This is a genomic window from Microcoleus sp. BROC3, assembly GCF_036702515.1.
GTDB lineage: Bacteria > Cyanobacteriota > Cyanobacteriia > Cyanobacteriales > Microcoleaceae > Microcoleus.
This window is the reverse complement of sequence record NZ_JAUBTQ010000003.1, coordinates 173,015-226,210: the sequence shown is the minus strand read 5'-3', so window position 1 is coordinate 226,210 and position 53,196 is coordinate 173,015. Positions and strand designations below refer to the sequence as shown.

42 protein-coding genes and 3 pseudogenes (1 of these 45 running past the window's edge) are annotated in these 53,196 nt (G+C 44.0%); 27 read left to right on the top strand and 18 right to left on the bottom strand.

What is annotated here, in order from left to right; all coding sequences use genetic code 11:
* Positions 1-148: 148 nt before the first annotated feature.
* Positions 149-298: pseudogene (locus tag QUB30_RS03415) on the bottom strand (acetyl-CoA carboxylase biotin carboxyl carrier protein subunit); the annotation flags it as partial.
* Between the two features lie 215 nt (positions 299-513).
* Here QUB30_RS03415 and QUB30_RS03410 point away from each other — a divergent pair.
* The 5 genes from QUB30_RS03410 (at position 514) to QUB30_RS03390 (ending at position 5,592) form a co-directional block, all read left to right on the top strand.
* Positions 514-1,257, top strand: a complete 744-nt coding sequence (locus tag QUB30_RS03410; protein WP_333329071.1) for a calcium-binding protein — start codon at positions 514-516, stop codon at positions 1,255-1,257.
* Between the two features lie 246 nt (positions 1,258-1,503).
* Positions 1,504-2,445 (top strand): tRNA pseudouridine(55) synthase TruB, encoded by a 942-nt coding sequence (truB, locus tag QUB30_RS03405; protein WP_333329068.1) that lies wholly within the window; start codon positions 1,504-1,506, stop codon positions 2,443-2,445.
* Positions 2,446-2,618: 173 nt separating this feature from the next.
* The gene (gene yidD, locus QUB30_RS03400; protein WP_333329082.1) at positions 2,619-2,849 is read left to right on the top strand and encodes a membrane protein insertion efficiency factor YidD; all 231 of its coding nucleotides are present in this window, start codon (positions 2,619-2,621) and stop codon (positions 2,847-2,849) included.
* 216 nt (positions 2,850-3,065) lie between these two features.
* Positions 3,066-4,280 (top strand): response regulator, encoded by a 1,215-nt coding sequence (locus tag QUB30_RS03395; protein WP_333329065.1) that lies wholly within the window; start codon positions 3,066-3,068, stop codon positions 4,278-4,280.
* Between the two features lie 325 nt (positions 4,281-4,605).
* Complete coding sequence (locus tag QUB30_RS03390; RefSeq protein ID WP_333329062.1) at positions 4,606-5,592, top strand: glycosyltransferase; 987 nt, start codon at positions 4,606-4,608, stop codon at positions 5,590-5,592.
* A 136-nt stretch (positions 5,593-5,728) separates the two neighbouring features.
* Here QUB30_RS03390 and QUB30_RS03385 read toward each other — a convergent pair whose 3' ends face one another.
* The 4 genes from QUB30_RS03385 to QUB30_RS33755 all read right to left on the bottom strand — a co-directional run bounded on the left by QUB30_RS03385 (position 5,729) and on the right by QUB30_RS33755 (position 8,118).
* Positions 5,729-6,301 (bottom strand): Uma2 family endonuclease, encoded by a 573-nt coding sequence (locus tag QUB30_RS03385; protein ID WP_333329079.1) that lies wholly within the window; start codon positions 6,299-6,301, stop codon positions 5,729-5,731.
* A gap of 170 nt (positions 6,302-6,471) precedes the next feature.
* Positions 6,472-6,801: a HesB/IscA family protein gene (locus tag QUB30_RS03380; protein WP_006630924.1), complete on the bottom strand. Its 330-nt coding sequence runs from the start codon at positions 6,799-6,801 to the stop codon at positions 6,472-6,474.
* Positions 6,802-6,951: 150 nt separating this feature from the next.
* Positions 6,952-7,371 carry a phosphomannose isomerase type II C-terminal cupin domain gene (locus QUB30_RS03375; RefSeq protein ID WP_333241787.1) on the bottom strand — a complete coding sequence of 140 codons (420 nt, stop codon included), beginning with the start codon at positions 7,369-7,371 and terminating at the stop codon, positions 6,952-6,954.
* 531 nt (positions 7,372-7,902) lie between these two features.
* Entirely contained in the window at positions 7,903-8,118 is a 216-nt protein-coding gene (locus QUB30_RS33755; protein WP_445300461.1) for a hypothetical protein, read from the bottom strand.
* Between the two features lie 554 nt (positions 8,119-8,672).
* Between QUB30_RS33755 and QUB30_RS03365 the strand changes: the two genes are divergently transcribed.
* The 7 genes from QUB30_RS03365 (at position 8,673) to QUB30_RS03335 (ending at position 29,951) form a co-directional block, all read left to right on the top strand.
* Positions 8,673-11,537 (top strand): ATP-binding protein, encoded by a 2,865-nt coding sequence (locus QUB30_RS03365; RefSeq protein ID WP_333329057.1) that lies wholly within the window; start codon positions 8,673-8,675, stop codon positions 11,535-11,537.
* A 168-nt stretch (positions 11,538-11,705) separates the two neighbouring features.
* Positions 11,706-17,834, top strand: coding sequence for an AAA family ATPase (locus tag QUB30_RS03360; protein ID WP_333329054.1), 6,129 nt, complete (start codon positions 11,706-11,708; stop codon positions 17,832-17,834).
* 78 nt (positions 17,835-17,912) lie between these two features.
* Complete coding sequence (locus QUB30_RS03355; RefSeq protein ID WP_333329051.1) at positions 17,913-19,313, top strand: response regulator; 1,401 nt, start codon at positions 17,913-17,915, stop codon at positions 19,311-19,313.
* A 334-nt stretch (positions 19,314-19,647) separates the two neighbouring features.
* On the top strand, positions 19,648-22,467 hold the full coding sequence (locus QUB30_RS03350) for an ATP-binding protein (protein WP_333329048.1): 2,820 nt from the start codon (positions 19,648-19,650) through the stop codon (positions 22,465-22,467).
* Positions 22,468-22,470: 3 nt separating this feature from the next.
* A complete protein-coding gene (locus tag QUB30_RS03345; RefSeq protein ID WP_333329045.1) occupies positions 22,471-23,862 on the top strand; it encodes a response regulator in 1,392 nt (463 codons plus the stop codon).
* An 864-nt stretch (positions 23,863-24,726) separates the two neighbouring features.
* Positions 24,727-29,313, top strand: coding sequence for a glutamate synthase large subunit (gltB, locus tag QUB30_RS03340; RefSeq protein ID WP_333329042.1), 4,587 nt, complete (start codon positions 24,727-24,729; stop codon positions 29,311-29,313).
* Between the two features lie 104 nt (positions 29,314-29,417).
* Positions 29,418-29,951, top strand: a complete 534-nt coding sequence (locus QUB30_RS03335; RefSeq protein ID WP_333329039.1) for an NUDIX domain-containing protein — start codon at positions 29,418-29,420, stop codon at positions 29,949-29,951.
* Between the two features lie 75 nt (positions 29,952-30,026).
* Here QUB30_RS03335 and QUB30_RS03330 read toward each other — a convergent pair whose 3' ends face one another.
* Genes QUB30_RS03330 through QUB30_RS03315 form a run of 4 tightly spaced genes read right to left on the bottom strand, consistent with a single transcriptional unit; the run spans position 30,027 to position 33,523 of the window.
* A complete protein-coding gene (locus tag QUB30_RS03330; RefSeq protein WP_333329036.1) occupies positions 30,027-30,524 on the bottom strand; it encodes a hypothetical protein in 498 nt (165 codons plus the stop codon).
* 13 nt (positions 30,525-30,537) lie between these two features.
* The gene (locus QUB30_RS03325) at positions 30,538-31,185 is read right to left on the bottom strand and encodes a GUN4 domain-containing protein (protein ID WP_333329033.1); all 648 of its coding nucleotides are present in this window, start codon (positions 31,183-31,185) and stop codon (positions 30,538-30,540) included.
* 45 nt (positions 31,186-31,230) lie between these two features.
* Positions 31,231-32,655, bottom strand: a complete 1,425-nt coding sequence (locus QUB30_RS03320; RefSeq protein WP_333329030.1) for a GUN4 domain-containing protein — start codon at positions 32,653-32,655, stop codon at positions 31,231-31,233.
* Between the two features lie 16 nt (positions 32,656-32,671).
* The gene (locus tag QUB30_RS03315) at positions 32,672-33,523 is read right to left on the bottom strand and encodes a toll/interleukin-1 receptor domain-containing protein (RefSeq protein ID WP_333329026.1); all 852 of its coding nucleotides are present in this window, start codon (positions 33,521-33,523) and stop codon (positions 32,672-32,674) included.
* A gap of 328 nt (positions 33,524-33,851) precedes the next feature.
* Here QUB30_RS03315 and QUB30_RS03310 point away from each other — a divergent pair.
* The 5 genes and pseudogenes from QUB30_RS03310 to QUB30_RS03290 all read left to right on the top strand — a co-directional run bounded on the left by QUB30_RS03310 (position 33,852) and on the right by QUB30_RS03290 (position 36,136).
* Positions 33,852-34,268: pseudogene (locus QUB30_RS03310) on the top strand (XisH family protein).
* A complete protein-coding gene (locus tag QUB30_RS03305) occupies positions 34,256-34,597 on the top strand; it encodes a XisI protein (protein WP_333329023.1) in 342 nt (113 codons plus the stop codon). Before QUB30_RS03310 ends, QUB30_RS03305 begins: the two are co-directional and overlap by 13 nt.
* Before the next feature lie 6 nt (positions 34,598-34,603).
* The gene (locus tag QUB30_RS03300) at positions 34,604-34,834 is read left to right on the top strand and encodes a DUF4926 domain-containing protein (protein WP_333329020.1); all 231 of its coding nucleotides are present in this window, start codon (positions 34,604-34,606) and stop codon (positions 34,832-34,834) included.
* A gap of 35 nt (positions 34,835-34,869) precedes the next feature.
* Positions 34,870-35,727, top strand: a complete 858-nt coding sequence (locus tag QUB30_RS03295; RefSeq protein ID WP_333329017.1) for a hypothetical protein — start codon at positions 34,870-34,872, stop codon at positions 35,725-35,727.
* A 64-nt stretch (positions 35,728-35,791) separates the two neighbouring features.
* Positions 35,792-36,136, top strand: a pseudogene (locus QUB30_RS03290) (XisI protein).
* 25 nt (positions 36,137-36,161) lie between these two features.
* On the opposite strand, the gene QUB30_RS03285 reads toward QUB30_RS03290, so the two are convergent.
* Entirely contained in the window at positions 36,162-36,932 is a 771-nt protein-coding gene (locus tag QUB30_RS03285; RefSeq protein WP_333329014.1) for a class II glutamine amidotransferase, read from the bottom strand.
* A 189-nt stretch (positions 36,933-37,121) separates the two neighbouring features.
* Between QUB30_RS03285 and QUB30_RS03280 the strand changes: the two genes are divergently transcribed.
* From QUB30_RS03280 to QUB30_RS03270, 3 genes are all read left to right on the top strand, one after another.
* Positions 37,122-37,280 (top strand): hypothetical protein, encoded by a 159-nt coding sequence (locus QUB30_RS03280; protein WP_333329010.1) that lies wholly within the window; start codon positions 37,122-37,124, stop codon positions 37,278-37,280.
* Positions 37,281-37,460: 180 nt separating this feature from the next.
* Complete coding sequence (locus QUB30_RS03275; protein WP_333329007.1) at positions 37,461-37,595, top strand: ATP-binding protein; 135 nt, start codon at positions 37,461-37,463, stop codon at positions 37,593-37,595.
* Between the two features lie 156 nt (positions 37,596-37,751).
* Positions 37,752-39,671, top strand: coding sequence for an iron uptake porin (locus tag QUB30_RS03270; protein ID WP_333329004.1), 1,920 nt, complete (start codon positions 37,752-37,754; stop codon positions 39,669-39,671).
* An 878-nt stretch (positions 39,672-40,549) separates the two neighbouring features.
* Here QUB30_RS03270 and QUB30_RS03265 read toward each other — a convergent pair.
* Both QUB30_RS03265 and QUB30_RS03260 read right to left on the bottom strand, forming a co-directional pair.
* A complete protein-coding gene (locus QUB30_RS03265; RefSeq protein WP_333329000.1) occupies positions 40,550-41,440 on the bottom strand; it encodes a thermonuclease family protein in 891 nt (296 codons plus the stop codon).
* Between the two features lie 96 nt (positions 41,441-41,536).
* Positions 41,537-42,139 (bottom strand): ACP phosphodiesterase, encoded by a 603-nt coding sequence (locus QUB30_RS03260; protein ID WP_333328995.1) that lies wholly within the window; start codon positions 42,137-42,139, stop codon positions 41,537-41,539.
* Positions 42,140-42,158: 19 nt separating this feature from the next.
* Between QUB30_RS03260 and QUB30_RS03255 the strand changes: the two genes are divergently transcribed.
* Positions 42,159-42,446 carry a hypothetical protein gene (locus QUB30_RS03255; RefSeq protein WP_333328992.1) on the top strand — a complete coding sequence of 96 codons (288 nt, stop codon included), beginning with the start codon at positions 42,159-42,161 and terminating at the stop codon, positions 42,444-42,446.
* A gap of 183 nt (positions 42,447-42,629) precedes the next feature.
* Here QUB30_RS03255 and QUB30_RS03250 read toward each other — a convergent pair whose 3' ends face one another.
* The 4 genes from QUB30_RS03250 to acs all read right to left on the bottom strand — a co-directional run bounded on the left by QUB30_RS03250 (position 42,630) and on the right by acs (position 46,471).
* Positions 42,630-43,031, bottom strand: a complete 402-nt coding sequence (locus tag QUB30_RS03250) for a retropepsin-like aspartic protease (RefSeq protein WP_333328989.1) — start codon at positions 43,029-43,031, stop codon at positions 42,630-42,632.
* Positions 43,028-43,441: a hypothetical protein gene (locus tag QUB30_RS03245; protein ID WP_333328986.1), complete on the bottom strand. Its 414-nt coding sequence runs from the start codon at positions 43,439-43,441 to the stop codon at positions 43,028-43,030. Before QUB30_RS03245 ends, QUB30_RS03250 begins: the two co-directional genes overlap by 4 nt.
* 102 nt (positions 43,442-43,543) lie before the next feature.
* On the bottom strand, positions 43,544-44,233 hold the full coding sequence (locus QUB30_RS03240) for a WG repeat-containing protein (protein ID WP_333328983.1): 690 nt from the start codon (positions 44,231-44,233) through the stop codon (positions 43,544-43,546).
* A 267-nt stretch (positions 44,234-44,500) separates the two neighbouring features.
* Positions 44,501-46,471, bottom strand: a complete 1,971-nt coding sequence (gene acs / locus QUB30_RS03235; RefSeq protein WP_333328980.1) for an acetate--CoA ligase — start codon at positions 46,469-46,471, stop codon at positions 44,501-44,503.
* A gap of 285 nt (positions 46,472-46,756) precedes the next feature.
* Here acs and QUB30_RS03230 point away from each other — a divergent pair, with 285 nt between their 5' ends.
* From QUB30_RS03230 to galT, 4 genes are all read left to right on the top strand, one after another.
* Positions 46,757-46,918: a hypothetical protein gene (locus QUB30_RS03230; RefSeq protein WP_333328977.1), complete on the top strand. Its 162-nt coding sequence runs from the start codon at positions 46,757-46,759 to the stop codon at positions 46,916-46,918.
* Positions 46,919-46,966: 48 nt separating this feature from the next.
* A complete protein-coding gene (locus QUB30_RS03225; RefSeq protein WP_333328975.1) occupies positions 46,967-47,260 on the top strand; it encodes a hypothetical protein in 294 nt (97 codons plus the stop codon).
* Positions 47,261-47,275: 15 nt separating this feature from the next.
* Positions 47,276-47,416 carry a hypothetical protein gene (locus tag QUB30_RS03220; RefSeq protein ID WP_333328972.1) on the top strand — a complete coding sequence of 47 codons (141 nt, stop codon included), beginning with the start codon at positions 47,276-47,278 and terminating at the stop codon, positions 47,414-47,416.
* A 243-nt stretch (positions 47,417-47,659) separates the two neighbouring features.
* Positions 47,660-48,682 (top strand): galactose-1-phosphate uridylyltransferase, encoded by a 1,023-nt coding sequence (gene galT / locus QUB30_RS03215; protein ID WP_333328969.1) that lies wholly within the window; start codon positions 47,660-47,662, stop codon positions 48,680-48,682.
* 249 nt (positions 48,683-48,931) lie between these two features.
* Here galT and QUB30_RS03210 read toward each other — a convergent pair whose 3' ends face one another.
* Both QUB30_RS03210 and QUB30_RS03205 read right to left on the bottom strand, forming a co-directional pair.
* Positions 48,932-49,216, bottom strand: coding sequence for a hypothetical protein (locus tag QUB30_RS03210; RefSeq protein WP_333328967.1), 285 nt, complete (start codon positions 49,214-49,216; stop codon positions 48,932-48,934).
* Between the two features lie 156 nt (positions 49,217-49,372).
* The gene (locus QUB30_RS03205; RefSeq protein WP_333328964.1) at positions 49,373-50,350 is read right to left on the bottom strand and encodes an acetamidase/formamidase family protein; all 978 of its coding nucleotides are present in this window, start codon (positions 50,348-50,350) and stop codon (positions 49,373-49,375) included.
* A gap of 319 nt (positions 50,351-50,669) precedes the next feature.
* On the opposite strand from QUB30_RS03205, the gene QUB30_RS03200 reads away from it, so the two are divergent.
* Together QUB30_RS03200 and QUB30_RS03195 are read left to right on the top strand one after the other, a co-directional pair.
* Positions 50,670-52,493, top strand: coding sequence for a metallophosphoesterase (locus QUB30_RS03200; RefSeq protein WP_333328962.1), 1,824 nt, complete (start codon positions 50,670-50,672; stop codon positions 52,491-52,493).
* A 116-nt stretch (positions 52,494-52,609) separates the two neighbouring features.
* Positions 52,610-53,196, top strand: the start of a protein-coding gene (locus QUB30_RS03195) for a DUF262 domain-containing protein (protein ID WP_333328959.1). Its footprint extends 661 nt past the window's final position; the window shows 587 of its 1,248 coding nt (coding positions 1-587); the start codon lies at positions 52,610-52,612; its stop codon lies beyond the right edge, outside the window.

Here is a 53,196-nt window from a genome sequence, read left to right as displayed (position 1 = left end):
GGCTGCTGGTGAGACAACTCCCGTAGCAATGGTTGCTCCTTCTATCAACGGCTAAGTTTTAGCTTTTGATTGACAAAAAGCGCTCCTAGAAATAGGGGCGCTTTTTGTTTGGGCGAATAGATTTTTACTGCGGGGATTGGAAGTATCTTTAATACGGTTGAACCGTCACTAGAATTTGTCCGGCTGTCACCGTTTGCCCTTTTTCACAAAACAACGGGGCAACAGTTTCCGCAACTTCAGCAGTAATAGCAATTTCCATTTTCATCCCTTCTAAAATTAACAGGCGATCGCCCTCTGCACCAGCATCTCCACAACATTAACCAGAAATGGAAGTTACGGCAGATATTATTTCTAAACCAAAGACCTGACTTGAATTTATGCTCAGAAAAGCAACGCTGCTAACAGATTTTTGACCGCTTCCCCGTCTGAAGACACGGGGTTTTCATGCTATTTTCTATAATTTCCGGTTTTAAGCTAAGTTAGAATGGCAAATTTCTACCAATCTTCAGAATCATGCCACCAGCAGTGCCACTTCGACCAATTCCCGTCACAACCCCAACCCCCACCGGCGGTACCAGTCCCGGAGGGACACCAGGCGGCAGGAATTTAACCAGCGGCCCCGACTCCTTCACGGGTACTGCGGGCGCTAACTTGATATTTGGTTTGGGTGGGCCTGACAGCATTTTGGGCTTAGGGGGAAACGATAGCGTCTACGGCGGCGACGGCGATGACTCACTGCAGGGCGACGCTGGCAATGATTTGCTGTTCGGCGGTGCGGGCCGTGACAGCGTTTTGGGCGGCGCCGGCGACGATACTTTCTACGGCGGCAAAGGTTCTGACTCAATGCAGGGCGACGAGGGTAATGATTTGCTGTTTGGCAACCAAGACACCGATACTTTGTTGGGCGGCGCGGGTAATGACACGTTTTTTGGGGGTGCCGGCGATGACTCGCTGTTTGGCGGCATCGGCGATGACTGTTTATCGGGCGATACAGGCAGAGATACTCTTACTGGCGGCGCCGGGAACGATACGTTTGCGATCGGGCGTTCGGCAGATAATGATTTGATTACAGACTTTACAGATGGTACCGATCGAATTCGCTTGACGGCCGGCCTCACTTTTGGCGAACTCACCACTTCCGCTGGGGTCGGAACTTCGCCGAGTACAATTATTCAGCGTACAAGCACGAAGGAAACTCTGGCTACTTTATTCGGAGTTGCCCCCTCTTCTATCAGTACGGCTGACTTTATTTTTTAATTGGGAATTGGGAATTGGGAATTGATAATTAGGCGGGCGGGTACTTTTTAGTTTTAAGTTTTCAATCTTGAACTTTTTAACTCAAAACCGCTTTTGCTTGGCGAATAAAGTTAGCTTTTGCGATGCAAAGTAAAGCAATATCACAACTTTTCATCTTCCTTTTTCCTGCTTCCTTGTCTCCGTTAAATCCCGTACACTGCTTCGTTGCCCTCTTCCTTCTTCCTTCTTCTCTCTTCCTTCTTCCTAATGACTACTGACGGTTTTCTCAATCTCAACAAACCTGCGGGCATGACCTCTCACGACTGCGTGGGGCGAGTGCGCCGGCTATTGAAACTCAAGCGAGTCGGACACGGAGGAACCCTCGATCCTGCTGTGACTGGCGTTTTGCCGATCGCCCTCGGCAAAGCAACCAGACTGCTGCAATTTCTCCAACACAATAAAGCTTACCGAGGCACGATTCGGTTTGGCTTAACTACTGCTACTGACGATTTAGAAGGAGAAATTATCCATTCTCGACCCGTGCCAGAGTTGAGTTTGGAAAAAGTGCAAGCTGCACTGCCAAAATTTATAGGAAAAATCGAGCAATTGCCGCCGAGTTTTAGTGCGGTGCAGGTGGGAGGAAAACGCCTTTATGAGTTAGCAAGAAAAGGCGAAAACGTCGAAGTTGCTGCTAGGAAAGTTGAGGTTTTTCGGCTGGAAATCTTGGATTGGCGATCGGGGGATTTTCCTGAATTGGATTTGTCGATCGCCTGCGGGGCCGGTACTTACATTCGGGCGATCGCGCGGGATTTGGGCGCACTGTTGAATGCAGGCGGTACTTTGGCTTGTTTGACTCGCACCGAAAGTAGCGGTTTTTCGATCGAGGAAAGTCTCAGTTTTGAACAATTAGAACTGCAATTGCAGCAGAATAAATTCAGCCCGATTTTGCCATCGGCGGTTTTGGGACATTTAGGGGCGATCGTCCTTTCGCCTGAATATACCAAACGCTGGTTTCAAGGACAGCGCCTCCCAATTCCCGAAACGCCCATAGGGGGAGAGGAGGACAGTAGGAACAATCCCCCCGACAACCCAATACCACAACCTCCGTATCCCTTGCAGGTTTACGATCGAGACGGTATTTTTTTAGGTATCGGTCAAGTAGCAAACTCAGAGACAAGTACCATATTGTCTCCTCAAATTGTGCTTTAGGTATCTAAGACGCAAAAAGAAAACAGGTATAATTGGCGCTGGAAATGTTGGCGGAACTCTGGGAGGCATTTGAGGCGCGATCGCACAATCGGGAGACTTGACTGGCAAAATTACGATCGAGGCTACGGGACGACATTTTGCTATTAATCTCATCTAGTGCTGAGGTAAAAATTGTGAAAATATTGTTGATTGGATTAATTAAAGGCTACAAAATGGGGATTTCTCCTTACCTGCCTAACGCCTGTAGATTTCAGCCAACTTGTTCGCAATACGCGATCGAAGCAATAGAAAGATTTGGGGCTGCCCGCGGCGGTTCGATGGCGGTTAAGCGGATTTTGCGCTGTCATCCTTTTCATCCGGGGGGTTACGATCCAGTACCTTCCAAAGATAGCGAGGGGAATTAGTTATTAGTCAAAAGTACGATTTTAGTTATTAGTTAATAGTGCAAATAGGCGTTGCATCCTCGTGGCTAAAACTCCCGAGGGGAATCACTCCCTGAGAGGGTTAAATTCGCAGAATTAGTTGTTTTTATTGACCCAAATTCAGTAATATTACTGTTATCTTTCACAACTGGGCAGCTATATAATGGTACAAACAGAGTACAGGGGATGCGAGTTGATATGTCTGCTACTGCAATCGGATACAAAATGTTGTCCCATACTCTGGCTGTACTCAGCCAGAAACAAGCAACAGGGAAACTGCTGTTAGAACAAGGGGAACAACAGTGGCAACTTTACTTTTTTCAGGGTAGTTTGGTTTATGCCACAGGAGGATCGCACAGATCGAGGCGCTGGTATAGGGCGATCGGGCAACACTGTAGAAACTTTCAAGTGGATCTCAGAGACATTGATGCTGGGGAACTGTGGGAATATCAACTGCTTCAGCGAGGGGTAGCAGCCAGCGAAATGAGTTTGGAACAAGCTAAGGCGATCGTCCACAGCAGCGTTTCGGAAGTGTTCTTTGCTTTGATCGGTCAATCGGGTTTGCGCCGGGAGTGGCGTCCGTCCCAAAAATATTTTTATAAAATTACCTCTTCTTTGCTGCTGTCTTTAACGGAAGTAGAGAAAATTCTGTGTTCTACACAACAAATTTGGCAGAAGTGGAAAGCAATGGGTTTGTGGCTAGTAGATCCAGAACAAGCACCACTTTTAAAAGCGTCGGCCCAGTTGCAGGAAAATCGATTTAGTTCTAATTCTTTGATCGCTTTGGCTAACGTATTTAACGGCGAAAATACTCTTTGGGATATTGCATTTAAGAAAAAGCAGTGCGTGACAGTGGCAACTCGCGCTTTAGTTAATTACATGAAACAGGGTTTAGTCAATTTCCGAACAGTACCCGACTTGCCGTCGCCTATAGAACAGTGGCGCTGGGCTGCGGCGATCGCCCAACCGGGTCGCCCTTTGATTGCCTGTATCGATGACAGTCCGACAGTATGCGAATTTTTAGAGGAAATTTTATTGCCGGAGGGGTATCGAGTCCTAAAAATTCAAGACCCGATGCAGGGAGTGGGCATTCTAGCCAAGAACAAGCCTGCTTTAATTTTTATGGACGTGGTGATGCCGAAAACCAGTGGCTTTGCTTTGTGCAATTTTTTGCGAAAAACACCGGCTTTTCGGGAAACTCCGATCGTGTTTTTGACCGGTCAAGACAGTATCATTGACCGCACGCGAGCCAAATTGACAGGTGCTTCCGATTTTTTGAGCAAGCCTGCTAATCCCGAACAGGTTTTGCAAGTAGCTGACAAGTATTTGAAGGCAAAAGGCGATCGCCAACCTTTAGCAAATCGCCACCATAATTTACTGAATTCACAGCAACTTACCTTGGCAAATTCTTGAAACCAAATTATTCTCAAACAGCATCGCCGATCGGGTGCGTCAGTCTCTAGGGCACCCGATGAGTATTGTACAATAAAGACGCAACCGGATGTGACCAATAACTCTTGTAGGGGCCGGTGCATGATTTTTCTTGATTTCAAAGCCCGGATTTCCGTAAATCTGCCCAGGGCGTATTGATTCTAATACCAGTTCAAAAAAAGAATGCAACAGTAGGCTCGTGTTCCAAACCTGACCGTCATCAGTCATTCCCAAATCTAAAATCTAAAATCTAAAATCTAAAATCTAAAATCTAAAATAGTATAATCCATCTGACTTGATATTAATTATGAGCGATCGCACCCCGCAGGTAAGCGTAGTAATTCCGGCTTACAACTGCGCTGCTTACGTGGGCCAAGCCGTAGATAGCGTTCTGCACCAAACCTATGCTAACTGGGAAATTATTGTCGTAGACGACGGCTCCCGAGACGATACCAAATTAGTTTTAGAGAAATATGGCGATCGAATTCGCTACATTTACCAACAAAATCAAGGAGTTTCCATAGCCAGAAATCGCGGTATCGAGCTAGCGCGAGGAGAATTCATCGCCTTTCTCGATGCTGACGACTACTTCTTTCCAGACAAATTAGCTGCACAAATGGCTGTATTTGCAGCGCGACCAAATCTAGGAATAGTCCACAGCGGCTGGCGTCTAGTCAACAGTAAAGGCGAACCGCTAAAAGATGTCAAACTCTGGCAAAACGTCCCTACATTAGACTTAGAAATGTGGCTCAGGTGGAAACCCGTATTACCCAGCGCCATGGTATTTCGCCGTCAGTGGTTAGAGCGCGCCGGCGGATTCGATCCTCGATTTCCCCCGGCGGAAGATACAGATTTAGTGCTGCGTTTAGCCTTAATGGGATGCGAAGCAGAGTGGCTGCAGCAAGTAACTGTTTGCTACCGCCAGCACGAACAAAGCGCCATGTACAAAGGTTTACCGCAGGCTAAATCCCTGGCCGCAGTCATGGACAGTTTTTTTGCCCGCCCCGAATTGCCGGATAAAATACGTTTATTGGAAAAGCAAATCAAGTACAGTACCTTAGTTTGGATTGCTTGGTATTTGTACCGCACCGGTCATTCTGTTGAGATGGTAGAGTTTTTGCAGCGTTCTTGGAATTATACGCCTTATTTGCCTGTGGAAACAGTAATTAATTGGGCGGAAGCTTTTGCCGAGTTTTCGCAGGATGCGGGAAATGAATTCGATGCAGATTTATTAGGTCAATCTCCCGAGTGGCAGCAGTTAATGCAGTGGGTAATTCTCGGTACGCCAGCTTGATGGAAAGCTTTTCGATTGCACTCATATCGTTTACGGTTGCATAGGAATGATTTAACCGCAGAGAACGCAGAGAACACAGAGGAAGAGAAGAGAGGCTTTTCGCATTTCTTGCCATGTAAAACCTGCCTAAACTTTATTATGCTTGAGTTTGAGTTTCTGCTTCTGTAAAAATTGGTGGCCACAGTTCACAAATTGGCAATTCCCAACCTGGGAAAAGTTCGGGTACTGTCAAAATATCTTCATTTCCCAACACAATTGGTTCACATTCCTGACGATAAACTGTAACAGTTTCTTCGTCCGGGTCAATCATAATTCCCACTTGTGCTCCGAGTTCTATAAAATTTAGAATCTTTTTTTCTAGCGGTTTAATGCGATCGCTCTGTGATTTAATTTCTACTACCAAGTCTGGGACTAATTCTCCGAAATAACGGGGACTTTGCCTGAGACGTGCGGCTCGGACAAAAGAAACATCAGGTGCTGTGAGGTTAGCATCAGGTAAAATAAAGCCGCCTGCGGAGTCAAAAACTCGACCCAAACGGCGGGGATTCACCCAAACGAAGAGAAAGGCACTCAAGCGAATGCCAATTTCACTAGATACAATGTCTGACGGGCCCACAATGATAATCTTCCCGCTTTCTAGTTCAACTTGGTAGTCTTGACCGGCTTCTTTGAAGGTTTTTTGGACTTTTTCTAAGTCTTTGAGTGTCATCATACGATTTTAGATTTTAGATTTTAGATTTTAGATTTAAAATTTTAGAATTATCTGCAACGGACGCACTCTCAATCATATTGGTTATTTCTTATTTTGTCAGGTGCGTCAATCGATTTTAGATTAAAGAATTGAAGAATTATCTGCAACTGACGCACCCTACAGGTTGGTTATTCCTTGGCAGAAAAGGAGTTGCCGCAGCTACAGCTTTGGGCGGCATTGGGATTGTGAAATCGGAAACCTCCGCCCATCAAGTCTTCTGAATAATCCAAGGTGAGCTCATTGAGATATTTTAAGTGCTGGGGGTCGATCGCAACTTCAATTCCCTCGGACTCGCATACAGCGTCTTCTGGGGCTGGCGCATCGTCAAATGCCATTGTATAAGACAAACCCGAGCAGCCGCTCGATTCCACGCCCAGACGAAATAAAGCATTGGGGTTTGGATGCTTCGACTTGAGGCGCGTTACTTCTGTTGCTGCTGTTTTGCTCAGATGAATCATTATGCGTAATTGGTAATTGGTAATTGGTAATTTGGGAGTAGTGTTGAGTTTTGAGAATGTAGGGTGCGCACGGAGCCGTGAACCTCAGCTGCAGAAGGTAAGGTGCGCACCGAGCGGTGCACCTTACCTCTATATTTTTAGCAACTTGAGTTACTTAGCTTTTTCAGTACGAGCATAATCGTCTTGAAAGCGAACAATATCATCTTCTCCGAGATATTCGCCATTCTGCACCTCAATTAAAATCAGGGGGATAACTCCCGGATTTTCCAGGCGGTGAGAAATGCACTGAGGAACGTAGGTAGACTGATTTGTAAACAGAACTTGTTCAGTTTCGCCACAAGTAACTTTTGCAGTACCAGAAACCACGATCCAGTGTTCGCTGCGGTGGTGGTGCATTTGCAGGCTGAGGCGGTGTCCGGACTTAACTTCGATCCGCTTAATTTTATATCCGGGGCCTTCTTCTAGAGTCGTAAAGGAACCCCAAGGCCGCAATTCTGTAGCAGCTATTCCATTGGGTGCAGCAGGTGCGTGCAGAGTAGATACTTGAGAAATTTCTTGAATCTGAACCATGATTTTTACTCCTTGAGGATTGCTTGCTGAATCCTTTGATAAACGACGTTGGATTGTGTATTAACTAATTTATCCTTAAAACCTAAGTCCGATCGCGCGAACCGCTTAGCGGACTGTAGATTTTTGCACTTTTGTCTGCTGTGCCCGATCCACCCATCTTGACCACCATAGCAAAATCATCACAGCGGTTGTTAGCCGGTATTCGCGATCGCCCAAATCTACATCAAATCTTCATTCTCAAAGACCTGTGCTTTAAAGAAGCTTAACGGGAAAAGGGGAGAGATGAGGAGAGTGGGGGCTCACAGGTGTCAGTTTGTCAGTTTGTTACAGCTAGAAGGAGTTATAGGCATAAAATTCATCCTATTGAGTGCCCGGGAAAGAATTCCAACGATCGACATAAATCGGAATATGGTTGAGTAAAATAGCCATGAAACTCACCCAGCCGAGGAGAAAACAACAAAGCCGACGCTGGGGTTTGAAGCCTATGGGTTTGTCGAAGGCCATTTGTCCGGGGGGAAGTGGTTCCAGATGTCAGGTGAGGTGGAAGCCGATGGGATTGGCCAACGCATCCACCACCGCATGGATGTTGGTACTCAACCCGACGAGTGCTACGTCCAATCGCTTCTGTGTCTGCATCCCCTTTTTGGTTTCGCACTGGGAAAAGTGGGCGCGGACTATGGTGGAGTCAATCATCGCGTATTCCTGGTCCGGATCTTCGGCTAACGCCTCAAATACCCGTTGCCACACCCCACTTTTTGCCGATCGGCTAAACTCACATCTTGCACTATTCTCAATAAGTCAGTCCTGGACGCAAAAACCCGGTTTCTTCACGTAATACCGAGTTAGACCGCCCTTAACGTTTTCAGCGGCCTGGTGTGTCATGTTTTTAGCGCGAGAGAGGTCAATTTTTTGAGACGTATATTAGATCGATGTCGATCTGTAAGTTTGATGAAATTGTACTTTTTAGTACCGCTGTGTAAAGTAAAGTTAAAAACTACTACAAATATCTCTAAACGCGGTAATCTATTACAAATGATTGCTAACTGCTTTGCTAAAAAATAAAAATTTTTACAAATCCTATAAAAAAATTAAGGCGCATTAGCATTTTTAGTCAGCTATAATTATAACGGTATTATGGAAAACACGTAATTAGCATTACTTGTTCAAGCAAGTTACGTTATAAAAATTTTCACTAACTATTAGAGATTTATTTTTAATATCTATTTCCTCAGCCTTATTTCACTAAATCTACTGAGATTTTTGTGTCAACCAACCCGTTACCTCAGGAGTAACACCAATCAATGTCACAGACCTCTGCAACCACTTTCTTATCAAACCGTTCTCAAAAAAAGGTATCACTGCGCCTGATTTTAGTATTGCCCTTCGTCCTGCAAATCTTTGCCGCCGTAGGTCTGACAGGCTGGCTATCCTTACGCAACGGGCAAAAAGCAGTTAACGAAGTTGCCAGTCAGTTGCGGAGTGAAATTACCGCCCGCATCGAACAGCAACTCAAAACTTACCTAGACACAGGCCCTCGCGTCACTCAACTCAATGCCAATGCCCTGCGCCTGGGATACTTAAATCCAGATGAAGTCACAAATGCACACCGCTATTTTTGGGAACAAATTCAAGCATTTAACTTTGTGACTAATATGGGTTTTGCGACCAAAACCGGAGAGTTCATTGCAGTTGAACGCCAAATTGATGGTCAAGTATTTCTTAAAATAGCACCCAAGGAGCATCGGCATGAACTTTATCTCTACGAATCAGATAGCAAAGGCAATCAAACAAAACTATTACAAGTCAACCCCAACTACAACATACTCAGCCGTTCTTGGTATAAAGATAGTGTACGCTTAGGCAAACCAGTCTGGCACGAAATTTTCCCATTAGTTACAGGTCAGAAAACCCTATCCCTCCCCTACGCCCACCCAGTCTATGAAGAAAATGGCGAACTGCGCGGCGTATTAATTGCTAATTTTATCCTCTCTTTTATTAGCGACTTCCTGCACAGCTTAAAAATCGGCCGTTCGGGACAGACATTCATTATGGAACGTTCGGGATTTTTAGTAGCCAGTTCCACGGTAAAAGAGCCATTTATTATCAGCAATGGTAAGATGGAACGTTTAAATACTTTAGATAGCGAAGATGATTTAATTCGGCTAACAGCAGGGCATTTAAAAGAAAAATTTGGCAACCTCAATCAAATTAGTAGCGCTAATCAGTTAGATTTTTCCCTAGGCGGTCAGCGGCAATTTGTCCAAGTCATGCCCTTTCAGTATAACAATGGTTTGGACTGGTTAATTGTGGTAGTAGTTCCTGAAAGCGATTTCATGGATCAAATTAATGCCAATACTCATATCACCATTTTTTTGTGTTTTGGAGCCTTAGCGCTAGCTACTATTTTGGGAATATTGACTGCACGCTGGATTACCCTACCAATTTTACATTTAAGAGACGCTTCTAGGGCGATTGCCACTGGGGAGTTAGACAAAAATGTGCAGGTAAAAGGTATAGAAGAACTCGAAGTTCTCGGGGAATATTTTAACAAAATGGCACAGCAGTTGCGCGAATCTTTTACCATCTTGGAAAAAACTAATGCTGACCTAGAACAGCGAGTTGAAGAACGCACATCAGAACTCAAAGAATCAGAAACAAAATTACGAGAACAAGCACAAAAATTAGAAATTCGCGTTGAAGAACGGACCGTAGAACTAAAAGAAGCTAAAGATATAGCAGAAGTAGCTAACCGCGCCAAAAGCGAATTTTTAGCCAATATGAGCCATGAACTGCGGACTCCTCTCAATGCTATTCTCGGCTTTACTCAAATGATGAGTCGCGACTCATCGGTCAATCAAGTGCAGCAGGCAAATTTAGGAATTATTGCTCGCAGTGGCGAACATTTGCTTAGCCTCATCAATGCTATTTTGGAAATGACTAAAATTGAGTCAGGTCGTCTAACTCTGCATGAAAATACTTTTGAGTTGCAACATATACTCAATGAAATTCAACAAATCCTGGAACTCAAAGCCTCATCCAAGCAACTCCAACTAATTTTTGAAAAAGCAAATGAAATTCCCCAATACATAAAAAGCGACGAAGTAAAATTGCGCCAAGTTTTGATTAACTTGCTGGACAACGCAATCAAATTTACCCACATAGGTAGTGTGACTTTGCGAATAAAAAAAATGGAAAATTTGCAAATTACCTCGCAACAATCATCAGCCAAGAACCAACAGTTAACCTTATTATTTGAAATACAAGATACTGGTCCTGGCATCGCACCAGATGAGCTAGAAATCTTGTTTAAACCCTTTGTCCAAACTCAAACTGGTCGCAACTCTCAAAAAGGAACTGGCCTTGGCTTAGCTATTAGCCAAAATTTTGTGCAATTGATGGGGGGAAAGATCACCGTTAGCACTCAAGTGGGCAAGGGAACGACTTTTAAATTTAACATTCCGATTAGCCAGGGCGATGCTGCTAACGTTCAAGTTAAACCGCCTATACAGCGAGTTATTGGTTTAGCGCCGGGGCAACCCTTATACCGCATTTTGGTGGTTGAAGATCAGTGGGAAAATCGCCTATTACTCGTTCAGTTGCTAACACAGTTGGGTTTTGAAGTGTGCGAAGCAGTTAACGGTCAAGAAGCTGTTGATTTGTGGGAAAGCTGGGAGCCGCACTTAGTGTTAATGGATTTGCGGATGCCAGTTATGGACGGATATGAAGCTACTAAACAGATTAGAGCCAAGCTTAAGGGTGAGGCAACTGTGATTATTGCCCTCACTGCTAATGCCTTTGATGAAGATCGCAAAGGTGCCTTTTCAGCCGGCTGCAATGACTTTATGAGCAAGCCATTTCAAGAGGGGGTGCTATTTGAAAAGATGGCTCAATATTTAGGGGTAATTTACGTTTATGAAGAGCAAGAGCAGGTTCCAGCCGCCCTCCTCCACGAGCAGACCCCCTTAGTGGAACTAACCGCTGAGACTTGGAAAGAAATGCCTGCTGAGTGGGTAGCGGCTCTGCGTCAGGCGGCGGTGGAATTGGATGGAGAATTAGTGCTGGAACTCGTGGAGCAAATCCGTGAGTCAAATATGGCTCTGGCAGCGGCGATCGCACATTTGGCAAATAGCTTTCGCTTTGACAAAATCACTGACAGTATCTGCTAGATTTAATAATAATATCAACGCTTATTAAAGAAGATGTTTGACTTATGAGGAACAATGGACGCGATTTGAATTGAGAACAGCAACCATAATAGTATTTTATCAGACTTACGTATTTGTAGATAGTAAATCTCAGCAGATTCAATTTCGACAGGAGCAGTAGGAATAGATATGGCTGACCTCAAAAATCGTTTTCTCGGATATCATCTCACTGAGCAAATATACGCAGGTAATCGAACTTTAGTTTATCGCGGTCTGCGTTCTTCAGATGGGCAGCCCGTCGCCATCAAACTGCTGCGAAATGATTTTCCCAGCTTCAACGAACTGGTTCACTTTCGCAACCAATACGTCATAGCTAAAAACTTAGATATCCCCGGCACAGTCAGAATCTACAGCCTAGAGAGGTACAATAACCACTATGCCTTGATCATGGAAGACTTTGGCGGAATTTCCTTAACTGGCTACCTCGCCACCCTAGCAGCAGCAAGTAGCGAACCTCTAGAAAGTTTACCCATTAACGAATTTTTTCCCATTGCGATTCAAATTGCCAGCGCCTTGGACGGACTCGCTCGCCACCGCGTTATCCACAAAGACCTCAAACCTGCCAATATTCTAATTAACCCCACCAGCAAGCAAGTTAAACTAATTGACTTCAGTATCGCTTCTCTGCTACCGCGCGAAACCCAAGAAATTCTAAATCCTAATATCCTCGAAGGCACCTTACCTTACATATCTCCCGAACAAACCGGGCGAATGAATCGAGGCATTGACTACCGCACAGATTTCTACTCTCTAGGAGTCACATTCTACGAACTGCTAACTGGAAAGTTGCCCTTTGTCTCTGACGATCCGATGGATTTGGTACACTGCCACCTAGCCAAGCAACCGATCTCAGTTAATCGCCTCAACCAGAACATTCCTCCGGCCATCTCCGATATTGTCAGCAAATTGATGGCAAAGAACGCCGAAGGTCGCTATCAGAGTGCACTCGGACTCAAGCACGACTTAGAAATTTGTTTGTCCCAGTGGCAAAAAACTGGTGAAATCCCCTCTTTTAAACTAGGGCAGAGAGATTTGTGCGATCGCTTTACTATCCCCGAAAAACTTTATGGTCGCGAACCAGAGGTAGCAACCTTACTAGCAGCTTTCGACCGAGTAGCTCAAGGGTCTACAGAATTAATGCTAGTAGCAGGATTTTCTGGCATCGGTAAAACCTCCGTCGTCCATGAAGTTCACAAGCCAATTGTCCGGCAGCGCGGCTACTTTATCCAAGGTAAATTCGACCAATTTCAACGGGATATCCCCTTCTCTGCCTTCGTGCAAGCCTGTCGAGATTTAATGGGACAACTACTGATAGAAAGTAACGCTCAAGTCAAACAGTGGCAAACCAAAATCCTGAATGCTTTGGGCGAGAATGCTCAAGTTATTATTGACGTAATTCCAGAACTTGAGCAAATTATTGGTCAGCAATTACCCGTTCCAGAACTATCTGGCAATGCCGCTCAAAATCGCTTTAACCTGCTGTTCCAAAAGTTTATTCAAGTCTTCACGGCTCCAGAGCATCCTCTTGTGATTTTTCTTGACGATCTACAGTGGGCAGATTCAGCTTCCTTAAACTTAATGCAGGTAGTAATGAGTGAAGTTGAAAGTATTCATTTATTGCTAATAGGCGCGTATCGGGATAATGAAGTCTCACCTGCTCATTTATTAATACAAACGCTTGAAAAAATTGGTAAAGCAGGTGGTGCTATTAACAGCATTACCCTAGCACCGCTAAATCTGCCGGATCTAAACCAGATGGTTGCAGATACCCTCAGTTGTACCAGCTCCTTAGCTAACCCCCTCACCCAACTGATCTATCAAAAAACCAAAGGCAATCCCTTCTTTAGCAGTCAATTCCTCAAAACGCTCCATGAGGAAAATTTAATCAGCTTTAATCGAGAGATAGGTTATTGGGAATGCAATATTGCTCAGGTCAAGGCATTAGCGCTGACTGATGATGTCGTGGAATTTATGGCAGCACGGTTGCAAAAATTACCGACGAGAACTCAAGCTGTACTGAAACTAGCTGCTTGTATTGGCAATCAATTTAACTTGGCAACCCTGGCGATCGTACTAGAAGAATCGCTAGCAGATACAGCGGCGGCTCTGTGGAGAGCGCTGCAAGAAGAGTTGGTGTTGCCCCAAAGCGATATCTACAAGTTTTTTCAGGAGCAAACGGCTCTAGATAACTCTAACAATCCCGAGTTATCAGTTCCTTATAAATTTTTGCACGATCGCGTTCAACAAGCAGCTTATTCTCTAATTCCTGAAGAGCAAAAGAAAGCTACCCACTTTAAAATTGGTCAAAAGTTGTTAAACAACACGGCTAAAGTAGCTTTAGAAGAAAAGATTTTTGATATAGTCAATCAGTTAAATATAGGTTTAGAACTTATCACCAATCCGGCGGAAAAAGACCAACTGGTTCAACTCAACCTGATCGCTGGAAAGAAAGCAAAATCAGCAACAGCTTATGAAGCGGCTGTCAAGTATTTAACAGTGGGTTTAGAGTGTCTCGCCGAAAACTGTTGGCAAAGTCACTATGACATGACCCTAGCTCTTTACATTGAAGCTGCCGAAGCCGAATACTTAAATATTAACTTTGGACGCTCGGCGATGTTAGCCGAAATAGCTCTACAAAATGCTACAAATTTGCTCGATACCGTCAAAGTATACGAGATGGAAATGCTAATTTGTATTGGTCAATTACAGATGATTCAAGCAGTCGATATCGGACTGGAAATTTTGCAAAAACTAGATATTTATTTTGTCACTCTAGAGGGAGAGGATAGTTTAATAGTTGATGTACCCAACTTGGCGGATTTAGAAAAATTTCCAGCAATGACCGATCCTTATAAATTGTCGGCTATGCGCATTTTAAAAATTCTTTGTGCACCTGTTTTCATGGCAAAGCCAGAGATTTTTCCCCCCTTGATTGTCACAATGGTTAATCTTTGTATTGACTATGGCAATTCGGCTCTATCTGCTTTTGCCTACGGTTTTTATGGCTTATTACTGTCGGGAGTTGGAAAGATGGATGCGGGATATCATGCCGGAACCATCGCGTTAAAAATGCTGGATAAATTTAATGCAAAAGAACTTAAAGCTAAAGTTTACAATTTATTTAATTCTAATATTAGAAGTTGGAAAGAACATGCTAAGAATAGTGTCATGCCTTTGCAAGAAGGAGTACAAAGTGGGCTAGAAACAGGAGATATAGAGTGGGGTGGTTATTGTGCAGCCAACTTTTGTAGTTACTTGTTTTTTACTGAAAAAAATTTGGACTTGATAGTGCAGCAACAAGCACTCTACATTGATTTATGTATTAAAATCAAGCAACAAATTTCTATACATTTTTCTCAGGTGTGGAGACAACTGGGATTGAACTTACAAGGTGAAGCTGCGGATAAATTTTTGTTGCGCGGAGCTAGTTTTGATGAAACTGAAACTCTGCCTCGTTTAATTGAAGCTAAAAGTGGCACAGTTCTGTTTATTTTCTATGTAGCCAAAGCAATTTTATCTTACCATTTTAAAGATTACGAGCTGGCTTTGAAAAATGCGGTTTTAGCTAACGAGCAAGCTGGAGCGGCTTTTGGTTTTATGCAAGTTGCTATTCTCAATTTCTATCATTCATTGACTCTCCTGGCTCGCTACGATCGAGCCAGCCCAAGCGAAAAACAGCAATATTTGCAGCAAATAGAGGTGAACCAGGAAAAGATGAAAGATTGGTCACACCATGCGCCGATGAATTATTTACATAAATTTGATTTGGTGGAAGCAGAACTCTATCGGGTGCAAGGTTCTGCTCTGGAAGCGATGGATTATTACGATCGCGCGATCGCTGGAGCTAAAGAAAATACCTACCTGAATGAAGAAGCTCTAGGCAATGAGCTGGCTGCCAAGTTTTATTTAGAATGGGGCAAAGAAAAAATTGCTCGGAGTTATCTTATTGATGCCTACTATGCCTATGCTCGCTGGGGAGCTAAAGCGAAAATTGACGATCTAGAACAACACTATCCTCATTTGTTTTCTTTGCTCGATCAGCAGCCACAAGTTAATAATTATTCAACATATCAACAACACCATGTAACTGATAAACAGCCATCTACTATTGGTTTTAATATTCTTCAAGGCAATTCAAATACTACAAAGTTCACAAAATCCTTATTAGATTTGACTACAGTAATCAAAGCCAGCCAAGCAATTTCTAGCGAAATAGTCTTAGACAAACTCTTAGGTAAATTAATGAATCTTCTCATGGAGAATGCCGGGGCAACAAAAGGTTCTCTGATTTTGCTGCAAGAGGGTCAGCTTTTAGTTGCAGCCGAAGCCTTAGTAGAGTATCAAACAGCAGCTATTCCAGAGGTTGATTCACTTGTACAGAAGCGAAATCTCATGCCCGAGCGCTTGCCATTAACGGTAATTTATTATGTAGAGCGAACTCGTACAGATGTAGTTTTAAGTAATGCAGTTACTGAAAAACAATTTGCCGCCGAATCTTATATTAGATCAAATCAGATAAAATCCCTTTTATGTACTCCCATCCTGACTCAATCCAAACTTATTGGCATTCTTTACTTAGAAAATAATCTCACCACTGATGCCTTTACTCCACACCGCTTAGAAATTTTAAGACTTTTGTGTTCTCAAGCAGCGATTTCTATAGAAAATGCTAGGCTTTACGAACAACAAGAGGAACACTCGCGGACGCTAGAGCAGCGAGTGAGCGAGAGAACGCAAAAATTACAGGAGGAAATCAGCGATCGCAAAAAGGCAGAGTTAGCCTTACAACAGGCTAAAGAAGCTGCCGATGCAGCCAACAAAGCTAAAAGCGAATTTCTTGCCAATATGAGCCACGAATTGCGTACCCCCCTCAACGCAATCCTGGGCTTTACTCAACTAATGAATCGCGATTCTTCGCTCAATCAGCAGCAGCAAGAAAACTTGGGTATCATCACCCGCAGCGGGGAGCATTTACTATCATTAATTAATGACGTTCTGGAAATGTCAAAAATTGAGTCCGGTCGGTTGACGCTGAATGAAAATAGCTTCGACCTATATCACCTGCTTGATTCTCTCGAAGAAATGTTGCAACTTAAAGTCTCATCTAAAGGCTTGCAACTAATCTTTGAACGCGCTGACGATGTTCCTCAATACTTGAAAACAGATCCGAGTAAATTACGTCAAGTCTTGATTAATCTTTTAGGGAATGCCATTAAATTTACTCAAAAAGGTTATATAATTTTGCGAGTAATAAAACTGGAGTCGCCGAAACTTGATCCATCAAGTTTATTTATACAAAAAAATAAACTTTTAAGATTGTTATTTGAAATAGAAGATACAGGTTTTGGGATCGCAGCAGAAGAAATGGATAGTTTATTTGAAGCTTTTGTGCAAACCGAAGTGGGCAGAAAAGATCACCAAGGAACAGGCTTAGGCTTACCTATTAGCCGTAAATTTGTTCAACTGATGGGAGGAGATATTACAGCCAGCAGTCAACTGGGTAAAGGGACAATTTTACAATTTGATATTCAGACGCATTTAGCTGAGGAAAATGAACTGAGAACTACACAGCTTTCCCGGCGAGTAATTGGTTTAGAACCTAATTCCAAAGTCTATCGCATTCTAGTAGTTGACGATCGCCCTGAAAACAGACTACTGTTGCTCAAGTTGCTGATGCCCCTTGGCTTCCAGGTGCGTGATGCTGAAAATGGTGCTGAAGCAGTTGCTTTGTGGTCAAGTTGGAAACCGCACCTGATTTGGATGGACATGAGGATGCCTGTGATGGATGGATATGAAGCAACTAAACAGATTAAATCTCATCTCAACGCACAGCCTACCATCATTATTGCTTTAACTGCAAGTGCTTTCGAGGAAGAGCGATCCATTGTTTTATCAGCCGGTTGTGATGACTTTGTGAGCAAGCCATACCGAGATGAGGTAATCTTTGAAAAGATGTATAAATACTTAGGGGTACGCTATGTTTATGAGGAACCAGTCTTAGCTAATTCTGAAGGCAAAAAACTAGAGCAGCCGTTGATGCAAAATTCTTTATCAATTCAAGAAAATTTACTCGCTATGCCCGCAGACTGGCTGACACAATTGCATCTATCCGCGACTCAATTGGATGCCGAAATGATTTTGAAACTGGTTGCAGAAATCCCTGCCAATTATGCCTCACTGGTCAACACCCTGATAGATTGGGTTAATAATTTTCGCTTTGATAAAATTACTAATTTAATTGAAAACCTTACCAAATAAACTTGCTGAATAACTGCCCTAGCCCTAAAAATAAACTATTATAGTGAATTCAACAATATAATTCAGGTAAGAGGTCTCATGAATAAAACTCAAGGCTCAGCAGCTAAAGCAAATATTCTCATTGTGGACGACACGCCGGACAATCTGCGCTTTTTATCCACCATGTTGATTGAGCGGGGATATAAAGTTCGCAGTGCACTTAACGGTGCTATGGCCCTCAAGGGAGTGGAAGCCGCTCCGCCAGATTTAATTTTACTCGATATCAATATGCCGGAAATCAACGGCTATCAAGTTTGTGAAGAATTGAAAAAATCTAAAAAGAATCGTGATATTCCCGTAATATTTTTGAGTGCTTTAGATGATACCCTCGATAAGGTAAAAGCATTTGCCTGCGGTGGGGCGGACTACATCACTAAACCATTTCAGTTTGAAGAGGTTTTAGTTCGCGTTGAAAATCAACTCAGCATTCGCTATCTGCAACAGCAACTCATTGCACAAAATTCTATATTGCAGCAGTCTGAAGCGAAGGAGCGAGAAAAATCCCAAGAATTAGAGCTAACTCTGCGACAATTACAGCAAACTCAGACGCAATTAATTCAAAGCGAAAAAAAGTCCTCACTGGATACAGTAATAGCTGGAATCGCTCACGAAATTAATAATGCGATTAATTTTATATCTGGGAATCTCGGTTACGCAGGTCAGTACACATCTGATTTATTACAGTTACTCGAACTCTACCAGCAGGCTTTGCCCCATCCGGTCCCAGGTATTCAGAACTTTAAAGATCGAGTTGACTTTGAATTTGTCAGATCGGACTTTCCACAAATATTGGCCTCTATGAACGCAGGATCTAAACGTATCCGCGATATTGTGCTGAGCTTGCGAAATTTCTCGCGGCTCGGGGAAGCAGAATTTAAGGCTGTGGATATTCACTGTGGAATCGACAGCACTTTGATGATTTTGCAGTCCAGGCTCAACAGCCCTTCAGACAGGTTCGCTATCCAAATCCTCAAGGAATATGATTCCCTGCCCTTAGTTGAGTGCTGGGCCAGTGAAATTAATCAGGTATTTATGAATATTTTGTGCAATGCGATTGAGGCTTTAGAGTTGAGAATCGCGAATAGTTCGTCAGTGGCGGCAAATGGTGAGCCGTTGACACTCAACAGTCCGGTTTCATCTCTCAACAGCCCTCAATTTCTAATCCCAAAAATTACTATTCGCACGGAGCTAATCGACTCTGAACGGGTGGCGATTTCGATTGCCGATAACGGTGTGGGTATGGTGGAGGATGTGAAAAAGCGCGTGTTCGATCCTTTTTTTACCACAAAGAAAATTGGTTCTGGGCCGGGATTAGGGCTGTCGATTTGCTATCAAATTGTAGCGGAAGCTCACCGAGGGCAGCTCTTTTGTCAAAGTGAGGCCGGAGTGGGAACGACATTTACTGTTGTTCTGCCTGTTAAACATTCCCAGTCTCCCTGAAATGAATATATTGTTTCATCTATATCGAATAATAACTTTGGTAACTTAGATCCTTCAACCTCCCGACAATTTTACCATTTTCCGCTCTCCGAAACTCATCTGCTGATTCGCGATCGAATAAAAAGCGCCAGCACGAGCCTGACATCTTATCATAACAGCATAATAAAAAATAATTTGTAATAGTTCTTAAATAAACTTTGCTTCCCAATATTTTTCACTATACTTAACTTAAGAATACAGCCGTTTTTAAGATTTACTTCCTAAGCCTCCTTTTAGTCAATAGCCTGATATTTTTCAGCCAACCAACCCCTTCATTCTGGAGAAATATTGATAAATGTTACAGACTTCTACGACGAGTTTATTATCAAACCGTGCTCAAAAAAAGGTATCCCTGCGCCTGATTTTAGTATTGCCGTTCGTCGTGCAAATCTTTGCCGCCGTCGGGCTGACCGCTTGGGTGTCGGTACGCAACGGACAAGAAGCTGTCAATAATGTTGCGACTCAACTCCGCAGTGAAGTATCCGAACGCATCAATCAGAAGCTTAACGAATATTTAGAGGCTCCCCACCTAGTCAATCAAATCAATCTTGAGGCTGTCCGCCTAGGCCAAATTGACGTTCAAGACTTGCCACGCCTAGAGCGCTACTTTGTGCAGCAGGTACAGTTATTTCCTACGGCAGGTTCCATTATGTTCGGGAGTCAAAAATATGATGGGTTTATTGGGGCTCTAAAACCCAAAAAAGATACCTTACAAATCATGGAGGCAGGCCAAGCCACAGGGGGAAGTATTCGATTTTATGATATGACTAAAGATGGAGAGCGTATCAAGCTAATTCAGGAAAAGCCTGACTTCAAGATAGAGGGACGACCCTGGTACGTGGCGGCAGTGAAAGCAGGCAAACCAGTGTGGGGCGAAATATTTTCCTATCACGCTTTCCCAGAAATGGTTTTGCCTGCTAGCGTTCCTCTCAATGATAGTAACGGAGCAGTCATTGGGGTATTCGCATACCATTTTTTTCTAACACAAATTAGTGACTTTCTTAAGAGCGTAAAAATCGGTCGTTCAGGGCAAACTTTTATCATCGAGCGCTCAGGACTCATCGTTGCCAGTTCTACCCTGCATCAGCCATTTTTAGTGGAAAATGCGAAAGCTAAACGCATAGAAGCAGCTAAAAGCACAGATCGCTTACTAAGCTCTGCTACGAAGCAATTACAACAGCAATTTGGCGACCTCAAACAAATTGCCCAGCGAGAACAGCTTGACTTCTGGCTTGATGGCAAACGACAATTTCTACAAGCGCTGCCTTATAAAGACGATCGCGGTTTGGACTGGTTGATTGTAGTCACTGTTCCCGAAGCTGACTTCATGGAGCAAATTAATGCTAACACCCAGACGACGATTATTTTATGTTTGGGAGCCTTGGGGCTAGCTACCATTTTGGGAATATTAACTGCACGCTGGATTACCAACCCGATTCTCCGTTTGAGTGCAGCTTCTAGGGCCATCGCAAGTGGAGATTTAGAGCAAAATGTGCAGGTAAAAGGCATAGAAGAACTAGAAGTTTTGGGTCAGTCTTTCAACATGATGGCCCACCAGTTGCGCGAATCCTTTAAAGCGCTAGCAAAGACAAATTCCGAGCTAGAAATCCGAGTAGAAGAACGCACCGCTGAACTTACGGAAGCCAAACAAATCGCTGATACCGCCAACCAAGCTAAAAGTGAATTTTTAGCAAATATGAGTCACGAATTGAGAACACCACTCAATGGGATTTTAGGGTACGCTCAAATCCTAGAACGCTCGAAAACCATGGCTCCGAAAGAGATCCAAGGCATCAGTATCATTCACCAGTGTGGCTCCCACCTGCTAACCCTGATCAATGACATCTTAGACCTCGCTAAAATTGAAGCGCAGAAATTGGAACTGTACGCGAAAGATTTCCATTTTCCTTCCTTTTTGCAGGGAGTCGCAGAAATTTGCCGCATCCGAGCCGAACAAAAAGGAATTGCTTTTGTTTATCAACCCACTTCTCAAATGCCAGCAGGCATTCACGCTGACGAAAAACGCTTGCGACAGGTACTCATTAACTTACTGAGCAATGCAATTAAGTTTACCGACTCGGGAGGGGTGAATTTTAAGATAGAACATCTGGAAATAGGGACAGGTGAAAAGCTACAAAGCAATGAACAAAAACCACCCTCACCAATTCACAAGCTTAGGTTTCAAATAGAAGATACTGGCGTTGGTATGACACCAGAACAATTAGAAAAAATCTTTTTACCTTTTGAACAGGTAGGAGACAGCAAGCATCAGGCGGAAGGAACCGGACTCGGTTTAACAATTAGCAAGAAAATTGTCGAAATGATGGGTAGCACAATTCAAGTAAAAAGTCAGTCAGGAGCAGGCAGCGTTTTTTGGCTAGATTTGGATTTACCGGAAGCGGCAGACTGGGCAAATACAGCCACGATTGCCAAGCAACGAAAGCTGGTTGGCTACCAAGGTAGAAAGCAGAAAGTTTTGGTTGTGGATGACAAATGGGAAAATCTCTCAGTGATTGTCAATCTGCTGGAACCCCTCGGATTTGAAGTAACCGAAGCTAAAAACGGTCAAGAGGGTTTAGAAAAAATAGAAGATTTTAAGTTCGATATGATTATCACTGACTTGGTGATGCCAGTGTTAGATGGCTTTGAGATGATGCGCCGTATCCGAAATATGCCACAGTATAAAGAGGTGGCAATCATTGCTTCATCTGCCAGTGTATTTGCTACAGACCAACATAAAAGTTTGGAGGGGGGAGCCAACGATTTTCTTGCTAAGCCCGTGCAGGCAGAAGAGCTATTTGAGATGTTGCAAAAATATTTGGAAATTGAATGGATATATGACGAACCAAAGAATGTCAAAATCAGCACGATTCCCCTTTCGTCTACTCCTTCCTCCCTTTCTGAATCGACCTCTTTAATAGCTCCCCCACCCGAAGAAATTGAACTCCTATTTGAACTGGCGATGAGAGGCAACGTGAAAGGAATTGTAGAGCGAAGCGAACACATAGAGAAGTTGGATGGGAAATTTGTGTCCTTTGCTATTGAGCTGCGCCAGTTAGCCCAAAGCTATCAAGTAAAAAAAATTAAAGAGTTTATTACATCCCACAGGAAATAAAAAATGCAGGCAGAAAATATGGAAACAAGTACCATTTTAATTGTGGATGACAACCCTAGCAATCTCGACGTGCTGTCTGAAGCTTTAGCTGGTTCAGGATGGGAAATATTAGTCGCAACTGATGGCGAAAGTGCCATCGAACAGGCTGAATACAGTCAGCCTGATTTGATTTTGTTAGATGTGATGATGCCAGGAATTGACGGGTTTGAAACCTGTCATCTGCTGAAGGCAAGTCCGTTGACGAACGAAATTTCCGTAATTTTTATGACGGCTCTTTCTGACATAGGAGATAAGGTCAAAGGCTTTAATCTAGGGGCTGTAGATTACATTACTAAGCCCTTTGAACAAAAGGAGGTATTAGCTCGCGTCAACCTCCATTTAAAATTGCGTTCTTTGACGAAAACTCTCGCCAAGCAAAATTTGGTTTTAAAACGGGAAATAGAAGAGCGGCTTGCCGCAGAAGCAGCGTTACAGAAGCTCGCGCAGGAGTTAGAAAAACGGGTGGAAGAACGAACTGCTGAACTTTCTCAAGCTTTGGACAATCTTAAAAAAGCTCAAGTGCAAATCGTTCAAAGCGAAAAAATGGCTTGCCTCGGTCAGCTTGTTGCTGGGGTGGCTCACGAAATTAACAATCCAGTTAGTTTTATATCCAGCAATCTCCCTCCAGCAAAAGAACATATTGCAGATTTGATCGCGATGGCGAAGTGTTGCAAGTATAGCCTTACTTCGCCATCAGAATTTGAGGAAAAATCTCAGGAGCTTGATTTAGAGTTTATCGTAGAAGATTTGCCTAAAATTATGGATTCAATGGCGGTAGGAACAGAGCGACTTTATAATCTTTCTATGTCACTGCGTAACTTCTCTCGCTTGGATACATCGGCACTAACGCCAGTGAACATTCACGATGGGCTAGATAGTACCCTGTTGATTTTAGGTCATCGGCTAAAAGGTAAAGGTAATCGCCCAGCTATTACGGTTATTAAAGAGTACGGCGAGTTGCCGCTGGTTGAGTGCTATCCGGGGCAAATAAATCAGGTGTTTATGAATGTATTAGCGAATGCAATTGATGCTTTAGAAGAGTCTACGATTAGTTGTCCGCTGTGCGGTGAAAAGCAACAGAGCAATGACAATCCGCAGATTCGGATCTGCACTGAAAAGCTTCAGGGGGACAGAGTGGTGATTCGGATTGCTGACAATGGCCTGGGGATAACGCCCGAGATAATGCAGCATTTATTTACGCCGATGTTTACTACTAAATCTGTCGGTAAAGGGACAGGTTTAGGCTTGTCTATTAGCCGTGAGATTGTAGAAGAAAAACATGGTGGTCAGCTTACCTGCCTTTCCTCAACTGAATGCGGGGTAGAGTTTGTAATTGAGATTCCAATTCAACATTAGCAATCAGAATTCTTTCAGGTGAATCTTTGAAGCTTATGGGTTTCTTTAAGGCCATGTGTCCAGGGGGAAGTTGTTCGAGAGTTGAGGTGAGGCGATTGATGATTTCACAGCATCACGCCCGCATCGCCATCGACAGAGTGGAAACAGCCAGCACTAACCGCATTCCTTGAGTCCGTTGTGGGTCAAGTAAACGGGTATCATGGCATTGCCAACCATGAAATTTGACAGCGCGGTAAACACATTCGGTAAACTGACATCTTGCAGCATTGTTAATAAGCCTTTTACGGGTTCGGATCAACGGCCCACAAGAAAATATACTCTTCGCTTCACAGGTCCCAAAGGCCTGTGAAGCGAGAATGGTGTTCTGGGCGTGAGGTAAAAGGAGGTAGCCTATAGCAGAGAAGGTCGGCTTACTGGGGCTTCAGGTCAGTTAGAATCAACCACGGGTCTTTGCAGTCAGGGTCGCAACGATCTATGAGTGTACAAGGAAGAGATCCACGTCGCCAACCAATTCGCTTGAGGAGTTTGTTTGGACACGATACATGACTAATCCTGGAGATCCTGATTTTTCAAGATGGGGGTTTTCGATACAGTTTCATTTCATCACTTGATTTTCGCCCTAGGAGGGGAGTTCATACTCACGCGGTTGTAACAAACCTCGACCTGTCACGAGTGGGAGAGGGGAGAGTAAGGGAAGGGGAGTATTTTTCTTGTGACTAATGACTAATGACTGCTGAGATCTAACAATTTTCTTAAGCTGAAAACTTCCAAGCTCACATGATTAGAAAATACATATTAGGTACAATAAAGAGCTTGGCACTCTGTCGATCGCAATTTTTTCGTCACTTTTAGGAAAACATCAAAATGAACAGCAACGAACTGCCACAAAAACAAGGCTTGTACGATCCGCAGTTCGAGCACGACGCTTGCGGAGTCGGATTTATTGTACACGTCAAGGGTCAGCAATCCCACGAAATTGTCGAGCAGGCACTGACAATCCTGCTGAACCTCGACCACCGGGGCGCGTGCGGCTGCGAGCCCAACACGGGAGACGGGGCGGGGATTCTGATGCAAGTCCCCCACAAGTTTCTCAAGAAAGCGGCCGCCGCGCAAAACATCGAACTTCCCGAAGCCCGCGAGTACGGCGTTGGCGCGATTTACTCATCGCCAAATCGAACTGAACGCGAAAACGGGCAGCGCATTTTTGAGCAAATCGCGGCAGAAGAAGGCCAGGAAGTGCTCGGCTGGCGCGATGTTCCCACCGACAACTCGTCCCTCGGCGACACCGCCAAATCTAGCGAACCCTTCATGCAGCAAGTGTTCCTCCGGCGGGCGGCAGGTATTGACGAGGCGGCTTTCGAGCGGAAACTGTACGTCATCCGCAAACGGGCTCACAATGCCATCCGCAGGACTAACACAGACCCCTACTGGTATAATTCCACTCTCTCGTGCCGGACGATCGTCTACAAGGGTATGTTAATGCCGGTGCAAGTCGGCGATTACTATCCCGACTTGCACGACCCGGACATGGAAAGCGCTCTAGCCCTAGTTCACTCGCGCTTCAGCACCAATACTTTTCCGAGCTGGGAACGATCGCACCCTTACCGCTACATCGCCCACAACGGCGAAATCAACACGATGCGCGGCAACATTAACTGGATGCACGCGCGGCAATCGCTGTTCGAGTCGGAGTTGTTCGGAGACGATTTGAAGAAAATCCCGAATTTAATCAACATCGAAGGTAGCGACTCGACAATTTTTGACAATGCTTTGGAATTGCTGACTTTGGCCGGGCGTTCTTTGCCGCACGCTGTCATGATGATGATTCCGGAACCTTGGACGGCCCACGAGTCGATGAGTGACGAGAAAAAGGCTTTCTACGAATACCATTCTTGCTTGATGGAACCTTGGGACGGCCCAGCTTCGATCGCCTTTACCGACGGTACTTCGATCGGGGCCGTGCTCGACCGCAACGGTTTGCGCCCTTCCCGCTACTGCGTTACCAAAGACGACTTGGTAATTATGGCATCGGAAGCGGGAGTTTTGCCGATCGCCCCAGAACGAATTGTATCAAAAGGTCGCTTGCAACCGGGGCGGATGTTCCTGGTAAATACCGAGGAAGGCCGCATCGTCTCTGACGAGGAAATTAAAACCAAAATTGCCACAGAACACCCGTACCGCCAGTGGATCGACCAGCACATGGTCGAAATCGCAAAACTGAAAGATGCGCCGGCAGTAGCAGAATCTCATCCCGAAACATTATTGCAGCGGCAAATGGCTTTTGGCTACACCTTTGAAGAACTGCGGTTGCTGTTAGCGCCGATGGCGAAAGATGGCGTGGAAGCTGTCGGCGCGATGGGTGCGGATACGCCGCTGGCGGTGCTTTCCAATCGACCAAAACTGCTTTATGAATACTTCCAGCAGTTGTTTGCTCAAGTTACTAATCCGCCAATTGATTCTATCCGCGAAGAAATTGTAACTTCTGCCGAAACTACGATCGGCGCTGAACGCAATTTGCTCAAACCAGAACCCGAAAGCTGTCATTTGATCGAACTGAAAACGCCGATTCTCAGCAATGAAGAATTAGCTAAGCTCAAACACGTAAATGAGGGCAATTTCCGGTCGATTACACTGCCGATTTTGTTTGACCCCAAAAGCGGGGTAAAAGGTCTCGAACAAGCCTTAGAAGAGGTTTTTGCAGCAGCAGACAGCGCGATCGCCTCCGGGGTGAATATCCTCATTTTGAGCGATCGGGGGATCGGTCCAGACAAAGCCCCTATTCCGGCGCTGCTGGCAGTTGCGGGCCTGCACCACCACTTGATCCGTAAAGGTACGCGCACGCGGGCGGGACTCGTGCTCGAATCCGGCGAACCGAGGGAAGTGCATCACTTTGCAACGCTTATTGGATACGGTTGCGGCGCGATTAATCCGTATTTGGCCTTTGAGACGATCGCCGATTCGATCCGCGAAGGATTGCTGCTAAATGTCGAGTACAAAACAGCTTGCAAAAACTACGTCAAAGCGGCAACTAAAGGTGTGACGAAAGTTGCCTCGAAAATAGGGATTTCTACAATTCAAAGTTATCGCGGCGCGCAGATTTTTGAGGCGATCGGGTTAAACAAATCCGTAGTGGATAAATACTTTGCTTGGACAGCCTCGCGGATTGAAGGCGTAGACCTCGAAGTCCTCGCCCAAGAAGCTATTTTGCGCCACACTCACGCTTTCCCAGACCGCCCAGCCAGCGGACATACTCTCGATGTCGGCGGCGAATATCAGTGGCGCAAAGAAGGCGAAGCGCATTTGTTCAGCCCGCAGACAATTCACGCCCTGCAAAAAGCGGTGCGCGAGGGCAGTTATACGCTTTTCAAACAGTATTCTGGGCTGGTTAACGAACAAAACCAGCAGCATTTTACCCTGCGCGGTTTGCTGCAATTCAAGCAGCGGGAATCGATACCGATTGAGGAAGTTGAACCGATCGAATCTATTCTCAAACGCTTTAAAACTGGCGCGATGAGTTACGGTTCGATTTCTAAAGAAGCCCACGAATCTCTGGCGATCGCGATGAACCGGATTGGCGGCAAATCGAACACCGGTGAAGGCGGGGAAGACACGGAACGCTACACTTGGACGAACGATCGGGGCGACTCGAAAAACAGCGCGATCAAACAAGTTGCTTCCGGGCGTTTCGGCGTTACCAGCTTGTACCTTTCCCAAGCGCGGGAACTGCAAATCAAGATGGCGCAAGGCGCGAAACCCGGTGAAGGCGGACAGTTGCCCGGTAAAAAAGTATACCCGTGGATTGCCAAGGTGCGGAACTCGACTCCGGGTGTGGGTTTGATTTCGCCTCCTCCTCACCACGACATTTATTCGATCGAAGATTTGGCCGAATTGATTCACGACTTGAAAAATTCCAACCGGGAAGCGCGGATTAGCGTCAAACTCGTGTCGGAAGTTGGAGTCGGGACGATCGCGGCCGGGGTTGCGAAAGCCCACGCCGATGTGGTGTTGATTTCCGGCTACGACGGCGGAACCGGCGCTTCGCCGCAGACTTCGATCAAACACGCCGGTTTACCTTGGGAGTTGGGACTGGCGGAAACTCATCAGACTTTGGTACTCAACAATCTCCGCAGCCGGATTGTCGTGGAAACTGACGGTCAAATGAAAACCGGCCGCGATGTAGCAATTGCTGCCTTGCTTGGTGCTGAGGAATTCGGTTTTGCGACGGCGCCGCTGGTGACATTGGGCTGCATCATGATGCGCGTTTGCCACCTGAACACTTGCCCGGTGGGCGTGGCGACCCAAGACCCGCTGCTGCGGAAAAACTTTATCGGCGACCCCGATCACACGGTAAACTTTATGACCTTCGTGGCGCAGGAAGTCCGGGAAATTATGGCGCAGTTGGGCTTCCGCACGCTGAATGAAATGGTGGGGCGGACTGATGTTTTGGAAGCGAAACAAGCTGTGGAACACTGGAAGGCTAAGGGTTTGGATTTCTCGAAAATCCTTTATCAGCCGGAGGTTGGGCCGGAGGTGGGGCGCTACTGTCAGATGGCGCAGGATCACGGTTTGGAAAAGTCCCTGGATATGACGGTGTTGTTGGATTTGTGCAAAGGTGCGATCGAAAACGGCGAAAAAGTACACGCCAAACTGCCGATTACCAATGTCAACCGGGTTGTCGGCACAATTCTCGGCAACGAAATCACCAAGCGCAACTGGGAAGGTTTGCCGGATGACACGGTGCACCTGCACTTCCAAGGCAGCGCGGGGCAAAGCTTTGGCGCATTCGTGCCCAAGGGTGTCACCCTGGAGCTCGAAGGCGAAGCTAACGACTATTTGGGCAAGGGGCTCAGCGGCGGCAAGATTATCCTGTATCCGTCGGCAGCTTCTACCTTTGTCGCGGAAGAAAACGTGATTGTCGGTAACGTAGTGCTTTACGGCGCGACATCCGGCGAGGTTTTCATCCGAGGGATGGCGGGCGAACGTTTTGGGGTGCGCAACTCCGGCGTGAATGCGGTAGTTGAAGGTGTGGGCGATCACGGTTGCGAGTACATGACGGGCGGCAAAGTTGTGGTTTTGGGTCAAACCGGGCGCAATTTTGCTGCGGGTATGAGTGGCGGTGTTGCTTACATTTTGGATGAGGCGGGTGATTTTGCTACTCGCTGCAATATGTCGATGGTGGAGTTGGAAAAACTCGAGGATGTTGAGGAAATTAGCGATTTGCGGGAGTTAATTCAAACTCACGTCGATTTGACTGGAAGTGCGAAGGCCTCGAAGGTTCTGGCTGCGTGGGATGAGATGGTGCCGCTTTTTGTGAAGGTGATGCCGAGGGATTACAAGCGGGTGTTGCAGGCTATTGAAAGGGCGATCGCATCGGGTTTAAGCGGTGATGATGCGCTGACGGCTGCGTTTGAAGAAAACGCTCGCGATGTCGCTCGGATTGGCGGCAGCTAGGGTTTAACATGAGGAATGGGTAATGGCTGTTACTAACAACCAATTACCTATTCCTCGTTATTTATCGATTATCAACTATTTTAGCTAAGTTTGGAATCAGTAAAATGAGCTATGAAAAAAATATTTTTACGACCAACTGGATTACTGTCAAGGAAACTGCCAGGGGATTTCATTACTTGGAAAGAAAAGGAAAAGACTCAGTGGCTATATTCTTAGTGAGAAAAAGCAATGTTGCTAGAAGAGAAATAGAATATGAAGTCCTGATTAGACAGCAGCCTCTGTGTATAGATAGCTCCGATATAAATGAAGAACTTCAGCTCTATCCTTGCCCCATTACTGGGGGGATAGAGACAGGTGAGTCACCAGAGAAAGCAGCAATCAGAGAGGTATATGAAGAATCTGGGTTTTCAGTTCAGGTTTTGCCGTTAGGTAAATATATTGTTGGCACTCAAACGAACGAAATTTGCTATATGTACTATGCTGATGTCAGCGATACAAAGCCGGACATTGCACAGCAAGATGGTTCTTACTTTGAAGCAATCAGCAAAAATGAATGGCATCCTTTTGAATATTTGAGTAAATGCGATTATTCAGCTTGCCAGATCGGATATTTTAAGCTCAAAAGCATTCTTTTCTAAAAAGATGTGCAGTGTGAGTCTGTACGAAAGAATGATTTAGAACACCCTGTGATAAATTGCAAAAAATCGAAAACATTATTTTTTTACTCCTACAATTTGTGCCAAGGCTTTAACATATTCATCTAATTTTTCACTGAGTAATCGCAATTCTTGACGCAACTGAGGCTCCTGTGACCAGTTTTTTTCATGTTCTTTAGGGCTAGTATTGGGGGGACACTGTGCCTCCCATGCCTGTAGTAAAGGATGCCACTTAGATAGAAATGGACGCAAACCTTGATTGAGTACAGCAACAGCAATTCCGCCAACAGAGTTATATGATATGCCTACATCAGGGCCAGCTTCTCTGAGGATTTGACGTGTAATCTCAAACATTTTGTAGAGCGAATTTAGAGCTTCCCGTAACAGTCCTTGGTCGGATTGAAGCGATTCTACAGTAATGCGAGTTACCAGTTCCACATAAAGCGCCCATGCTGCTTTTCGTTCGGTTACATCGGCTTCCCATTCTGCACCACCAATGCCGAAGGGAAGGTTGACAGATACTTTTTTCAATTTGGCTGGGTCTTGTTTTGGCATTTAGTTAAAGTCATTAAAAATTGATCAGGAGAGAAAACAGCTTATTAATTTGAAGTTCTGCTAGTCTTTGTCCTTTCCACCACGCTTCATCATGGGATAGTTCGTATTCTAAATTTCTTTTCATTTCTTCCTTATCACTTTCGTAACCTGTCACCTTATTCATAAAATCGACAAAATCTACGATTAGCTGTCTCTGCCAGTCTTGTTTAGCTAATCCTTTTGTTCCCCACCTGATAGTGTCCACAATCGCATCCAAACCAGCATTATCCATCGTAATCGTTTTGATAGTTCCCCAAGGAAGATGTCCTTCAGGAGCATCAATACTATAAATTACGTGGCTAGCAGAAATCCAACCGTCTTCTTCGCGCCACCCTACACGCTGTCCAAAAACTTTGGGGTCTTTTTTTGACTCTATCATAATACGCTTCTGGACTCTAAAGCCAAATTTACCCCTGCTGTAGTCATTCCAAAGTTTGTCTATGTGGTGGAGAACTTGACTGGGAAATTGTTGGATTTTTTCATCGGTTAGATAGCCTTCTTTTTCTTGACCAGCTACCTTGAGAAGGATCTTTCTAGTTTCTTCGTTAGCTTCTCGCCATCTTGCTGATTCTAATAAAAGAGCTAGACGTACTGAGAGTTCGCTATATTCTTGCTCAATCATGTGAGAACTCCTTCTGTTACTTATTCAATATGTTAGTGAGAACCGCTATAGTTGGTATTCTTGACATTTTTCAATTCTTAACATCAGAGCACAAAAACGTTTAGGCTCATGCTCGGGTCGGCTTCGTTTCCACCATTCTCTACAACAGGGAAGGTGTCCTTGAAGAGCATTCATATTAAACGTCATATCTTGATATTGAACCCATTTTTTTTGACCTTTATTAAGTTCGTGATACCATCCGACCCTTTCGCCAAAAATGTACCAAAAATCTTTTTCGTTTTTGTTGTTATCACTATTTCCGAAAATTTTAGTTTTCATCTTTTGCAAAAAAGACTTTTCTCTGATTTGATGCCATATCTTATTTTGCACGCTAAAACCAAAGCGCCCATTACTGTATTTCACCCATAATTCGTCTATCGTACATAGAGTTTCACAGGAAAAGTTTCTAATCTCGTCTACTCCCAGCTTTTCATTTTGTTTTTTCCCAGATGACTCTAACAGAATTTTTTTTGTTTCCCGATCGGCTTCTTGCCATTTTCCGACTGCTAGTAACTCCTCTAACTGGGCGCAATTCACTTCCAGCACAAGAGAGTTATTTTCTTCTAAGGTTTTCGGTGAGGTTTCTGGTTCTATTTCGGTAATACCCCATGCTAAATTGTAAAATGCTTTAGCTTTATCCTGACGAAAATCTACCCTAATTCTTCTTTGGAGATAGATAGGAAGTTCTGGCTCTTGCAGGGCATTTGGCAGAATAACAGGAATAGCAGCACGCTTTAGTTCAATAAATTTCCAGATAAAAGACTCCATCGTTTTTTCCTGCCAGGGACAGGGTTCACTACCAATAAAAATGGCTACTGAGTGGATCTGCGCTATCTGATCTGCCAGTACATCTTCCGGTAATCTACCAGGAGGCACTTTATTTTTTGCTAACCAAGGTTTAATCCCCCTTTCCTCAAGTTGTTTGGCAATTTGCTCTACTTCGCTAAGGTCTTTTTCGTTATGGCACAGGAAAACGTCAAAGTGTTCACAAATTCGTGATGAGGTTTGGGGTTGTTGCTGAGTAATGCCCCACACCAGTTTTTCTAGCGATCCAACATTATCTATGCCGCTAGCAAAACTTACCCAATTAAATTCTCTGAGAAAAAGCAACTTTTGTGGAAGTTCACCCACTCCTGGTAGCAAAATGGGAATTACTGGAAGACCTGTATCTACGAATTGGCTTATATATGTCCGCAGTTCCATATCTTGCCAGCTTCCTGGTCCTTGTAAACCGATGAAAATAGCGGCAGACTTGACATTGGGAATTGCCTGTTGAATGACATCCTGAAATGGTCGTCCTGGAGGAATTTGCTCGTCGTCTATCCATACTTTTAAACCACGCCTTTTAAGTTTAGATGCGATGGCTTTAACTTCAGGCTTATCCTGACTGTTATGAGCTAAAAAAACATCAAATTCCGGTCTATCTATCATTTAAAGATTCCTCGTGCTACTCTTTAACTTCAGGTATGCCTTTTATTAATTGGGTTATTGGTTCAGGGTCTTGCTGACGAAAATCAACCCGAGTTCGGCGTCGTAGGTAGATGGGAAGTTGTGGCTCTTGCAGGACACTCGGCAGAATAACAGGGATAACCGGACGTTCTTGTTCAATAAATTCCCAGATAAAAGACTCTATTTCTCCTTTTTGCCAGGGACCACCGTTTTTTCCGATAAAAATAGCCACTGAGTTTATTTTGGCTATCTGAGTTTCCAGTAATTGTTGCCAGGAATTGCCAGGACGGACTTCCCATATATCGAGCCACGGTTGAATCTGCCTTTCCTTGAGTTGTTCGGCAATTTGCTCTACTTCGTTGCGGTCTTCGTCGTTGTCGTTGTAGCACAAAAAAACATCAAAGTGTTCGCAAATTTTTGGGAAGCTTTTTACTGGCTTTTGTCTAATGCCCGCCTCCAATTTGTCTAATGCTTCAAAATCGTTTATGCCATTCTCAAACTTCACATAATTTAGTTCTTGGAGGAAGAGCAAATGCTCGGGAATTCCCTCAACCCCAGGCAACAAAACAGGAATTACGGGTATGTTTGCATCCACAAAACGAGTGAGTAGTGACCGCAATTCTAGTATTTGCCACCTTCCCAACCCCCCTAGACCAATAAAGATAGCTGCACAACTAACATTTTGAAGTGCCTGTTGGATTACATCCTGAAATGGTCGTCCTGGCGGAATTTGCTCTTCGTCTAGCCACACTTTTAGACCCCGCCGCTTCAGGTTAGTCACGATCGCTCTAACTTGAGGCTTATCCTGGCTATTGTGAGCTAAGAAAACATCAAAATGTTGATTAGTCATTATTGTCTTGGTAACTGATAAATCTAGGTACAGAGCTATAAACAAGAGCTATAAACATAAGTAAATATAGCACTTCTCACAGTCATGAACTGTAAAAGTCGGCTAAAACCATTAAAGTATCCTGTGCCCCGGTAGAAATAACAAAAACGATAGGTAGGTCTTATTATAGTGGTTTGACGGGAAAGATTGCCATGCAGACACCGGATTTTTTGCGAAATAACACGTTAAAGTCTTTGTCGCGGTAAAAACTCGTTTTCTTAGATCGGATATCGATCTAAACTTCCCCGACCAAACCTACAGCATACTGTCTTTCGTCTATAATTAACCTATGCCAAGGCTAGACACGCTCCACAACGCCGTCAAAAATGCACAGATCGAAGACGGCTGGACGATTACCGACGATCCCTATGCGATCCAGTATCGCAGAACAACGCTGTACGCCGATCTCGCTGCGGAAAGACCGATTGCTGCTGAACGAGGAGGACAGAAGCTTGTCATTGAAGTCAAAAGTTTTATCGGTGCCTCAAACATACAAGATTTAAAATAAGCTCTCGGTCAATATGACATCTATCTTTACTTGTTAGAGGAAACTGCACCCGATCGCAAACTTTACGTCGCAGTTAGTGCGATCGCATATAAAAGTTTCTTCACTCAAGATGTAATTCAATTAATTGTAAACAGACATCAACTTCCGCTAATTATCGTAAATACAGAAGTAGAGGAAATTGTGCAATGGATAAACTAATCGAGTATCCCAAACTAATTAAGCGTATTTTGACCGAGTATGTAGAATTGTGCCGCCATCCTCAACCAGACATCGAGACATTCTTGATTGCAGACGAACAAAACGGTCATTACATCTGGATGAATCTTGGCTGGCAAAAGGGCGATCGCATTACCGGTATCACTGTTTACGTTCGGATTCGCGATGGTAAATTCTGGATCGAGGAAGACTGGACAGAAGATGGGATTGCAACGGATTTGGTGCGTGCAGGAGTTCCCAAGGAAGATATTGTGTTGGCATTTCACGAGCCTGGGATGCGGCAATACACCGATTTTGCAGTAGCTTCTTAGCACTTCATGAAACTTTATTCAGATGTCATCTTGCTGTGCGATCGCCCTGAAGAAGGACTTGATGCCGGCGATATCGGTACAGTTGTAGAACAGCATCACGTTGAGGGACTAGAAACAGGTTATAGCGTTGAGTTCTTCGATCTGTTGGGAAACATTGTAGCAGTTGCCACGCTACCTAGAAGTTATTTGCGATCGCCAACCCGTGCAGACAGACCTACACTGAGCCTTGTTAACTGATATCATGTATAGAATTAGGGAAATCAACAAGCAAAATGATTCAATCCATACCGAAAATATCCATCAAACCTGGATACCGTCCCCAGTCGGATGATAAAACTCCTGAAGCTGATGCAATTGATTTTTACCTACTGCGGCAACTCACCAATTCCCAACGGTGGCAAATGGGGGCAAAATTAAATCGTTGGGCAAAAACTGTTAGCTTGCGCGGGATGAAAAAAGCTTCTCCCTCAACCTACAAAGAGCGATTTGCTCGATCGATATTAGGTAGCAAGTGGTTGCCAATTTTAACCCCCACCAGTGAGCCCTCTATGTGGACGCAAGACCCCAGCGAAATTGCTAGACTGTTGCACCCAATTTTTGAAACATTAGGTGTCTCTTATTATATTACAGGAGGCGTTGCCGCTTCTGTCTATGGCGACCCGAGAACCACACGCGATTTAGATTTAGTAATTGAATTGCTCCGGGACAATATTTTTCAATTAGTTGAAGCACTAGAAACGGCTGGTTTTTACTGCCCTCCAGGTTCGGTAGAAGATATTCAAGAGGGTAGAGGGATGGTGTTGAGCGTCACTCACATGACTTTAGTATTGAACGCTGATATAGTGCTAAATTCTAATACTGAATTCGATCGCTCAAAAATGGCAAGACGACGATTAGAAGCGCTTGACGAAGCTGGTGTAGAACAATTTTGGGTTGCTTCTCCTGAAGATATTGTGTTGGCAAAACTGCTCTGGCGGCAACAGTCTCAGTCTCAAAAACAATGGAATGATGTTTTGGGAATTCTGAAAGTCCAATCTGAGAATTTGGATCGGGGTTACTTAACAGAGTGGGCCCAACCATTGGGGTTGATTGATGATTTGAACCTAGCTTTTACTGAATCAGGGATTTGATGCGATCGCAATTCACGCACTGCGATGGGAAAAAAGGTCGATCGATAGTAGAGAAAATAGTGGAATGGATAAACTAACTGAGTATCCCAAACTAATTAAGCGTATTTTGACCGAGTATATAGAATTGTGCGATCGCTCTTCCCAACAAGACATCGAGACATTCTTGATTACCGACGAGCAAAACGGTCATTACATCTGGATGAACCTGGGCTGGCCAAAGGGCGATCGCATTACTGGTATCACCGTGTACGTTCGGATTCGCGATCGCAAATTCTGGATCTAGGAAGACTGGACAGAAGATGGGATTGCAACGGATTTGGTGCGTGCAGGGGTTCCCAAGGAAGATATTGTGTTGGCATTTCACGATCCGGGAATGCGGCAATACACAGATTTTTCCGCCGCTTCGTAGCGGTCATTTAACTTAACTCCAGCGGTTAAAATTTGACCGGGCAACCATCTTGAAATACCAGCAATTCTCCAGATTGAATTTGCGTCCAAACTTCATTATCAGTCAGCGGAAAAGTGGCAATAACAGCCACGCAATCGTCCTCCTTTGTCAGTTCCCGGAAATCGACAGTTACATCTTCGTCGATCGAGTGAGCGCTAGCAAAAGGTGCTTGTCGCACAATATAATGCAAATTAGTAGAACAGTGTGCGAACAAGTGTTCTCCATCAGAAAGTAAATAATTGAAAATTCCGTGTTGTGCCAAAGTTTTAGTCATTTCCTCCAGTACCGGGTAAATTTCCGCTAAAGCAGGCTTGCTTTGAGGAAAAGTGGATCGCAGCTTTTCTAAGATCAAACAGAATGCTTTTTCGCTGTCAGTCTGACCAACTGGTTTGTAAAATCCTGGACTTTCTAGATGAAAATTTTCCAGATTTCCGTTGTGAGCAAACACCCAATAACGCCCCCAAAGTTCCCGAATAAAAGGGTGGCAGTTTTCCAGAGCTATTTTGCCTTGGGTAGCTTTGCGGATGTGAGCAATGACATTAGTTGAATGAATGGGATAGCGGCGCACTACTTCAGCAACCGGAGAAGCAATCGCAGGTTTTGAGTCTATAAAAAGGCGGCATCCCAAACCTTCAAAAAAAGCAATTCCCCAACCGTCTTGATGAACGTCCGTTTTGCCGCCTCTTGCTGAAAAACCCTCAAAAGAAAAGCAAATATCTGTCGGAACATTGCAGTTCATTCCCAGTAATTGGCACATAGCTTTTAAATCTCTGGAGTGTGGATCGATCGCGCCGCTATTGGCAGCTACAGATTTGCGGTGATAATATTATAGTATTAACGGGTTAAATAAGTTAAAGACTCTTAATATTTTTGCTTTGTCAACCGTAATGATACTGAAGTTAAAAAGTTGACGATTGCTAAAAAAATCGCTCGTGTTTCCCGAACGATGTTAACCGATAACTTGCTCCGCACTGTTTACCGTGCAGACAGCGAGTATAAAGTGTTAGCCGATATCCGGGAAGGAATTGATATTACTTTGATGATTTGGCAGCACCGTTTGAAGGCCCATAATAACCAGCAGGCAATTCAAATCATCAAAAATTAGGGACAAATTATTTTGCTTAAATGCTTTTGAAACTGAATCAGGTGTTAATGACTCGTACTGAAAAAAACGATATATTTTTTATAAAAAGCTAAGCAAAGTTGTATTTTATCATCGATTACATCCGCACTCAACCTCATTAATATTACTACTTAATTATCGGCTCTATAGCGAAGCATTTGGATGAAAATCAAAGACCATGGGCCAGGAATGTATGAGGAAATAATATCGCAGATTTTTGACTTTTCATTCACTACAAAAGCTGTTGGGAAAGGAACGGGAACCGGATTGTCAATCAGCCGTCACATAGTTGAATAAACCGAGGGCGGCAGTTTGACTGGTTCGTCAGTTTTGGGAAAAGAAACGGAATTTACGATCGCCCTTCATCTAGAATAGTGCGTGAAGGGTAGCTATCCCGTAGCGAATCGCCCTTTTTCTCACTTTTTTTGTTCAATTCTCACAAAATATAATTAAATGCCCAATCACAAGTGCGATCGACAAATTTGGAAAATCTTTAGCAGCTTAATAGTGGGATTCGGATTGCAGGCATTATTCAGCATTTCAGCCTTAGCAGAAACGACAGATCCTGAAACAACAGCAAATAGTGCACATTCCGAAGATTCTGTTAATGAATGGTATCAATTACCCGCACCGACAAATAATCTACCGGATAATTTCGATCGTAATCCCGCTCGACAATCAGTCGGAAATCCTCACAATGTAGATGTAACTTCACCGATAAACGCCACATCGGAGCCGCCCGTACCTATAGCGAGTGAGAGAGCAACTCACATATCCGAAGCCAGCCAAACGCAGCCTGCAGAAATACCTCCGTTAGTTGAAGAAAATAAATTAGAAAATCCCCCATTAGTTTACCCTGCTGAAAACTCACTAGAACAAGTTACATCAGTTTCCCAACTCAGCGACGTACAGCCGACAGACTGGGCATTTCAAGCACTGCAATCCTTAGTAGAAAAATACGGCTGCATAGCTGGATACCCCGACGGAACCTATCGCGGAAACCGCGCCCTCACCCGCTATGAATTTGCAGCCGGAATCAATGCTTGTTTAGATAAAATCCGGGAGTACACCGCCAAACAAACCGAAAATCAAGTCAACAGAAATGATTTGATAAAAATGCAAAAATTGCAAGAAGAATTTGCCGCAGAAATTGCCACGCTGCGAGGTCAAACCGACCTCCTAGAAGCGCGAGCTACCGAACTAGAAGCCAATCAATTTTCAACAACAACTAAGCTATCAGGATTCACCGTTTTTGGAATACAAGGGCGCACTCCCAACCGTGCAGATCGCGCTCCCAGAGACGGCAAAAGGGATACCAAAGACCCCGGTACAAATGTCAACTCGATCAACTTCACTCAATTATATTTAACCACTCAATTTAGTCCTCGCAGTAACTTATTAATCGGTTTTTACAACCAGAACGGAAGCAATTCACCACAATTAACCGAAGATGTAAACCTTGCTTATAATTTAGGCGAAACTCCTGGATTTACTATCAGCGACCTCAACTACCGCTTTCTGGTCGGTGACAAGTTGGCAGTGTTTGCAGGGACAGCAGGAGTTAACATGATAACCGGTTTTCGAGGGCCGAATCGGGCGGAAAGTGCAGCTTCCGGCCCCCTTTCTGCCTTCGCCCAAAGAAACCCTATTTTGAACACTGGTTTAGGTTTAGGCGGCATCGGCATTGACTGGCAATTTGCGAATCGAGCCAGTTTGCAAGCAGTTTATTCTACTAACATCCCCGGATTTTTTGTCAGTTCTAACGGGTCTAAAGGACACAATACATTGGGCGTACAACTAACTCTGACGCCAGCAGATCCAGTTGATGTTACTGTCTATTATGTTAACGATTATTCGCCAGATGGTAATTTGATTAGTTTGGCAGGCGATCGCCAATTGACTGCTATCAATCCTAGCACAAATAAGTCCGAACCTCTGGAAACAAATGCAGTTGGAGCAAGTTTAAACTGGCGCATTTCATCGCGAGTTTCTTTGGGAGGTTGGGCTGGTTATACTAATTCTCGCATTCCGGGTAAATCTGGTACAGTAGCAACTACAAATTATATGGTTTTTTTAAATTTTCCCGATTTGTTTAACTCAGGAAATTTAGGAGGAATTTATATCGGGCAACCGCCTAAAATTGTCAGCAGCAATTTACCTACAGGCAATAACGTTCCTGATTTTTTAGATACGGGTTTAGGGCGATCGGGCGGGCAACCCGGAACGACTACTCATGTAGAGGTATTCTACCGCTGGCAGGTGAATGATAATATCAGCGTCACCCCTGGATTAATCTTGATTTTTCAACCCGGTCACACTCCCGATAGCGACCCAATCTCAGTGGGTGTATTGAGAACTTCATTTTCTTTTTAAGAGTCTAATGCTGTGAGGGCGGGTTTACTAGATCGATCGCCCATTGCAAACAATTTTTTTTGGCGAACCCGCCCCGGAGGAACGAACCACAAGAAAATTTAATTTTGTGGAACCGAAATCCTGCCTGTTAAGCGAGAAAAATGCTTTTCGGTCAGCCGACAGTAATTAAAGCCCCAGCGGGATGTCCTAATATTTTTTCTCAGTAAAAACCCGCTATCTTTACTGAAACTTTACACTTAATAGTGATTTCTCCGTTTGTATATTTTTTTTATCCATACAAATACTTAATTATTAAGTTTAAAAAAATACGCATTAACACGCTTGAAATATAATTTTTCCTAACTTAATCTATTATTAAGAAGCAGTAGTAATACTTCTTTAAGTTTAGGTTTAGATAAATATGATTAAATCAACGGGCTATTTTTGGTGTCTGAGCTTTGCTGTAATTTCTGCTATGACTGCCTATCCGTGTCAGGCACAAACGACGGTCAAATCGCCGATAAATGTAACTGAAACACAGGATATCACAAGTACCGAGTCACCCGATGTTACTAACAGTTCTGTTAGCAACATCGGCAAAACTCCTAACAATTCTAAATCTTTTACCGTTTCAAAATTGAATAGCACACCTTCTAACTCTAGTCCTCCTATAACCACTCCTCAAAATCAATCTGCACGCACAAATCCTTTAGGATGTAGATTTTTCACTACTCCTTCAATGCAACAATAAATTTTCCTGCACCTCTGGATAAATAGAATATCATGGCTGAATAGAGGGCGATCGTTTTTTAGGAGCGCCCTCTATTTGCGCGATCGTACTTCCTAAGAATATTAGATTCCAGTAAAAATGATTGATAAAATTAACTCTAGTGTAAATATTATCTAGGAAAATCTGAAAGTTGTTTGAGATCCTTCAAAACTATTTGAGGCTTCCCTTTGTATTGTTCTACCTTCCCACTCACATACACATATCCGCGTCCCAGACCCGCATAACGCTTCTCGATTAACCGCTTCAATGGAGCCATTTCATCGGTTTTAGCATCCGGTATCCACAAATCTAACTTATGATAAACTGAGCCAGCATAAATCAGAGCGCTCCCGCCGATCCATTTATTAATCCCAGCCTGCAAATCGCAGAAAATAGTAATAGATTTAGCTCTCTCAGAAGCAGCTAAAATTTTTGGGTAGTGCAACCTCACAGAAAGCGCTTCTGCGGTTGCTTCTGCCAACCGAAACTCTTCAACAATAGAGCCTCGCATCGACCACCAAGGCAGTAAATTAGCATAGTTGCGAGAGGGAATTTTAGCATTAGTAATCGGATTCCAAATCACCAAATTGTAGGCTTTGGCTACAGATTCAGCCTCAGTCATTTGGCGGTGATACAATCTGGAGCGCCCGTATTTCACAAAGTATGGACTCCAGCCTTCTGCAATCAGTTTTAGATTGTAATTTTCTGCGTCTTTATGTACGTAACATAGGAGGCGGCCGTAGTTATCGCGGTGTTTTTCCACCGCAATTTCTATCGGGTCATCTGTATCAAATTCAATATCAACTTTAGCAAGTCCGCCATCCGCTGTGGCGAAATATTTTTTAGCCATTTCTGAAGCTGCTTTCCCCGCCGCAGTTACAGGTTTGGAGCCTCCCGAATGACTTTCTTCTGTATCGACGCAAATTAGGCGCAGAGACTCGGTTTTGCCGTTGAGAGAAATTTTGATGGTGTCGCCGTCAACCACTTTAGTTACTTGCAGGTTCGGAATTCTGGTTGCCATATTGTGAACCCTGTTGAACTTGAGATGTGATGCACATATTGGTCGAATTATACACGAGTTCGCTATTGATAGCAACTGTAATTTTTGTTGTTTGTATTAATATTTGCCAGCGGTCGCGTATTTGATTAAATCGGGAAAAAAATCCCGAAAATCGGATTCTAAGCGCTGATAGTTAGCTGTCAAATCTTCTATACCGCTTGCCAAGTTATTTGTCCTTTTGAGTCGCGCCGACATTCTTGTAAGAGTGATGCCGATTTCGGCAATTTCCTGATAAGATGAAAGCAAGTCGCGGGCAATTATTGTTGGCAGCACCCGCTGGAGAGATTCAGGCAATATATCGCGATTGTCTTGCAGGACTTTATAGACATGGCGAGAAAAATCGGGGAGCGGAATTTCTGAATATTCCAGCCAATTTTTAGCCAAGAAGTGGTCGTAAAACACGTCAATCAAAACTCCAGCAAACCTGCGTCTATCAGCGCAAATAAGGCTTTTACTCGATCGCACTATTGGGTGAGAGTCGGTGTAGCTATCTACTTTGCGGTGCAAATCGATGCCTTTTATAATTTCCTCGGAATAAAGGTTGACAGCCGAACCTTTGACAAAATCTCCTAAGAGGTTGCCAATCAGGGATTCTGGCGTGCCTTTTGATAAGAATAGATGAGCCAAATAATTCATTGCTACAGTAAAAATATCTAACATAGCATAAGGAGAAAGAATAATGGCTGTCCTGGAATGTGTAAAACCGGGTGCTAAACTCGGTCAAATTATTCTTGCGGCCGCTCTTACTGTTGCCGGTGCTGTCGATCGCGTTTTGGCAAAAATTCAAGACTTGGAATATGACCCAGAAATTCGTCATGTCAACTATCCGTCTGGAGTTCACGTCTTGGCAATTGTCAAAGACGAACAGCACAAGCAAGCAGTTGATGATGACTACTTGCTGGAGGATTGGCTACAGGTAAGGTCTGAAATTAACGCCGATGCCGTTCATCTGTGGCGCGGTAAATAAGCTGTTTTTGGTATATCCGTGAATCTTGGATAACAAAAGAGCGATCGCCTAAATGTAGTATGCAGGCGATCGCTCCACCCGCGTTCAAATATTGCTTGCGATCGGCTACATCTCTCGACGGAACGATCTAATAGCTTCCCCAGCATCAGTTTCCGCCATCAAAATATAGAAGTTCTAGATAAGTCATAAACGAATGCGAATCTCTCCCTCTTTAGCATAGATAACAGCTTGCATAGGAGCAAGAAAATCCATCCCTAGCAGACCGTCTACAAAAGTGGTCGCAGGTAACGTGTAGGCAACTATAGGAAAATTTTCTAAACGCTCGCCCAAGCAATTAAACCAAGGCACAGCTACTACTGGTGCTTCCACAATACCACCACCTGCTGATGTCCTAATTCTAAGTAGAGGATTTTGGATATCGCAACCAAGAGCTTCTAATATATTTACCCGCAAGACGGTATAAGTTGAGCCTGTATCAACTAATAATCTGAATTGTCTGACAGTATTACTTGTGCTGGAGGCAGCAGCTTTTAAGACGAGTAATTTTCCGTAACGCGAGCACCTATAAAGTTTTTGTGAAGTCACGACAGCACCGAATATTCATCAGGAACAGGGCCAGTGTATTCTATAGAAATTGACCGGACATCTTGAAATTTTGTCAAAGCTTGGTCTATTTCTTCTCGCTGCGGTGAATGAGCTAAAACTTCACCACGAATCACATTCCATAAAGCGTCTGATTCAGTATCAGCAATTAGCACCCACTCGCGGGGATAGCGATCGCGTATTTCTGCCACAGTCAAGATTTCCCCTGTGGGTTTGTAATCCGACCCATTGTTATTTAGAATCAGAACTTGAGAGGGCAGGTCGGTTTCTGCTTGAGTAATTTCTTCATTTAATAGTTGCCAAAGTCGGCGTTTTTCTTCGAGTGGGAGGGAGGCGAGCGCATCTACTAGGACTTGAAAAGGAATTTGCAACTGTACGGTTTCTGGGAGCATGGTATGTCTCAAGGGAGGTTGAGGTAATTTCTATGATAACTCTTGAATTAGCTGATAACTTAGCTTTACCTAGATAATTCTTGAATACCCAACTCAGGCTAGTTACCATAATACATCACCCATTTTGTCAATATGATAAATTTCATTGGACTTCATCACTTGAGCAATTCCTTCTGTAAAGTCAGCAATTTCATCAAATTGGCATTGAATTACTATTTGAGCTTTCTGATTAACATACCCCCATTGATTACCAACTTTGACTCGCCCTAAACCCTCACAAAGTTGAGTTGCTTCATCAAATTCCAGCTTACCTAGTAGGCGACCACTCTGATCTATATACCCCCATTTATTATCTATTTTGACTGCTGCGATACCCTCCGAAAAACTAATCGCTTTATCAAATTGAGGGGTTATAATTACGTTATCGTTCTTATCAACGTAACCTATTTTTTCCCCTATTTTAACTGGAATTAAGCCTTCACAAAAGTTTCCCGACCAATCAAATCGAGGTTTAATTAGCATTCGCCATACATTGTTTATATATCCATACTTATTACCAACTTTAACTCTTGCAAGACCACTAAAAAATTTTCCAGCACTATCATATCTAGGCTGTATTACTATCTTTCCAAGATTGTCAATATAACCCCAGTTTTCTACTATCTTCACTGCTGCTAGACTTTCCGAGAACTCATGAGCATAATTGAATTCAGGTGAAATTACTATTTCATTCTTCTCATCTCGATATCCCCACAAATCACTTTGTTGAAATGGTACTAGCTGAGTATTCATTGCATACAATCTCCCTATTTTAATCAAATAAATACTGGATTTCCCTCGATTTTTATCTTTGCATCTCGCTGCGACTGCAGTTGGCAGAGTTTTCCCGCTGAGACGGAGATCGATCGTGGGCTGCCAGGAAATTGAAGTAGTCTTCTAGTTGTATCGCTCGCTGGGCAGAAAGCTGATAATAGTATAATAACTTCTTTTAACAAAACCGCAGATAAACCAGATTACTATCCGCGTTTATCTGCGTTTATCTGCGGTTACAAAATCCCCCTAGGCACCTCCCCGCAATTTATCCAAAACCGTCCGGTCTTCCAAGGTCGAAGTATCCCCAGAAACCTCTTCTCCCGCAGCTAAAGAACGCAGCAATCGGCGCATGATTTTGCCGCTGCGAGTCTTCGGCAAAGCATCGGTAAATCGAATTTCGCCGGGACGGGCGATCGCCCCAATTTCCTTAACAACGTGCTGCTTCAACTCAGACGCCAATTCATCGCTAGGTTGCTGCGAGTTGTCCAGCGTGACAAAAGCCACAATGTCCTCACCTTTAATCTCATCCGGTTTACCAACAACCGCAGCTTCCGCCACCGCTGGATGCGATACCAAAGCTGACTCGACTTCCATCGTGCCGAGTCGGTGTCCGGCCACATTAATTACATCGTCAACGCGGCCCATTACCCAGAAATAACCGTCTTTGTCCTTGTGCGCGCCATCTCCCGCAAAGTACACGAATTCGCCATCTTTCGGGTGCAAATATTCCCAATAAGTGCGACGGAAGCGATCGGGATCGTTGTAAAGCGTCCGCATCATTCCCGGCCAAGGATGTTTCACAACTAAATAACCGCCGCTTTCGTTAGTTACTGGTTCGCCATCTTGGTCAACAACATCAGCCACAATTCCGGGGAACGGTAGGGTTGCAGAACCGGGTTTTGTAGGAATTGCACCGGGCAAAGCGGTAATCATAATTCCCCCGGTTTCTGTTTGCCACCAAGTATCGACGATCGGACAATTCGAGTTGCCAATTACGCGCTGATACCACATCCAAGCTTCAGGATTAATCGGTTCGCCGACGGTTCCTAACAATCGTAAAGATGACAAATCTCTGGCATTTGGCAATTGTTCACCCATTTTCATAAAGGTGCGAATTGCGGTGGGTGCAGTGTAGAAAACTGTGACGCCGTATTTTTCAATTACATCCCAAAAACAGCCGGGATTAGAAGGGCGAGGAGCACCTTCATACATTAAAGTGGTCGCACCGTTGGACAGCGGCCCGTAGACTATGTAACTGTGTCCGGTAATCCAGCCTACATCAGCGGTACACCAGTAGACATCGGTATCTTGGAGGTCGAATATCCACTTGGTTGTCATGTGGGTATAAAGGTTATAACCACCAGTTGTATGGACGACTCCTTTCGGTTTTCCGGTACTTCCAGAAGTGTAAAGAATGAACAGCAAATCTTCGCTATCCATCGGTTCGGCGGGACAGTCAGCGGATGCACCTTTTTGCAATTCATGCCACCAGCGATCGCGCCCTGGTTCCATATCAATTTGCTGTTTGGTGCGCTGAACTACCAGAACGTTGGTAACGCTGGGTACGGCATTATTTGCTAGTGCTTTGTCTACTTGTGTTTTGAGGCCAACTGCTGTATCTTTGCGGAAGCCTCCGTCAGCGGTGATGACGAGTTTTGCTTCGCCGTCGTTAAGCCGATCGCGCAAAGCTTCTGCACTAAAACCGCCAAAAACAACGCTGTGTACTGCACCGATTCTGGCGCAGGCTAGCATGGCGATCGCAGCTTCGGGAATCATGGGCATATAAATGCCGACGCGATCGCCCTTTTGGACTCCCAATTCTTTGATGACGTTCGCCATTTGGCAGACTTCGCGGTGGAGTTGCGCGTAGGTGAGGGTGCGGGAGTCTCCGGGTTCGCCTTCCCAAATCAGGGCGGCTTTATTTTTGCGCCAAGTGGTTAAGTGGCGATCGAGACAATTGTAAGAAATATTAATTTTACCGTTGACAAACCATTTAGCAAAAGGCGGCTGCCAGTCGAGTACGGTATCCCAGTTTTGGAACCAGTGCAATTCTTGGGCGGCAAGTTCTGCCCAGAATGCTTGGGGGTCAGCTTTGGCTTTGTCGTAGAGGGCTTGGTACTCTTCTAAGCTTTTGATGTGAGCTTTTTCGGAGAATTCAGCGGGCGGGTGAAATAGGCGTTTTTCATGAAGAATTGATTCGATGGTATCTTGTGACATTGCTTTTTCTGTAACTGCATCTACTTCTTTAAACTATTTTGTACGCAATTGACCGCAAAAATATCTTTAGTTTCGTTAAGAATTTTGGTTATTGTGTAAATTTTGGGGCTGGGGCTGTTTATTTAAAAATTATAAATGCCTCGAATTTGGAGGCTAAATAAAGTTCGATCGAGCTTGGTTTTGGGCAAATTTTTTATATAAAATATTGTAGAATTTTTAGTTTAAAAATATAAGGATGTGAAGCTGCTTGAAAAGAATTATTCAACCTGAATGATAGGGGAAAGCATGACCCAAAATTTAGAAGCAAGCCAAGTTTCGCTAAATGACGTTCGCCGCCTTCTCAAACTGGAAGAGCGAGAAGGAGATGCCTTCACAGATTTTTTCTCTCTGGAACCGCTGTCAGAATTAGAAAAGCAGGAAATATTAAAAATTAGAACTGACTTTTGACGCTACTTATCCGCCGGAAAAGTTTCAGAAGAACTGGTTAAATTTTTAGTGCTTTCACCCTTAATGAGATTAGCAGGATTTTTTGATATTCCGATCGTGCTGACAATGGAAGATAGCATCCCGATCCAGGTTGAGGATGGGGATACTTTAATTAAAGGGCGCTTGGATATTTTAGCGGTAAATCAGCCGGATGCAGAGCTCGCGGCGGCACAGTTTTGGATTTTGGTAGTCGAGGCGCAAAATAGTGCGATCGATCCTTGGGCCGGTTTGCCGCAATTGCTGACTTATACTTATAAAAGTTTGCAGCAGCAATCGTCTGTTTGGGGATTGACGACGAATTGACGTAACTATCAGTTTGTGTATCTGACGCGGGGCAATCCTTGCACTTATCAGATTTTACCGGAATTGAGTTTGACTGACAGAGAGCGATCGCTCTTGTTGGCGCAAGTGTTGAAAGCTATTTGCAAGTTGCAGAATGTGCAGTTGCAGTTGGCTTAATCTCTGCAATTAAAATCTGTGCTTGCCTGTACTGCCTAGACAGATATTCTGTAAGATCGCGAGCAACCACTGTAGTCCCTAATCGCCCTCTTTCCTCGATGCCAACTGTTGTTAACTTTTGTTGGGAAACGGCTGGGAAAATTAGAAATCAAGATTTGTTAAAAAATTGCAATAGGGAATGACAAAATACAAACTTTTCTATACAATAATAAACGGTTAAGCCCTACAAGTGAAGGTAAAAAAGTGTCTGAACTTAGACAAAATTTAATTACCAGAGATTGGGTAATCATCGCCACCGAACGGGCGACAAGACCAGATCAATTCGCTAACAAAAAAAAGTGCGAAATATTAGTGCCATCGCACCGTGCCGATTGCCCGTTTTGTGTGGGAAATGAGGAAGACGGAACCTTAGAAACTTGCCGTTTGGGCGATCGCGCTGGCTGGAAAGTCCGGGCAATTCACAACAAATATCCCGCCCTCTCCCCGACAGCAGAATGGATGAGGATATCATCGGGAATTCACCGCACGATGGCGGGAATCGGCATTCACGAGGTAATTGTCGAACACCCGCGACACGATTTGACGACAGCTTTGTTGAGCGTTGAAGAAGTTGAAAACATACTTTTAGTATACCGCCAGCGCTATGTAGAAATTAGAAAAAATCCCTACATTGAAACAATTATTATCTTCAAAAATCACGGGGAAACTGCCGGAACTTCTCTCGAACACCCCCACTCGCAGATAGCAGCGACGCCGGTTGTACCCAGCCAATTTCGCAGTCGCATCGACGAAGCTATTAGATATTTTGATGACACGGGGGAATGTCTGTTTTGCCGCACTTTGGAAGACGAATTAGCGGCGAAGGAAAGAGTGATTTGTGAGAGTGAACATTTTGTGGCTTTTATCCCTTACGCTGCACTTTCACCGTTTCACACTTGGATTTTTCCGCGCCGCCATTCATCTTCGTTTGATGAAATTACTGATGCGGAAATTACGGATCTTGCTGATACTTTGAAAACTGTACTGGCTAAGTTTTATTACGGATTGAACAATCCAGATTACAACTATAATATTCGATCGGTGCCGATCGCCCAACGGTCCACAAAATACTTTCACTGGTATATTGCAATTATTCCCAGAGTCACCAAGCAAGCTGGGTTTGAGTTGGGCAGCGGGATGTTTATCAATACTGCTTTGCCCGAAGAAAGTGCGGAATTTTTGCGATCTATCGAAGTTCCTAGCGAAAGTCATTTCCCGCCGATATAAAGTATCCTGCATCACAATACCTCAAATTGTAGTGGAAATGCACGCAGGCATTTTGAGTTGCGAGTCTGTGTTGGGGAAGGAAACTGATATTATTTTAAATTTGATATTTGAGATTAGAAAATTGGGAAGGAGGCATGATCTAAGAGTTTAGATCGCAGCTTACAGTTACATTCTTTTTTGAAACTGGCATCATTTACGAGATCAAGCTATGAACCTACAAAGACTAAAGACTTATGAATTTTACCCAACTCACAATAAACTTTCGACATACTGCCAGCAGTCGTCGCTAAAAGTAGCTCTCAACATATCTCTAATTTTAGCGTCGATCGATAATATCCCCTCCCCAGAGTCGCCATTCTCGTTGATTTCGCCACTTTCATCAGACAAATGTTCTTGGAGGTGGGCGAGAGTATCGGCGAAATTTGCCAGAAAATAATGTTCCTGCACCCACGCTGTCGGATCTGGTATTGCTGCACTCGCAAAAGCTCGATCGACTAAATCTTTTTTGGCAACATCGTCAGTCTGGTTTTTCATGTTGAGTTCGATTTAGATAAAATGTGTAACCGATCTAATCTTAAGCTTAATTTTCAACCGGATCGCGATCTGGATCGACCACTGCTGTGACAAATTCGTGTAGTTTGTGCGATCGCGATCGTGATTTTTTTATCACTTCCGTGTTATTATACCACATCAAACTCGATTACCAATTATTTTCACCTCCGGCAAAATACACTTGGGCAGCATCCCGTGAACTCCTTTCTGAGGCTTGTTGACCACCTGCGTAATCCGAAAATTGGCAGCTATTGAACACAAAACATAAGCATCTTCCTCTTTCAAACCCCCAAAAGTTTGCAGCCAATAAATCATCTGTTTTAGTGCCAACTCAAAAGCCTCATCTAACGTCCGCCCGAACCCCATAATCACAATATCAGCAAGCGTTTCCGCAAAAGGAAAATCCAGAAATAAATCCTTGCGTAGAATAATTTTAATACTGCCGTTCATCGAAGTTTCAATGGCAGTACCGTCAACTTCACCGTCTCCTTGTGCCGAATGTCCGTCGCCGACAGACAGTAAACCGCCGCGCAGAAAAACAGGTAAAAATAACCGCGTTCCTGGTTGGAGCTCCTGATTGTCCATATTGCCGCCGTAGCGCTGTGGAGGAATAGAAGAACGGTTGATTTCTGAATTGGCAACGCCGATAATTCCAAAAAAAGGATGCAGGGGAATCCGAATGCCGCTACCTGGGGGAAATTCCGCAATTTTTTGCTCTAAATCTAGCGGAATAAACCGCAATTTAGGTTCGCGAAAATACTCAGGCAAAGCTCCAGATCCGGCGCGAATTGCATTAAATCCTACTGGTAAACTCGGGTAAACATCCTCAATGTGAATTTCTAAAACGTCTCCAGGTTCGGCATTGTTAACATAAATTGGCCCTGTTAGCAAGTGGGGTCCGGGGCCTACTTTGCGGTTGGAAGGCAAATTCTGACAAATATCTAAAAATTCCGGCGTCAGAAATTCGGGCGGGGCCTTGTCAGCAACATAATATCCTGAATAGGTTTCGATATCGATGCGATCGCCCGAATCCACCCTTAAAGCCGGTTCAATATTCGGAGAAAAACCGCCCAAGTGTACGGTGTTGCAGTTAGCCTTGAGAAGGTGGCGGGTCATGGGATTTTAGATTTTAGATTTTAGATTTTAGATTGAAGGAAGGGTGTTAAGAATGTTATATCGCAAGTCTCAATTATTTTTGAGAAAGATTTTTTTTTATGAACCGCAGAGGGCGCAGAGGGCGCAGAGAAATAGAATTGAGAGATCGGAAGATGTGAAAAAATGGTTGAAGTTTGTTAGATAGGAGATATTTTACTAATTTCTTAACTTTTTGATAACGTTGGTAGTTTAAACTTTAAAGTGGGCGGGTTTATATGTATTTGGGGGGGAGTTCTGTTTGGCTGGTGAAACCCCCCCTACAACTAATGACTAATGACTTATGTTAACGCCTTTGCCCAATAAAGTAGAAATTTCTCAAGGTTATTCTCGCAATCCCTGGTTTTTTGCTGTTTTGATTTTGATTGTCCTATTGCTAGGTTTCATTATGCCATCTTACCTCAACGAACCTCAACTTTTAACCGATCCGTTTTTGCAACTTCCAACAGCAAACTCGGTGCGAGTTGTCTGGTTTACCGAGTTTGCCGGTACTCGCCACACGGTTGCTTACGGCGAAAATCTGAATGAAATTGCGACTGCAAATACTACGAAGCTAAGCCGCACTCGCGAAGACAAAGACTCGCGCATTTCCGATGAAATCAAACAAAGCATAATTGACAGCAATTCAATTGTCCGCGACATCTGGCGCCACGAAGCAGAAGTCCCCAATTTAATGCCCGGTGTTCGCATTCCTTATCGAGTCACCAGCGAAAGGAAAGACGGCGCATCTGTCAGCAGCAAAATATTCACTCTTTCTCCGACACCAGCAGCAGGAATTGCGCTCAAAATACTCCTCACTTCCGACCATCAATTGATGCCTATGACAGCAGCAAATCTCCAGAAAGTAGCCGAAACAATTGGGAGAGTTGACGCGGTTTTTATGGCAGGGGATTTAATTAATATACCCGATCGCGCTTCTGAGTGGTTTGACGACTACCAAGGCCGCGCCTTCTTTCCCGCTATGCAAGGTCGCGCATTTTCCGAACTGGACAAAAACGGCATCAAAACCGTTTACAGCGGCGGCGAACTGATCCAACACGCGCCTTTATTTCCCGCCATTGGCAATCACGAAATTATGGGTAGGTATTCAAATTGCAGCACACTCTACGAGCAGTTTCACGATCCTTTTCCCCGTGCCGCTGCCGAGAAAATCTACGCTCAACGTGCTGCATCTTTGAATCCCAATAATGACCCTTCAGTGCGCGAAATCTGGCTGAAAAACCATACTTTTAATAGCGATACCTATGACGAAATTTTCAATTTGCCGGGAGTAAAAAATTACTATGCTGTGACTTTTGGGGACGTGCGGTTAGTAACTTTGTATGTTACGAATATCTGGCGGACTCCGAATTTAGATCCGGGTGCCAGAGGCAGGTATCGCGAACGGGACGAAGATTTTAATAATCCCGAAAAATGGGGATACGGACAGCATATTTTTGAGCCGATTGTCAAAGGCAGCGCTCAATATACTTGGCTGCAACAAGAGTTAAAGAGTTCCCAGTTCCAGCAGGCAAAATATAAAATTGTGATGTTTCACCACCCGCCGCATTCTCTGGGTGACAATATTGTACCTGCTTATACCGATCCAGTGCAAATAGTCGATCGCGCTCTCGATGGCGAGATTAAAATGGTGCGTTACGAGTATCCGAAACAGCAAGATTATCTGATTCGGGATGTAGTGCCGCTGCTAGAAACAGCGGGGGTGCAGTTGGTATTTTACGCACATTCGCACTTGTGGAATCGATTTGTAAGTTCCAGCGGAATGCACTTTTTGGAGACTTCTAATGTAGGCAACAGTTACGGTGCTTTTGCGGGGGAAAAGCGCCGATTTGTGCCGCCGGGATATCGGGAAGATTACAGCGCTATTGGAGACCCGAACGGATTGAAACCTGTGGTGCCAACTGTTGCGCCTTTGTTGGGAGAAGACGGGCGGCCGCTGCCGTATATTGAGAGTAACGATATTACGGCTTTTACTATTTTGGATACGGGCGAGGGTACGGTTAGCAGCTACTATTTTGATACGCGGAAACCGGAATCGGAAGTGGTGAAGTTTGATGAGTTTAAGTTGAAAAATTCGCCATCTAGCTTAAAAATAAGTAAAAATTAAAAGCGCTCGTTTTCATAATCGATAAATTAGTTACTGCTATGATAACTTAACGCTTCTGACTTCTGCTATACTTAGGTATCTGTATCCAAATTAAACTTACCAAGTAGAGCGCGGTCATGCCTGAACTAAACCTCTTAGAAAAACAAGAAAAAGTAAGCTTTGATGAGGAAGATGAAGCTCTAGATTATGAGCTTGAATCTAATGGTAATCCCAAATCAGTATTAGACGAAATTTCCGAAATAATTGTAGCTGGAAATGACTGGACGACAGCCACCATACTCGATCAACTTGTTCGTGACAATATTCAACTTAATCCAAGATTTCAAAGACGAGATGCTTGGGATATAACTCGCAAAAGCAGGTTTATTGAATCTATTTTTCTAGGATTTCCCATTCCCGACATAGTTTTGGCTTCTCAAGATAAAAAGCGCGGAAAATTTGTAGTTCTTGACGGCAAGCAACGCTTGCTTACGATTCTGCAATTTTATGGAAGGAGCGAAACTCCCAACGATAGTTTTGCTTTGAAAAACTTAGAATTTAGACCTGAACTCAATGGTTGTACGCATGAGGCTCTAAAAAACGATCTTCTCCATAGTTCTGTACTTGATGCACTCGATAATCAAACTCTTCGTACTACATTGATTCGGAATTGGCATACAGAAAGTTTACTATACAAAATTTTTCTGCGTCTGAATGTAGAAAA

Coding starts and splice junctions, on each gene's coding strand:
- QUB30_RS03360 (WP_333329054.1), top strand. CDS start 11,706: ATGGCTGACCTCAAAAATCGTTTTCTCGGATATCATCTCACTGAGCAA.
- QUB30_RS03205 (WP_333328964.1), bottom strand. CDS start 50,350: ATGACCCGCCACCTTCTCAAGGCTAACTGCAACACCGTACACTTGGGC.
- QUB30_RS03200 (WP_333328962.1), top strand. CDS start 50,670: ATGTTAACGCCTTTGCCCAATAAAGTAGAAATTTCTCAAGGTTATTCT.
- QUB30_RS03390 (WP_333329062.1), top strand. CDS start 4,606: ATGAGCGATCGCACCCCGCAGGTAAGCGTAGTAATTCCGGCTTACAAC.
- QUB30_RS03285 (WP_333329014.1), bottom strand. CDS start 36,932: ATGTGCCAATTACTGGGAATGAACTGCAATGTTCCGACAGATATTTGC.
- QUB30_RS03255 (WP_333328992.1), top strand. CDS start 42,159: ATGGCTGTCCTGGAATGTGTAAAACCGGGTGCTAAACTCGGTCAAATT.
- QUB30_RS03395 (WP_333329065.1), top strand. CDS start 3,066: ATGTCTGCTACTGCAATCGGATACAAAATGTTGTCCCATACTCTGGCT.
- QUB30_RS03280 (WP_333329010.1), top strand. CDS start 37,122: ATGTTAACCGATAACTTGCTCCGCACTGTTTACCGTGCAGACAGCGAG.
- QUB30_RS03260 (WP_333328995.1), bottom strand. CDS start 42,139: ATGTTAGATATTTTTACTGTAGCAATGAATTATTTGGCTCATCTATTC.
- QUB30_RS03295 (WP_333329017.1), top strand. CDS start 34,870: ATGATTCAATCCATACCGAAAATATCCATCAAACCTGGATACCGTCCC.
- QUB30_RS03240 (WP_333328983.1), bottom strand. CDS start 44,233: ATGAATACTCAGCTAGTACCATTTCAACAAAGTGATTTGTGGGGATAT.
- QUB30_RS03410 (WP_333329071.1), top strand. CDS start 514: ATGCCACCAGCAGTGCCACTTCGACCAATTCCCGTCACAACCCCAACC.
- QUB30_RS03345 (WP_333329045.1), top strand. CDS start 22,471: ATGCAGGCAGAAAATATGGAAACAAGTACCATTTTAATTGTGGATGAC.
- QUB30_RS03265 (WP_333329000.1), bottom strand. CDS start 41,440: ATGGCAACCAGAATTCCGAACCTGCAAGTAACTAAAGTGGTTGACGGC.
- QUB30_RS03350 (WP_333329048.1), top strand. CDS start 19,648: ATGTTACAGACTTCTACGACGAGTTTATTATCAAACCGTGCTCAAAAA.
- QUB30_RS03330 (WP_333329036.1), bottom strand. CDS start 30,524: ATGCCAAAACAAGACCCAGCCAAATTGAAAAAAGTATCTGTCAACCTT.
- QUB30_RS03300 (WP_333329020.1), top strand. CDS start 34,604: ATGAAACTTTATTCAGATGTCATCTTGCTGTGCGATCGCCCTGAAGAA.
- QUB30_RS03320 (WP_333329030.1), bottom strand. CDS start 32,655: ATGATAGATAGACCGGAATTTGATGTTTTTTTAGCTCATAACAGTCAG.
- QUB30_RS03245 (WP_333328986.1), bottom strand. CDS start 43,441: ATGCTCCCAGAAACCGTACAGTTGCAAATTCCTTTTCAAGTCCTAGTA.
- QUB30_RS03380 (WP_006630924.1), bottom strand. CDS start 6,801: ATGATTCATCTGAGCAAAACAGCAGCAACAGAAGTAACGCGCCTCAAG.
- truB (WP_333329068.1), top strand. CDS start 1,504: ATGACTACTGACGGTTTTCTCAATCTCAACAAACCTGCGGGCATGACC.
- QUB30_RS03385 (WP_333329079.1), bottom strand. CDS start 6,301: ATGACACTCAAAGACTTAGAAAAAGTCCAAAAAACCTTCAAAGAAGCC.
- QUB30_RS03315 (WP_333329026.1), bottom strand. CDS start 33,523: ATGACTAATCAACATTTTGATGTTTTCTTAGCTCACAATAGCCAGGAT.
- QUB30_RS03270 (WP_333329004.1), top strand. CDS start 37,752: ATGCCCAATCACAAGTGCGATCGACAAATTTGGAAAATCTTTAGCAGC.
- QUB30_RS03375 (WP_333241787.1), bottom strand. CDS start 7,371: ATGGTTCAGATTCAAGAAATTTCTCAAGTATCTACTCTGCACGCACCT.
- QUB30_RS03275 (WP_333329007.1), top strand. CDS start 37,461: ATGAAAATCAAAGACCATGGGCCAGGAATGTATGAGGAAATAATATCG.
- QUB30_RS03305 (WP_333329023.1), top strand. CDS start 34,256: ATGGATAAACTAATCGAGTATCCCAAACTAATTAAGCGTATTTTGACC.
- QUB30_RS03335 (WP_333329039.1), top strand. CDS start 29,418: ATGAGCTATGAAAAAAATATTTTTACGACCAACTGGATTACTGTCAAG.
- gltB (WP_333329042.1), top strand. CDS start 24,727: ATGAACAGCAACGAACTGCCACAAAAACAAGGCTTGTACGATCCGCAG.
- QUB30_RS03365 (WP_333329057.1), top strand. CDS start 8,673: ATGTCACAGACCTCTGCAACCACTTTCTTATCAAACCGTTCTCAAAAA.
- acs (WP_333328980.1), bottom strand. CDS start 46,471: ATGTCACAAGATACCATCGAATCAATTCTTCATGAAAAACGCCTATTT.
- QUB30_RS03230 (WP_333328977.1), top strand. CDS start 46,757: ATGACCCAAAATTTAGAAGCAAGCCAAGTTTCGCTAAATGACGTTCGC.
- QUB30_RS03355 (WP_333329051.1), top strand. CDS start 17,913: ATGAATAAAACTCAAGGCTCAGCAGCTAAAGCAAATATTCTCATTGTG.
- QUB30_RS03210 (WP_333328967.1), bottom strand. CDS start 49,216: ATGAAAAACCAGACTGACGATGTTGCCAAAAAAGATTTAGTCGATCGA.
- QUB30_RS03325 (WP_333329033.1), bottom strand. CDS start 31,185: ATGATTGAGCAAGAATATAGCGAACTCTCAGTACGTCTAGCTCTTTTA.